This is a genomic window from Bradyrhizobium sp. WSM4874 (genome assembly GCF_055811835.1).
Map to the genome: position 1 here is coordinate 1 of NZ_JBVVPR010000055.1, position 45,987 is coordinate 45,987.

The window sequence follows — 45,987 nt, forward strand, 5'->3', positions numbered from 1 at the left end:
AAGATAGTAGTCCTGGACGGACAGCATGCCCGGATGACGATATAGGATGTCGCGAACCGAACTCGAGACGGTAAAGGTGACCTGGATGTAATCGTCAAGCGCCACCTCATTGAGGGCGTTGCAGAATTCGCATTGAAAACGTGGATGAACCTGGTCCAGCTCACGAAAAGTGCCGGCGACCTGCGGGCAATAGGCGCAGATGAGCAGCCACTGCATCTCGAATAGGCCAACCTTAGCGGCGTGCACGAACAGCTCGATTCCTTCGGCGTCACTTAGTCCGTTGGCAGTCGCATATTGGATAGGATTGACGCGAAAGAGATCATAGTCGCCGGAGGCGCGAATAAAACCTTCGAGATCCGAAAGGGTCTGCGGCGCCAAGCTCGCTATCGACCCGAGCTCTATGAGGCGCTGATTCAGGAGGCCTTCGTTGATTGGCGATGACCCTTGCATATCAGTATGATACCTCGCTCCAGGCCGGCAATACTGGATAGTCGGCCATTCGACTAGCCACCCGACAATCGACGCGGTCCCTTTGTGTCCAACTGGTTTTAGTCGAACCGAGCCGGATAAGAAAAGTCAGCTCTATTGGCCTGTATCAGTCGGCAATGCGACACTTTGATCGATAGGCAGTGTCTGATATGGTCCATCATGTCCATGAGAGCGGTGCGTTGACTCTAGAGCGGGCCGTGCGCGCTACGTTATAAAATAAGCTCCGGACTCGTGCAGACGCCCCTCCCTCCCATTTCCGTCGACGTTGATCGCCATATGACCTGGATACTTCGGAGGATCATGCGTCGATGGTCAACTAAAGCCGTTTGAACGACGCGGATGAAAAGCGCGACGCTGTTGGTCGTTGGCTTCGTGTCTGCTGGCGTTTGGTAGCAGGGCGGCGCCAAAGGTCAGACCTTAGTCGCTCCGCCGCTTCCGCTCGCTCCGCCGTCGAGCGAACGGGAGCCGGCACTCCGGCCACCCCTAAGAATGCCTGGCCGACAACGGCGGCGGCCAAGGTATCGTCGCCACCGGCGCCGGCCAAGAATCCAAGGCCTTCGGCGAAGACCAATGGCGGGCCGTCATCGCGGACCGACGCTCTCCGGCCGGCAGCGTCGGACAAGGTTTTGTCTACGCCATTGATCGGCGCGCCTGCGTCGGTCCTCAGCCTAGCCGGGGACTACGATCGCTTTAGCGTCGGCACGGTCGACGATAGTAAAACGTCAAGTTACGCGGCGCGAACCATGAAGTCCCGCGCAGCAAGACCTTCCTAGCCCAATTCGGGGGCAGACAACATCGCGGCACAGCCCTGGTTGAGCAAGTAGATGAGGCATTGAAGCGCAAGCTTACGATCTGTCGCGGCTGCAGGCAGATGGTCGGCAATGACGGCAGGCGCTGTTGACCCATGGCAAGCGATTGTTGATTCTCGCATGGGCCTATTGTCGGATAAAAACTAAGGCATGTGGAGGTCGCGGAGCAACGTAAAAGCGTGCCTCACAGGCGAGGCATTCCAAGTGCTCCGCAATTTCAACCCGCAATCCAGATAACATCTTTTTTGACCAGCAATCCGGGCATTCTCTCTGGTTCAATGCGTCAAGAGCATCTGCGTCAGTCATTTCGAGCTCGTGGAAACTGGCTGCATCAGACACCGAAAGAGCGACTGATGTGTTTCGCCATCACGATAGCAACATCCGTATAGCGGCCGTCCGACCAGAACTGATCGCAAATCAGCAAAAGGAATAGCGCATTAAGCGAAATCAGAATTCCCTTGCACATAGCGGACTTGTCCCTTGATGAGACTGCCAACCGAGCAGGTATGAACTGAGAGAAACGATATGCTTTCTAAAGACGCCGCTGCGACGATCTGCAATGGTTGCAGGCTGGCAAGAAGCCGTTACTAATCCGTTAACCGACCGATCCGACGAATCTCTGCCGAAGGTCGGCTTCTGGTCCGAAGCTGCTGATCCGGGAGGTGCGCTATTCGGGCTATCGTCTCGAACCCTGGTGCTCTCCCCTGGGCGTCAACAACTATTCATTCGTGAGTCGGCCGACCATGAACTCTGGCTGACAGCAAAGTGTGAATGTCTCAGGCGACTTGGTCAAACTCAGTTCTGAGTGCTCAAGGTGTAACAGTTACGCTCTTGAAGACGGTGCCGCCATTGTTGGAGCGGCCGCTGAAGCGGACGGTCTGCGGGCCTCGCGAGGTGGCACTGAATTTCCAGATGGCGGAGCGCGTATCGGCCTCCGTTACAGTTCCAAGTGTGAGGCTGGCCGCATTTGGAAAATCCATTGCCACCCCATCCTCGCGGGTGGTCGAGACCCCGAGCAGGCTTAGACCGCTAGACGCTGCCGCCGCCGACACCTGAACCCCATATGCCTCGTAACTCGGGTTGAAAATGGTCGTCTTGATTGTGAAGGTCGAGCCGATCGCGGGAGACGTGGTGCTCGGAGTAGCCGCCATCGAAATCGCAGGCGTTGGATCGCCGCGAATTATTTTAGCCGCGATTGCCACCGGCAAGCCAAATGAGGGAGCTCTCCAGTTGATTGCTTTGAGCCGGAGAATGCCAGGAGGCGGATTGTCGATGATGAGATATTCGACGTTGTCAATATTAGACTGCGAGGCCCAGCCACCACATTGTCCAACTGCGTCCGGCGTGCAACGGGCGCCGGGATCGGCCCACAGGTCAACATCGTATGTCACCGCCTGTGACGCTCCTGCGCTCGCTTCGGGCTCGTCCCAAGTAAGCACAGCGACGACCCGCTTGGTACCTCGAGGCACGTCGATGTCGAAGAAGCCCCAAGACTTGTCGGTGATTGTCATCCACGCCCAATGGCCGCTCCAGCCATTGGGGTCGAGGCGCGCCCAATGCGATTGATAATCGGAGACGCGTCCGAGCCCAAAATCATTGCGTCCGCCACCGGTGTTGTTCGCCGGACTGACCTCGTCCGAATGCAGCGTAGCGGAAGCCATGAGATGGGCACGCAGCAAGTGCGGTCGATCTCTGAAATCGGGATAGTGCTCCAGCAACGTCGCCGCAATGCCACTGACATGGGGCGTTGCCATGCTGCATCCGCTCTTATCCGTATAACCGTCCGTCGTTCCCGCCTGCGCGGAGGTCACGACAGCGCCCGTTGCAACAAGGTCTGGCTTCATCCGATTATCGCCGGTCGGGCCGCGGCTGCTGCTGCCAGACAGTTCGCCAACTAGGCTTGATCCCGCGTCCTGCACGTTTCCGATTGTAAGCGCATTCTTGGCCACACCGGGAGACCAGATCGATTGCGCGCCCGGGCCGTTATTGCCGGAGCACACGATGTAGGCCTGGCGGGTTTCCCAGACGCGGGCGTCGAGCTTGCGCGATTCGGAATCGGTTCCGGTCTGTCCCGATCCGCTCGCCCCGCCGCTCAGATTGATGACAGAGGGCCGTGGCGCGTCGCAGCTGGTTGCGTCCGCCATGTAGTCGATCGCGTCCCGCAGCCAAGAGTTTTGTCCGGTGTTGGTCGATTTCCAGATCTTTCCAACCCGGATGCGCTCACGCGAGCCGACCGCAGTTGCGACGCCGCGGAACCGCGCTTTCGCAGTGCCAGTTCCGGAGATGGTTGCGAGGACGTGAGTGCCGTGGCCATTCTGATCATTCCAAACGCCCGCGGCGTCGCTCGTGAAATTAATCCCGCAACCGTTCTTGTTGAGGTCTTGGTGCATGGTTGCGGCCGCACTTCCCAACATGGCGCCGGTGTCGAGTAAGCCCAATACAGTCCCCGCACCCAGGAAGCCGGACGCACGGATGTAATCGATTCCATTCGTAGCCATGCTCTGATCGTGTCCGCCCCCGCTCCGGCGCTCGATTTCGATGAACAGGATGAAATCCAAACCGGAAAGAATGCGGATCTCGTCGGGTGTTGCGAGAGCCTCATAGCTGCGCAACACCGGGTCGTAGCGACCGACCTCCGCACCCGTAGCCTGGACCCGTTCGGCGAACGAAGTTTTGGGATCAGTTTCGAACAGGCTGATAATAATTGGAAATCGAACCACCTCAGCGCCGAGACGCTCGATGGCAGATTTCAGCTCCGGCGCTAATTTTTGGTCGGGTGAGGGGTAAGCCAATGATCTAAACCCGGGCAATTTGGCAATACCCTCCAACGCCTGTGCTTGCAGGGGGACGCGGACCTTGAGTGCTGTCCCATGCAGCCCGAGCGATGCGACCCCGAACTCGCTCATCAGCATGCGCTCCGTGGCCGCGTCCGGCAGCGATTCCATCAGCAGAAAGGCATAGGTCTCAGCCCGCTCCCCTGCCGCTAAATCCGATCGTATGCGCGGGTCGACCCCGGAGGCCGGTGTCGTCGTCCCTCCCGAGAACCCAAGCTGATAGGCCTCAAATGATCGGACATCCGACGCGCCGCGCGAAGGATAATCGGCTGGAGGCTTTGGGCGATCCTTTGGCGCAGACAGCGGCCTGTTGGGCGCCTCCGTTTGGACTGTTGTCGCCTCGGCGCCTCGATGCGGAAGTGCATCGCGCGGCGGCTTGCGATCGACCGGGAGAACCAACCGATCCGCCACGTCAGACTTGGTCGGCCCGAAGCCGCGACGTTTGGTGTCATCCGCGCTCGTGGCATTAGGTAGCCCAACGCCCGCCTGGCGCAATTCGAAGTTTCTGACCCCGTCCTGGACGGCTTCGAGCGAAATGGGGTCACCCTCACGGTCCCGATTGATGCGCATAGCGCTATTCTGGCCGCTAGACGCGCCTTCCGCGGGAGCAACGTTCTGCGCAGACGCAAGCGCGACAGGCGCAGCAACCAATAAGGCCGCAACGAATGTTTTCAACCGCGCTGAACGGCAGCAATAGGCCAAACGCTTGGGTAAGAAGGTTTCGTTCATTGGCTTCCTCCAAATGAACATTCTTACAAGGCGACTTTGATCCGATTCCTGAATCGTCACAATGGCGCACAAGCCGGCAGGATCAAATTTGCTCGCGCCGACATCACGACGCGGTCGCGCTCAAGCTTTTGCGTTGAGCATCCTAGCAAATCAATAAATGAACCCTAACAGCACGACGGAAGATTATGCAGTGATTTAGTTCACAGGATTGCTAGTTCGATTCAGAACAGGCAGGCTCGTGAACCCAATCGGCCCATCGTTCCATAACCACACATCCGCGAACGGGCAGAGCGAGGCGGGGTTGCAGACGAGTGAGTGAGCCCAGGCTAGCCGTCAGCGCAAACGCCGACCTGCTTCGTCGGGTCTGGTATCTCCGCTCTGTGATCCCATAGTCGATATCGCCGCGACCCCACGACATGCGAATGGGCGCGGCCGTCGCTTCCATTTTAGTGTTATCGCTCTTAACAGACGGCAGAGCGGCTATAGTCTCCGAGCCAGCCCGCCGGCTCCTCTCGCTAGGGGGGTGTCGCATTAGGCGTCAAAACAATGAACGTTTTGCGGCCTTACTCGCAAAGTAAAACTGCGTTCCCTTGTCTTGCTTCTCGAGCGCATTCAGGAGCGCATTGCGTCGACAATGTGCGCGATCAAAATGCCGACGCTGACAACAACAAGAAGACTGAGCAACCAGGTAGTCACGTCCACCTCCAGTCTCAGAAGTGAACCTTCGCATTTCTGCACAGTCAAAGAAGCTCGCGCGGGGAACCGCGATTTCAGCAGCGGCTGAGGATTCATTGCCACACGTGCGCGGGGCGAGTTATCGTCGGAACGCAAAAAATAGGAGTGCGGCGACGAGGCCGGCCGCAAGAAGTGGAAACCAAATGTCTGGCACTTCGGAACTCCGACTCACTGCGTCGGATTAAATGCCACTTGTATTGCAATGGTCTTATTTTTCGTCCGTTCTCCACAACTCTGAAGATTTGTTGCATCTGCAGCCAGTGGCTCTGATAGGGGACGCTACGGTTGGCACCGAGACGAAAGGTTGAGCTTCCGCAAAAGGCCGTCTAGTCCCTCAGTACGATAGCTTCTTGCTTCTGCAATCTGATTTGGGCTCCCGCGCGGCGAGCGCCTGTTAGCCTGTCTTGTGTCGCTGGACGTTGGCTTGGTCGCCTTTGTTTTCAGATCGTGTGGATCGTGCCAATGGCGAGGAACGAAGTCAGCAGCCAAATGGGCGTTTGTTTCTTTTGAGGGTTGTGGCGTTGGGGCGGAATGACCGGATGATCTTCGACAGGTGCAATGTAAACGACACTTACCTTGTCGGCCTCGGTTGTCGTTTCCGGAATGCTGGTGATTGGCAGGCGATCGGCCTTGTCGCCGGCTGCGACTGGGAAAACGATCTCAGCAGGTCGCGGCGGCGGTGATTCTTTGCGGCCGCGGCAATTGCACCGAGGCCAGCCAGGCAAACTACTCCAAGCGCGACGGTCCTGATCACGTGGCACGCTCCTACGCGGGAGCCGCAAAGCGTCCTGATCAAATCAGTCCAGATTAAGGCGCCTCGATAATCTTGGTTAACGGGCGGCGGGCGGCAGGAACGGGCGTCGGACTTGATAGTAGCCGTGCTCACGGCTTCCTGCCCAGCGTGCTAGCGTCTCTGCAAATCTGCTTCCCAAACAGATTTCTGTTCAATCGGATTCCTGCCTTGAGACGACGATAACGCTAGATGACGGAGGCATAGAAATATGCCAGATGCGCGGAGGCTGAATGACGCTGAACGCGCTGACGTGAGCTCATGGCGGAAGCGATGAAGAGAACGGGCCCAGCAATTCCGGAGTTTTAGTCATCGCGGATGAATCGGGCGATCGTCACTACGTACCGCTCGCAAGAACCGAGGGAATTCAGCCGCCCGGCAGAAGTATCATGAGCAGACTAGGGCTGACCAGTTCCAGAATTAACTCGCAGCGCTGACATCAATCTTAATCTCAGGCTTTGCTTGCGGCGGCGCATTGGAGCGTTAGCTTTGCGCACCGGACATTGTCCCGTTCGGGTCCACGCAGGCGAGCCCTCGCGCCATTATACTCGGCGCGTCGGCCTCTGCGGGCCATGCGCGAGTTCATATTGAAGAGGCCATCGAAACACGAAACGCTCGATCTCGCCGAGATGCGCCGGCAGATCACGGCCTTGCGGTCCCGGCACTCGGAAAATCTACGCATCACCTATCCGTTGAATAGGCTGCTGATCAAGATTGCATATCTCAGTGAACCGGAGAACGCAGCTCACGCAGAGCAGCTGCGCGAAGCGTTTGCCAGGACGATGGCCGATATCCAGGAGCGCGTCATGAAACACGCCGGCAAGCCGCCGGGTAAGGCCTAACAGGTAGATCACATTGCACAAAGCGATCGCCGGGTTGAGGCTACCTGTAGCCGCGGAGGTAAACGCCGCCTCCGCCGCTAGGGGCTGCCGCTGTCGCAAGCGGTGGCCCCGCCCATGAGAGGCCTAGTAAGCGCGCCGCGCTACTCGGGGCAGAGAGGGCAGTCTCGGAGAAAACCGGTGGGCAAGCGCGAGCACCGCGGCTTCGTCGGTTTCGAGCGCGATCTTCTGGGCGAGCATCACGTCGCCAGCTAGCAGAGCCCGTTCGGGAACGAAACACCAGCCGATCTTAGGCTGCTTTTCTTCATCAAGCTGCAAAACATTGCTCATGGTGCCCTGATGAATTCGATATCGTCGGCCGGTGTGAGAGCCGGTGTCTTCGAAAAAACCTCGGCATCATATTGCGCACGCTGCTGTGGAGATAACCAATCGCGCAGAAGACGTTGCGCACGCGCTTCCGGGCCATTTTGCTTGATGAAGCTTTGATAGAGCGCACGCAGGGCGCGCAAACGCACACTACTGCCGATGCTACCGCGTCTAAACAAGAACATTTGTTGCGCCCGACGGGTCTAGCCGCCGACCAACCGCGGATAGAACAGCGACCTCTCCGAATGGAGATCCGACTACGACTCTCCGAGCGAGAAGGGGGTCCGTTCATGACTTAACCCGAAGAGCGCTTCAGCGGCGTGATGTCCGCTGACAAAGGTAAACCGACGCCGAGCTGCACTTGCCGCGACCGCCGCTTTTGACCCAAAGCCGGACAAGTCAACGCGGGCGCTTTTTTCGGCCAGAGCGATCTCTGATGAAGGCTTTTCGTGGCTGCGAGCCTACGGCACGTTCGTCGCCACGGTTTGCGGCTAGAAAACAAAACGCCGCTGTCGCCGCAATCGGCGACGCATCGCCGAGACACCTGTGACTTTTGAACGTTTGCCGACTTTTCGTTCCTCGGCTTGCTCAACCCGGCTGCGAAGGTTCTGAAGCTCTGTCAGCTGAGATCTTAGAAACCAAACGCGTTCGTGCAGAACCGTCATGCGGTTGTGCCCCTGACCACGCCTACTCATCAACACCCCTTATTATGACTATTTAAAAACCACTGTCGTCAGGCCGAGACATAAAATGATCCATTAAGTTCAACTAATAGTAGCTCAGGTTTGTGAAAGTGCTGTGAAATACTTCACTTTTGCGGAAAAAGACCTGTCCTTGAGCGGTTTCATTTGCTTGTAAGGTGGGCACCAACGTCGGCGGATTAACCACGCGGTCTGGTTTAATTTTAATGAGACAATAATACTGCTTGTTAGCCTGGGCCGTGCAGATCAACGTGCAGATATTGCCGTTTTCCGGGCTCGGCGGGATCGGAAAACGTAGAGGTGCAATCGCGATCGCTGCGATCGCTCGATTGGAAGTTACCTCCTCATTTGGAGAATCTCGCCATGGTCGAACGTCGGGCAATGGAGCGGATACCGATCAACCGGGCGGCGCGGCTGTCGTTTGGTGGATTGAGTGGGACCCATCCGTGCGTGGTGCGCGACATCAGCACCCTGGGAGCCTGCATCTCCACGCCGTACTACATATTCGCCAGCGAATTTGCGCTATCGTTCGACGAACATTCCGAAACCTTCACCTGCCGTGTCATGTGGAGGAAGCAGACACTTTGCGGCGTGTGCTTCGTCCTGCGCCGCAGCTCGCCGAAATTGGCGAATGATTGCAGCAACACCACAACGTGGTGCGGCTTGACTACCAATCATGTGCTGCCGCTCTGAGCTCCTTAGCTCATGTTTCGACATAATTCTCGCGTGCGCTGAGAAGCGATCGGATAGGGCGGCCGTTTTGGGTGTTGGCCAATCGGCAAAGTCGCGCCCCTCCACGAGGCCCGCTCACCGAGGCATGACGGACCAGATTTGCTCACGTTGAGTTTTTCGCATTCTGACCCATTGCGGACTCCAACGCATCGCGCTCACCCTGGAGCGAAAAATTGATCCAGATCAAAGCTGTCTGCCGCCGGACGGATGGTGTGACGCCATGATTGATAAGCCGCCGGACAAGCCAGAAAGGGCAACCCCGCGAGAGCGACGAGGCCCGGAGGGCGCATCATCGAAGATTATGCCGCAGGCCTCCGCGAATTGATTAGGAAGCTCCGCTAGAAAGGAAGGCGCTGCATCAAACGACAGTAATGTTGGCTGTTTATTCCGGCGACGCCGCACCGCAGTTCGCGGTATCGTTTCCGTTCCGTTTTTCAACAGCGGATTTGATTGCCATGCACCACATCCAGAGTACGCATATTGCCGCGATTCTCAAACTGACCGCCCAGCAGCTTGAAGCACTTCGCATCCACCCAGAGATCCAAAAGGAATATTCCGAAATCCTCGTTTTGAGAGAGAAGATAAAACTGGCGACCGATCTGAAGAAGGCTCGCCGGCAGCTCCTTACTCGGTGCCCCCGCGCGCTTGAAGGTAAATGACCATCCACGATCACGTGTCCCAAGTGCGGTCACGCTGCTGCCGAGGTCATGCCGACCGACGCTTGCCAGTTCTTCTATGACTGCAGAGGCTGTGCGAGCGCCTGAAGCCGCTCCCTGGCGACTGCTGCGTGTTCCCTTCGGCACCGATCGCTGTCCACCGGTTCAAGAGAATGGCAAGGGCTGCTGTAGCTAGCTGGCCTGAAGGGAGTGAACTTCACCCGACCTTGTGCGGTGAGGCTTGAGTTGCTCATTGGGCATTCCCGCATGTGGCCCGTGGCTGCCCTCCGCGCAGACGACTGAGGTGTCAGCTTTCGGGAGGCGAGCCGAACAGCGCATTCGGCTTGGCTTGAGGCAGCCTTTGACCCATTGCGGGCTCCAGCGCATCGAGGCGCCCTGAACGCGGGTATCGTCTTGCGTTAATCAAGGCGTCACGATCCGTTATGATGTGTAGGCAAAAACAACTGCCACGCTGCTGAAGCAATGTCGCGGAACGCAGGCAGGTCGTCGCCGAAGGGTCAATTTCTGGACGAGGATCAGGCGCTAAGAAACCACAAAAAGATCCAATGCTGGAACCTAAATTTTCCAGTGTTTCCTCCGTAAAGGGAGCAAGATATGAGACCGTCTAGGGACACCTTGGCGCAGATGTCCATCGACCAGCTTTGGGATCTCTACCGCCAGACCGAGGCCATTCTCCCAGGAAAACTTGCGGCGAAACAAAAGGCGCTAGAAGAGCGGTTGGCTAAGCTCGGCGGCGCGGTTGGGTTTCTTACGCGGCAAACTGTTCGCGCCCGACGGCGCTATCCCAAGGTCCTTCCAAAGTATCGAAACCCACTAAATGGATCGGAGACTTGGGCCGGACGCGGTAAGCAGCCTCGCTGGGTAACAAACCTATTGAAGTCTGGAAAACGGATCGATGACTTACGTATTGATCGGACCGCGACGTAGCCCGTTCAGTGCCGGCGTCTGATTTCGGCTTTTCTAACTTGCTCTCGGAGTGCTTGCAGTTCGCTCCAGGGTTTTTCGAGGTCGGGGATTGATGCGCGCTTTCGTTTCAGCCTCTCAAGCTCAGCAGCCAGGATCAATAGGTCCGGCGTAACACGCTTCTGCTTCTTTGAAGCCCGGACCTTTCGTCCCATCTGGGAACAACTCCGCACGCACTAATCGGCCTCCCCGCGCTGTAGCAAGTATTGTGCCGTGTCGGATGTATGGTGGATGAACGAGAGATCGTTCAGCTCGGCCTATGGATCACTCCCCAAGTGCAGCCGCGCAGGCCGCCTGCCATGTCGTCCGTGCTATGTTGCTTTCCGGGCATCGAACGACGGCAGGATGCTTGATAGGTCGAGATAGCGATACGGCATACTGTGCGTTACTTGTGATCCGCGAGAAAGCCAGCAACGAAGGTCCGGTTCTGGCCCTTTGCCTCGCGCTGAAAAACGCGAAGATGCTTCTATTAGGTCGCGTTCTAGGTTCGCAATTTACTGCCGTCACAGCGGATTGTTTGGTATTACTCGTTTCGATTTTTGCCGGGTTGTTTATCGGCGTATTTGGTGTCATCGCCGCGACGGACCGTCGTTGATATGATCCCGCAAAATCGCGCAGGCGAATGAAAGCTCATTAATGGGCACCATTTACGCGATGCTGGTGATCACTACGTTCGTTCTAGGGTTTGTCGCAACCGTCCTGTGGGGGCCAGATTTCGAATGGCTTGGGCGGGATGTCGAGGATGCCTACATCTTCAAGATGGTTGGCATCGGACTGGTCGTGTTCTTCTTAATCGCAATCACCTTCCACCTCATCTGAGGTCCTACAAACTGGACGGTGTTGCGCCTCAACGTCAGCTTCTGGCCGATTTCGTTGCAAAAGTCGGCTGTGAGCGATGGATGGTTCGGCGATTTCGCCTAAGGACGACCGGCTTGATGCGCCGGCCCTGACGCTCTCTACGCAACTGGAACGCTACGCAGTGCACAGAGCCCGAGCGGGTGGCGGACGAGCGCCCAGCGACGCCAGCCGCCGCAGGTTCTGGGCGATGCTGCCTTGGAAACCTCAGGAAGCAGACCTCGCGACACTCTGAGCCAATGGAGGACTCCGCACGGTTTTCCCATGCTGACCGACACGACATAGGTTCAGGCGGCTCCTCGGCTAGGCGATCAAATAGAAGGTGGTTGCCAGCGCCGCGGCGAGGACCGCTAGGACGCGAAGGCGTGTCTGAATCTCAAAAATGCGACTGGAAGATTGGCGCTACTCCCTCATACTCCGTCATTGCGAGCGCAGCGGAAGCAATCCAGTCTGCCGCCGCGCGGGGATTCTGGATTGCTTCCGCCTTCGCTAAAGCTTCGGCGGACAAGTCGCTGCGCTCGCAATGACGACGTGGAGAGAACGTGCCTCACGCTCCGCTCTCGTGCCCCGGACGCAGCGCAGCGTCCCTTCGACGGTGCGCTGCAGAGCCGGGGCCCATCTCGCCGCATTACGCCGTGTCGCCCCTGGGTCCCGGCTCTGCGCAGCAACGCTGCGCGCTGCAGCGCGTCCGGGACACGATTGGCGATGACCAGGAGTAACCGAACTCTAAGCTTTCAATATCACCGTCCCGCGGGTGCAGACATCGCGCCATTGGAATAGCGCGACCAGTCGGGCCCGGTCGGCTGCGACGGCCACAGCGCGGCGTTGGAGTCGCGCACCGACTGGGTGATGGGATGGGCTTGCGCCTTGCGGACATGACGGCGGTCGTTCGCCGCGGCGGTCTGGATGGTGGCGGCGGCAATCAGCGTCGCGCCGAGAATGATGAAAGTCCTTTGCATTGTTTCTTTCTCCCGTGACGACGCCCGGCTGTGAGATGTGTGTTTTGTGTGGTCGCCGTCGCGGCTGGACATGGCGACGCGCCCAGCCGATATCAGCGCTCGCGACATCACATTGGGGCGAGCCAGTTTTCTAGCCTCGGCTAAATATTCGGCAATCGCGCCCGTAGCCCCGATGGACTTGACCTGCGCAATCCGGTTCAATGGACCAAATCTGGTTTTCAGGCGACAATGATGTCGAAATATCTGCTGGTCCTTCTGCTGATCGCCTCGCCGGCCGTGGCGCAGGTCAAGCTGACCCCAAAAACATCGGCGGCGCATCCGGACCCCTGCGCGCCGATCGGGCGGACCGCGGACGGCAAGCTGGTCTACTCCATGAAATGCGAAAATCTGCCGGTGCCGCCTCCGCCGCCGCAGGCGGAACTGAGGGAGGCGCCGCAGCCTGCCGCCGAGCCGGAGCCGGAGACGCGGCGGAGTGGCGTTTTCGGCTGGTCCTACGACCGCAGGTAAGGGGCCGCGCCCCTTGCGCGAAGCCCGACGGAGTGCTCTTTGCCTGAAAATTCCCCGTGGGGCCACCGCCCCCGATCCAGAGAGATGAGATGACCAAACTCGTTATCCGCGCCGGCGACTTCACCTTCGATGCCCGTTTCGAGGAGCAAGCGGCGCCCAAGACTGTCGCCGCGTTCCGCAAGGCGCTGCCGTTCGAAAGCCACATCATCCACGTGCGCTGGAGCGGCGAGGGCGTGTGGATGCCGCTCGGCGACCTCGATTTCGGCGTCGGCTACGAGAACCACACCAGCTATCCCGCACCCGGCCAGATCATCCTCTATCCCGGCGGCATCAGCGAGACCGAGATCCTGATGGCCTATGGCGGCGTGCACTTCGCGAGCAAGATGGGCCAGCTCGCCGGCAACCATTTCATCACGCTGACCTCCGGCCTGGAGAATCTGGCGACGCTCGGCAAGAGCGTGCTGTGGAAGGGCGCGCTGCCGATCCGCTTCGAGGAAGTCTGAGTGACTGGTACCCGCTACCCGCGCGATCTCCGCGGCTACGGCCGCAACCCGCCGCACCCGCAATGGCCCGGCGACGCGCGGGTCGCGGTGCAGTTCGTCGTCAATTTCGAGGAGGGCAGCGAAAACAACATCCTGCATGGCGACCCTGCCTCGGAAGCGTTCCTGTCCGACGTGCTCGGCGCACAGCCTTGGCCCGGCCAGCGCCACGCCAATATCGAATCGATGTTCGAATATGGCTCGCGCGCCGGTTTCTGGCGGCTGTGGCGGATGTTCGGCGAGCGGAAGTGGCCGACCAGCGTGTTCGGTGTCGCCACAGCGCTGAAGCGCAATCCGGAAATCGTTGCCGCCATGAAGGAGGCGGGCTGGGACATCGCCAGCCACAGCCTGAAGTGGATCGAGCACAAGGACATGACCGAGGCGCAGGAGCGCGCGGAAATCGCGGAAGCGATCCGCGTCCACACCGCAGCGACCGGCTCGCGGCCGCTCGGCTGGTATACCGGACGCTCCTCGATCAACACCAACCGTCTGTTGATGGAGGAGGGCGGCTTCCTCTATCTCAGCGATTCCTATGCCGATGATCTGCCCTATTGGGTCAAGGGCGCGAGCAGCAAGCAGCTCGTCATTCCCTATACGCTCGACGCCAACGACATGCGCTTCATCAATCCGCAAGGCTTTGCCGAAGGCCAGCAGTTCTTCACCTATCTGAAGGATGCCTTCGACGTGCTCTATGCCGAAGGCGAGAACGCGCCGAAGATGATGTCGGTCGGCCTGCACTGTCGTCTCGCCGGCCGCCCCGGCCGCGCGGCGGGCCTGATCCGCTTCCTCGACTACATCGGCAAGCACGAGCGCGTTTGGGTGCCGACGCGGTTGCAGATCGCACAGCATTGGCACGACAAGCACGCGGGCCTTGCCGACGATGCATTCGAGATCGGATAGGGAAGCAATGTCACAGATCGCCTTGTCTGATCTCAATGCCGCGAGCTTCGATGATTTCGTGGCCGTACTTGAAAACGTGGTCGAGGACTCGCCTTGGATTGCCCAAGAAGCCGCGGCGCGCCGTCCGTTTGCCGGCATCAATTCACTGCTCGACGCGATCAAGGCGGCGATCGCTAGCGCTGAGCCCGAGGTGCAGCTGGCGTTGATACGCGCGCATCCCGACCTCGCGAACAAGACCCAGCGCGCAGCGGGACTCACGCCTGACTCGACTGCCGAGCAGAGCAGCGCTGGTCTAGACCGTCTGTCGGACACCGAATATGCGGCCTTCGAGCGGGCGAACAATGCGTATCGCGAAAAATTTGGTATCCCCTATATCGTCTGCGCGCGCCGGCACACCAAGGATTCCATTCTGCGTGACTTCGAGTCGCGACTGCAGAACATTGCCAAGACCGAGACACGCCGTGCGCTCGAGGAAATCTCCCGCATCGCTGCGCTGCGGCTGGACCAGCTCGTCAGTGCTGACGACAAGCTGAAAGTGCACGGCTGGCTCTCGACGCATGTGCTGGACAATCACGCCGGCAAGCCCGCGCCGGGCATTCGTGTCGAACTCGTCGAGCTCGCCAAGCTTGGCGAAAGCCGCGTGATCGCGCGCGCCGTCACCAACGCGGATGGCCGCACCGACCAGCCGCTGATCGGCGGCCGTCCGCTGCCGATCGGCCGCTACGAGCTCCGGTTTAGCGTCGCCAAATATTACGCCGAGCGCAACGTGCAGCTCACCGACCCGCCGTTCCTCGACGAGATCCCGCTGCGGTTCGCGATCAGCGAGCCGGAAAGCCATTACCACGTGCCGCTGCTCGTCACGCCCTGGAGCTATTCGACCTACCGCGGCAGTTAAACATGTTGCGCGGATGAGGCGACTGCTGCTGCATCCGCTTCCGCCGCAGCTCCTCCGCTCAACCCGTTGAAGAAAGCATTGAGCAGCACGGAGACGATCGCACACAGCAGGATGCCGGACTCCAGCAGCGGCTGGAGATCGTGCGGCAAATTCCTGAAGAAACCGGGTGCGGCGAGCGGGATCAGCCCGAAGCCGATCGAGATCGCGACGATGAAGAGATTGTAGCGATTGTTGCGGAAGTCGACTGAGGTGAGGATGCGGGCGCCTGTCGCGGCGACCATGCCGAACATCACGAGGCCGGCGCCGCCGAGCACGACCAGCGGCACGGCCTCGACCAGCGCGGCGAGCTTCGGCAACAGGCCGAGCACGAGCATGATGCCGCCGCCCGTGACCGTCACCCAGCGCGAGCGCACGCCGGTGACCGAGACGAGGCCGACATTCTGCGAGAACGACGTGTATGGGAAGGTGTTGAAGATGCCGCCGAGCAGTGTGCCGACGCCGTCGGCGCGCAGGCCTCGGCTCAGGGCTTCGCGGTCGACCGTCTTGCCGGTGATGTCGCCGAGCGCCAGGAACATGCCGAGTGATTCGATCATCACCACGACCATGACGACGCACATGGTGATAACTGGTACCAGATGGAATTGCGGCATGCCGAAGCGGAACGGGATCACGAGCGCGCCCCAGGACGCCGCAGCGACCTTGTCGAAATGCATCACGCCCAGGATGGTCGCGAGCACGGCGCCGGCGATGATGCCAAGCAGCACGGAGACGTTGGCGAGGAAGCCGGTGCCCCATTTGATCAGGCCGAGAATGAACAGCAGGACGAACAGCGAGATGCCTAACCCCTGCAACTGTCCGTAGGCCGGATTGGGAAAGCTGCCGGCGACGCCGTCGACCACCTTCGTCAGCGTCGGCAGGCCGCCGCCGGCCCAGTTGATGCCGACCCGCATCAAGGAGATTCCAATGACGAGAATGATGCTGCCGGTGACGACGGGCGGGAACAGCGGCAGCAGCCGGCTGACGAACGGCGCCGCGACAATGCCGAACAAGCCGGCCGCGATCACCGAACCGTAGATGCCGAGCAATCCGATATCCGGCGCACTTGCCATCGACAGCATCGGACCCACGGATGCGAAGGTCACGCCCATCATCACGGGCAGGCGGATGCCGACGCCAGCAAAACCGAGGCATTGCACCAGCGTCGCCAGTCCGCAGGCGAACAGGTCGGCGCTGATCAGGAAAGCGACATCCTCCGGCGGCAGCTTCAGCGCGCGCCCGATGATCAGGGGCACCGCGACCGCGCCGGCATACATCACCAGCACATGCTGCAGCCCGAGCGCGAGCAGGCGCGGGACCGGCAGGACTTCGTCGACGGGATGCACCTCGCTGATCATGATTCAATCTCCCGAAATAGGCCTATCCAAATTTGTCATGCAGCGCCGGAAACAGCCGGTCTGGCTTGAAGGGCGGCGCCGTGAAGCGGATGCCGGTGGCATCGGCAATCGCGTTGCCGAGGGCGGCGGCGACCGGATTGTACGGACTCTCGCTCATCGACTTCGCGCCCAGCGGTCCGATCGTGTCGGAGGTCTCGGCGAAGAAGACCTCGGTGCGGGGCACGTCGGCGAAAGAGGGCAGGTGGTAGTCGCGGAATTTGGGGTTGGCGACGCGGCCGTCCGCGTCGATCACCATCTCCTCGTAGAGCGCGGCACCGAGCGCCTGCGCGACACCGCCTTCGACCTGACCGCGGCACTGCATGGGATTGGCGACGACGCCGGCATCCGCCGCATGCACGCTCCTGAGAATCCGGAGCTCGCCGGTGCCCTTGTTTACGGCGACGCGAAAGCCTTGCACGTTGAAGCCGACCGAACGCGGCGTGCCGCCGGAATTGCCGGCGCCTGCGAACGGCTGTCCGCGTTCGCGCGCGAGCTTTGCCAGCTCCACAAAGGACATCCGCCGCACGCCACTGACGACGGCTTCGCCCTCGAGCGTGCAGCTGCCGACGTCGCAGAGCCATGCGCCGGCGGCGACCGCCTTCAGCTCGGTCGCGAGCCGCATGGCTGCGGCATGCGTCGCCTTGCCTGCGACGAACATCCCGGCGCTGCCATAGGCGCCGGTGTCGTGGCCGCCATGGGCGGTGTCGGACTGGCGCAGGCGGATCCGGTCGACGGTGGTCGCAAGGGTCGTCGCCGCGATCTGCCGGTGCACGGTGCTGGTGCCGTTGCCGAATTCCGCGGTGCCGACGGTGAGGTCGAAGCCGGCGTCGTCGTTGAGCGCGATCATCGCATCCGCGAGATGGCCCGCCGGGGGTACCGTGTCGATCATGGTCAGCGCGACGCCATCGCCGATCAGCCACTCCGGCGACAGGTCCGGCTGCGGACCATCAGTCTGCATCGCGCGCTCAACGAGGTCGAGGCACTGGTCGAGCCCGTAGGAGCCGTAGTGCACGTCGTGAAATTCCGACGGCGGCGGCGACAGCATGGGGTCGCCTGGCTTGACGATGTTGCGCCGGCGCACCTCGTAAGGGCTGATGCCGAGCTGCTTGGCCAGTTCGTCGATCGCGGCCTCGACCGCGATCAGTGTTTGCGGCAAGCCATACCCGCGAAACGCGCCTGCCGGCACCGTATTGGTGTAGACCGCGGTGCCGTCGACCCGCTTGTTCGGGCAATTGTAGACGCTGATGGATTCGGCCAGCGAGTGGAACATCACGGGGCCGGCGTGATTGCCGTAGGCGCCGGTGTTGGAGAGCACGTCGAGCTGAAGCGCGGTAAGCTTGCCGTCCGCGTCTGCACCGGCCTTGACGTGGACCCGCATCGGATGCCGCGTCGAGGTCGCGATGAACTGCTCCTCGCGGGTGAGCTCCAGCTTCACCGGCCGTCCGGTCTTGAGCGCGGCGAGCGCCAGAATGTCCTCGACGAACATCTCCTGCTTGCCGCCAAAGCCGCCGCCGACGCGCTCGCAGAAGACCCGGACCTTGTCCATGGGAAGCTCGAAGATATCGGACAGCGCGCGCCGGGTCAGGAACGGCACCTGGGTCGAGGTGCGGACATTCAGCACGCCGAAAGCATCGAGCCAGGCGAGGCCGCCATGGGTCTCCAAAGCGGCATGCTGCACACGATGGCTATGGAAGGTGCCCTCGAAGGTGACGGCGGATGTCGCGAGCGCAGCCGCCACGTCGCCGAATTCGCCATGCGTCTCCGCGGCGAGGTTGCGCTGGGCGTCGGCAACGCGGTTCGCGGTGGTGCGATCGGGATGAATGACGGGTGCATCCGGCGCCATCGCCTGCTCCGGATCGACCAGCGCGGGCAAAATCTCGTAGCTGACCTTCAGCCGGCGGCACCCTTCCTCGGCGGCGGCTTCGCTGTCTGCGACGACGGCGGCGACCTTCTGGCCGATGAAGCGGACGATGTCGTCGAGGACACGGGTGTCCTCGGGATCCATCCAGTCCTTCTCATGCCGCGCGGTCGACATCAGAGTGGTTGGCGCATCCTCATGCGTCAGCACGGCGTGCACGCCGGGAACGCTCAGCGCTTCCGACGTGTCGATCGCGACGATCCCCGCGTGGGCGTGCGGTGAACGGAGCAGCTTGATATGCAGCAAGCCGTCGATCTGCGTGTCGAACGTGTAGCGCGCCTTGCCGCGCACGACATCGGGGCCTGCTGGCGCCGGCAGGCTGCGGCCGAATGCGGCGCCGGCCTCGACGCTCTCCTCAATATTGGACTTGCCGAGCAACGCATCCTCGATCGAACGATACCCGGTGCAGCGGCAGATATTGCCCTTCAGCGCCACGCCGAGATCGGTGCGCTGCGCCTGGTTCAGCGAGGCGCAGGTCAGGATCATGCCGGCGGTGCAGAAGCCGCATTGAAAGCCCTGTGCATCGAGGAAAGCCTGCTGCATCGGATGCGTGCCGCCGTCTCCGCCGAGACCTTCGATCGTGGTGACGGCGCGGCCTTCGGCACGGAACGCCGGGATCAGGCAGCTATGCACCGGCTCGCCGTCCAGCAGCACGGTGCAGGCGCCGCAATCGCCGGCGTCGCAACCCTTCTTCACGCCGAAATGGCCCAGCTCGCGCAGGAATGTGCGCAGGCACTGGCCCGCGCGAGGGCTCTGCGAAAACGGCTTGCCGTTGACCTCGAAGCTCATGACGGCGGTGCTCCGAGGAGTTCGTCGCGGATCTCCTCGGCAAGCCGTAGTGTCATGTGCTTGCGCCAGAGCGGCTTGCCGTGGATGTCGGTGTGGTACAGATCGTCGGTGATCTGCTGCGCGATGGCGTCGCGAAGCGCTTTCGCGTCGGGGGCCTTGCGAAAGGACAGCCGGATCGGCCGCACCGTCGACGCGGTGACCGTGAGCGCCAGCGTGCCATCGGCATCCAGACTGCCGATCAGGAGTGCCGCCGAGCGGCCGACCGGCGCCAGCGAGATCCGGCGGAAGGCCGTACGACGCTTCAGCGCGGCGATCGGAATATCGATCTGTCGGAGCAGGTCCCCCGGCGCCAGAAGGTTGCGCTGGTTGCCGGTGACGAAGTCGACGACGGGCATCATCTGTTCGCCGCCGCCGGCCTTCCAGATGGTGCAGATGCCCTCCAGCGCAGCCGTGAGCGAGATCATCGGTCCCGCCGGCAGCGACATGCAGAGATTGCCGCCGACGGTCGCCGTCTTCCAGATCTTGAACGAAGCAAGGAAGGCGCGACAGCACTGGTTGATCAGCGGCGCCGCGAACCAGTCTGGTGGGCAGGCGAATCCATCGAGCTGCGCAACGGTGCAGGTGGCCGCGATGCTGAAATGGCTCTCGGTGACCGTCAGTGCCGGCCACTTGAGGTCGGTGAGATCGATCAGCCGAGTCAGGTGAACTTGCGGCTCCGAGAACAACCAGGTGCCGCCCGCGAGCCAAGCATCACCTGGCGTCCAAACGGGCAGCTGCGTGCGCGTTTGCGGATGGGCGACCGCTGTGATGGTATTCAAGTCCATGGCGACGCCAACGCTTCCAACGAGTGAATCGAGCCAGGAGAAAGTCTTGCAAGACGAGCGCCAAGTCGCAACAACAAGTCGCAGCAAAAGCGCAATCAGGCCCGTACCTGCCTTGCAGGCCTGTCGTCAGCGGATGTGAGGAGGAGCAGGTTCATGAACGACGCAAAGCCGATCTGGATCAGGGATCCCCTGGCTATCCTCGCCGATGGCGCCGAGCGCGGGATCGTGGTGAAAGGCGGCCAGATCATCGAGCTGGTGCCGGCCGGCGCTGCGCCCGCAACCGCTGACGTCGCGGTGTTCGATGCCGGCGACCACGTCGTGCTGCCGGGCCTCATCAACACCCACCACCATTTCTACCAGACGCTGACGCGGGCGCTGCCGGCGGCGATGGACCGCGAGCTGTTTCCCTGGCTCCAGGCGCTCTATCCGGTGTGGGCGAAGCTGACGCCAGATGCGCTCGATCTCGGTGTCACGGTGGCGATGTCCGAACTGCTGCTGTCGGGCTGCACCACCACGACGGATCATCACTACGTATTTCCGGCAGGGCTCGAAGACGCCGTCGATATCGAGGTGGCGGTGGCCAGGCGGCTCGGCGTGCGCGTGCTGCTCACGCGCGGCTCGATGAACCTGTCGCAGCGCGACGGCGGTCTGCCGCCCGATAGCGTCGTGCAGGATGAGGACACGATCCTCGCGGACAGCGCGCGTGTGGTCGCCAAGCACCACCAGCGCGGCGCGGATGCGATGGTGCAAATCGCGCTCGCACCTTGCTCGCCCTTCTCGGTGTCGACGTCCCTGATGCGCGCCACCGCCGATCTGGCCGACAAGCTCGACGTCCGCCTGCATACCCATCTCGCCGAGACCGAGGACGAGAACAGGTTCTGCCAGGAGATGTTTCGCTGCCGTCCGCTCGACTATCTCGAACAATGCGGCTGGCTCAACGCGCGGACGTGGCTCGCCCACGGCATCTTCTTCAATGCAGACGAGATGAAGCGGCTCGGAAGAGCGAAGACGACGATCAGTCATTGCGCCTGCAGCAATCAGCTCCTGGCCTCCGGCTGCTGCCCGGTCTGCGAGATGGAGGAGGCCGGTGTCGGCATCGGCATCGGCGTCGATGGCTCGGCCTCGAACGACGGATCGAACCTGATGCAGGAGGTGCGGGCCGCGTTCCTGCTGCAACGTGCACGCTACGGGGTGACGAAGGTCAGCCACAGGGATGCGCTGCGCTGGGCCACCAAGGGCTCGGCAGCCTGCGTCGGTCGGCCGGAACTCGGCGAGATCGCGGTCGGCAAGGCGGCTGATCTCGCGCTGTTCAGGCTGGACGAGCTGCGCTTCTCCGGTCACGGCGATCCCCTGGCCGCACTGGTGCTGTGCGGGGCGCATCGGGCCGACAGGGTGATGGTGGCAGGAAAATGGGCCGTAATCGACGGCGCGATCCCCGGCCTTGATGTGGCAGACCTCATCCGGCGCCACAGTTCGGCGGCGCGGGCCATGCAGGCCGGATAGTATCCACGCAAAATAAAAAGAGGGGGCGACCACAAGTGCCGGGTGCTTCTGGCCACCCCCTCCGAACCTGTTCCGGGAGGAGCAGGTGATCTAGGCAATGCAAGAAGCGTGCTACTTGCCCGGCAGCTTGTCGTCGATGCCTTTGACATAGAAATTCATGCCGAGGATCTGGCCGTCGTCGAGATTGGCGCCGCCCTTGCACTCGACAGGTTTGCCGTCCTGCCCAAGGACCGGGCACTTGAACGGATGCAGCTTGCCCGCGGTGATCGCGGCCTGGGCATCCTCGGCGATCTTCTTCACGTCGTCAGGCATGTTGGTGTAGGGCGCCATCGCGAACATGTGGCTGTCGAGGCCGCCCCAGCTGTCCTCGGATTTCCAGGTTCCATCGAGCTCGGCCTTGACGCGGGCGATGTAATAGGGACCCCAGGTGTCGAGGATCGAGGTCAGCTGGGTCTTCGGCCCGAACTTGATCATCTCGGAATCCTGGCCGAAGGCGAGCTTGCCGCGTTCGCTGGCGATCTGCATTGCCGCCGGCGAATCCGTGTGCTGCATGATGATATCGGCACCCTGGTCGATCAGCGCCTTGGCGGCGTCGGCCTCCTTGCCCGGGTCGAACCAGGTGTTGGCCCAGATGATCTTGACCTTGATGTTCGGGTTGATGGTCTGCGCGGCGAGGATCGTTGCGTTGATGCCGGAGACGACCTCGGGAATCGGGAACGAGCCGATATAGCCGAGCACGCCCGACTTCGACATCTTGGCCGCGATCAGGCCCTGGATGTAGCGGCCCTGGTACCATTTGGCCGAATAGGTCGACATGTTCGGGTTGCGCTTGTATCCGGTCGCGTGCTCGAAATGCACGTTCGGATATTTCTTCGCGACCTTCAGCGTCGGATCCATGTATCCGAACGAGGTGGTGAAGATCAGCTTGTTGCCGGCGCGGACGAGCTGCTCGATGGAGCGCTCGGCGTCCGGGCCTTCAGGCACGTTTTCGAGAAAGGTGGTCTCGATCTTGTCGCCGAGTTCCTTCACCAGGGCCTGTCGTGCCTGCTCATGCTGATAGGTCCAGCCGAGGTCGCCGACCGGGCCGAGGTAGATAAAACCGACTTTCAGCTTGTCGGCGGCGGAGGCTGCACTGACGCTCCCGGCAAGCAAGAGCCCGGCAGCCAGCGCAAGAAGTGATTTCCTCATCATCAATCTCCAAACATCAGGGGAAAGCCACGATCCGCAACGTGTGCGCCCCATCGCACACGGCGCGGAAATGAAACGTTAGCGGTCAGGCACGAACACGGTGCCGAGCGCAGCCGGTGCGGTCGATCCGCCCGTGCGCGCACGGGAGAGCAGGACCAGAACGATGACGGTCGCAAGGTAAGGCAGCGCCGACATCAACTGCGAGGGAATGCCGACGCCCCAGCCCTGCGCGTGCAGCTGCAGGATCGTCACCGCGCCGAACAGGTAGGCGCCGACCACGAGGCGGCCTGGCCGCCAGGACGAGAACACCACCAGCGCCAGTGCGATCCAGCCGCGACCCGCGGTCATGCCCGGAATGAAGAAGGGCGTATAGGCGAGCGGCAGATAAGCGCCGGCAAGCCCGGCGCAGGCGCCGCCGAACATCACGGCGATGGTTCGGATCCGCAGTACGGGGTAGCCGAGTGCATGCGCAGAAACGTGGTTGTCGCCGCAGGCGCGCAGGATCAATCCTGGCCGTGTGCGGTACAGGAACCACCAGACGCCGACGACCAGCGCCAGCGAGAAATAGACGAAGGCGTCCTCGCCGAACAGCACGCGACCGATAAGCGGAATATCCGTGAGACCGGGAATGTTGAGATGCATCGCCGGCGTGATGCGCTCGCCGACGAAACCGGCGCCGATCAGGCCCGAGAGTCCGACGCCCAGGATGGTCAGCGCCAGCCCTGTCGCAACCTGGTTGACCGCAAGCCCGAGCGCCATCAACGCGAAGACCAAAGACATCAACGTGCCGGCGACGATGCCGAACAGTGCGCCGATGAAGATCGAGCCGGTCAGCCACGCACCTGCAAAGCCAGACGCGGCGCCGATGATCATCATGCCCTCGACGCCGAGATTGAGCACGCCGGAGCGCTCGGTTACGAGCTCGCCGGTCGCCGCAATCAGGAGCGGCGTCGAGGCGGCGAGCACTGCGAGAATGATCGCTTCAATGAGTTCCACGAGCCACCTGTCGGTTCGGGAAGACCAGCTTGAAGCGATAGAGAATGAGGGAATCGCAGGCGAGCACGTAGAACAGCAGGATGCCTTGAAATACCTTGGTGACGTCCAACGGAATCTTCATCGCGATCTGCGCCTGCTCGCCGCCGATAAAGGTCAACGCGAGAAAAAGGCCTGCAATTAATATCCCAAGGGGGTTCAACCGGCCGAGAAAGGCGACGATGATCGCCGTAAAACCGTAACCCGGCGAGATGCCGGGCTGGAGATGCCCGACCGGACCCGCAACCTCGATGATGCCGGCGAGGCCCGCCAGCGCGCCCGAGACGGCGAAGGTCAGGATGATCAACTGGTTGGAATTGAAGCCGCCGAACCGCGCGGCGCGGGGCGCCGCACCGACCACGCGAATCTCGAATCCCTTGATGGTGCGCCCGAGCAGGATCGCCACCGCGGCGACGACGAGAAGGGCGATGATGGAGCCGAGATGCAGCCGGCCGCCTTCGATCAGCAGCGGCACCGTTGCCACCGGATCGAACTCGGCCGTGGTCGGGAAGTTGAAGCCGTGCGGATCGCGCCAGGGGCCGCGCACGAGATAGTCGAGGAAGAGATCGGCGACATAGACCAGCATCAGGCTGGTCAGGATCTCGCTGGCGCCGAACTTCACCTTGCAGATTGCCGGGATCAGCGCGTAGAGCGCGCCTGCGGCGGCGGCGAGCACCAGCATGACCGGCAGCACCCATGCGCCGGCGTCGGTGCCCTGCGTCTTCACCGCAATCCAGCTTCCGGCGACTGCACCGATCAGGAACTGCCCTTCGGCGCCGATGTTCCAGGCATTGGCGAGATAGCAGAGCGACAGCCCGATCGCGATCATCACCAGCGGTGTCGCCTTCACCGCGATTTCCTGGAGCGAATAGCTGTCGGTCAAAGGCGCGATGAAATACGCGTGCAGGGCGAGCAGCGGATTCTTGCCGAGGATCGCGAACAGGATGACCATGGTCACGATCGTGAGGCCGATCGCGATCAGCGGAGAGATCAGTGCGATCGTGTTGGAGCGCTCGGCGCGCTTCTCAAGCACCAACTGCATGCGCGGCCTCCTTCGGTTCCAGCGTGCTGCCGCCCATCAACAAGCCGAGTCTTTCGCGCGTCGCCTCGCTGGTGGCGAGCGGCGCAGATAGATGGCCATGGAACATCACGGCGATACGGTCGGCGATTTCCGCGAGCTCGTCGAGGTCCTGGCTGGTCACGAGCACGGCGGCGCCTGCGGTCGCGAGATCAAGCAGCGCCTGGCGGATGACGGCGGCCGCGCCGGCGTCGACGCCCCAAGTCGGCTGGCTCACCACCAGCACTGCGGGATTGCGCAGGATCTCGCGTCCCACGATGAATTTTTGCAAATTGCCGCCGGAGAGGGATGCTGCTTCCGGATCGCGCTTGGCCTTGCGGACGTCGAACGTCTTGGTTGCGCGGTCGACAGTCTTCAGAGTGGCCGCAGTATCGATGAAGCCGTGATGAACCATGCCGCTGGCGGCGTGGCCGGTGAGCAGCGCGTTCTCCGAAAGCTTCATGCGCGGCGCCGTGCCGTGGCCGAGCCGCTCCTCCGGAACGAAGGCCGCGCCGAGTTTGCGGCGCTGCGTGATCGAGAGATGGCCGGCAGCAAGGCCTTCGATCACGATCGTGCCGGGATCCTTCGAGAGGCGTTCGCCGGACAGCGCGGCGAACAGTTCGTCCTGGCCGTTGCCGGCGACCCCGGCGATGCCGAGGATCTCGCCGCCTTTCAGCTCGAACGAGATGTGCTCGAGCCGCACGCCATGCGCCTCGCCGGGGGCGAGCGAGAGGTCGTTGACGACGAGGCGCGGCACGGTGGTCTGCCGGCCGGCGGCCGCCTTCACCTCCTTGATCTCGCCGCCGACCATCATGCGCGCGAGCGAAGCGGCGGTCTCAAGCCTGGGATTGCAGGTCTCCACCTTCTTGCCGCCGCGCAGGATCGTTGCCGTGTCGCACAGGCGCTTCACCTCTTCGAGCTTGTGGCTGATGTAGAGGATGGCGCGACCTTCGACCTTGAGCCGCTCCAGCACGACGAAGAGCTGGTCGGCTTCCTGTGGCGTCAGCACTGCGGTGGGCTCGTCAAGGATCAGGAATTGCGGATCCTGCATCAGCGCGCGAACGATTTCGATGCGCTGGCGCTCGCCGACCGACAATTGCCAGACCTCGCGTTTGGGATCGAGCGGCAATCCATAAGTCTTCGACACCTGCTCAAGCCGCGCCGACATGTCCTTGAAGGATTCTTTCCCGTCGAGGCCGAGTGCGACGTTCTCGGCGACGGTGAGATTGTCGAACAGGGAGAAATGCTGGAACACCATGCCGATGCCGCGGCTGCGCGCTTCCGAGGGACCGGACTGCACGATCGGCTGGCCCTGCCAGCAAATCTGGCCGGCGCTGGGCTGGATCAACCCGTAGATCGCCTTGACCAGCGTCGACTTGCCGGCACCGTTCTCGCCGAGCAGCGCGTGGATTTCCGTTGGCCAGATGTCGATGTCGATGGAATCGTTGGCGAGGAAATCGCCATAGCGCTTGGTGAGCCCGATCGTCCTGAGGAGCGGGGACTCGCCGGAATGCAGGCTGTTAGCCGTGGGATCCAACATTCGCTTATGCGCTTGCATGGGATGAAGTGCCTCAATACTGAGCTAGTTTGAACCGTCGCGTAAGGTGTGAAAAAGCGTCATCCCTTGCTCAACGCTTCGGCAGCCAGGTGGTGTCGGCGAGTCGCGGCTCTCCCAGGCGGCGATCGTCCTCAAAGGCCCCCCGAACAGCCTTTGCAGTGCCGGCTTGCGCGTGACGCCTGTTGCAAATTTGTGACGGATCAAACCAAATCGGAACCCGCTATGCAGGCTTGATGTGAAGTTGAGCAGAGACGCGCCATCACGCGTATGCATTTGCGAACACCGCGACAGTCGCTTCCGCCCATTCTGTCTGCCTTGCCCGATCGACATGAAAAGCCGAGCGAAATCAAATGGGATTATCCGGCAATGGCCGCTCTCGCCTGACCGCGTGGCGGTGAGGTTGGCCTTCCAAATCCGCCGGTGAAGCGCAGTGCTCTGTGCAAACAAGCGGCATGCCTTGAAACAAGTTGAGGCTTCTCACTCCTGGAGATCGGCGCAAGTGTCGCACCCAAGGGACGTTCATTTTTACGTGTCCAAACTTGGGGGTATTCGGATGTCGTTTCGTATGAAGGCAATTGCGGCGGCGGCGCTGTCACTTGCTACGCTCGCTACCGGTGGCCTGGCTCAGGCAGCCGACTTGCCGGTCAAGGCTGCCAAGAAGGCGGCGGATCTTCCGTTCTTCCTGGTGATCGACGACCGCGTCACCTTCTCCTATATCTTCAATGCGTCGCAGCCCGGTGCGTTCACCAACACCAACGGCGTGATCAACGCCAAGACGACGAAGCAGGTCTACTCCTTCACCCACTTCGATGCCTGGACTTACGGCACCAACTTCTTCACCATTTCGATGTTCAAGTCGGACCACAACGATCCGGCAGGCCCGTGTACTGCCACAGGCGTGGTCGTGTCGCCGGCTGCAGGCTTCGCAGCGACGCCCACGAGCTGTGCCGGCGCCACAGAAATTTATGGCCTGTTCCGCTCGACCTTCGGCTGGAACGAGATCTTCAACACCAAGGCCTTCACCCAGGGCCCGCTGCATAACATCTCGTTCGAGGTTGGCATGGATGCCAACACTGAGAACCGGTATTTCGGCGCCGCCAAGCGCGACGTTGTCGCCGGTCTGCAGTTCGCCTTCGACCTTCCCTACAAGGGCTACTTCAACGTAGCGCCGCTGGTGTACTGGGAGTTCGCCAACCACAACTCCTTCTCGCAGTGCGGCGCCGGTTGGTCCGCTCCGTGTATTGCCGACGGCAACACGTCGTTCAAGCCGACCTGGGCTATCGAAACCAACTACTATATGGACCTCGGCTTCCTGCCGCAGAACATGCAGTATTTCTCGATCAGCGGCCGCGCGGCGTGGTACGGCAAGAAGGGCACCGACACCGAGCCGCTTCCCGCCAGCGTTGCCAACAACGTCTATCCGACCAAGGTCGAGTTCAATTCCGAGCCGATCCGCCTGACCCTCGATGCCTCGAAGGCGATTTGGGGTGAAAAGTACTCGCACTTCGTCGACGTCTGGGTCGCCTATCGCTACTGGCAGAACAAGTTCGGCCTCGATCACAACAATGCCTTTGCGTGCACCACTTTCGTCGGTGGTACGAAGGTGAGCACCGGATCCTGCACCGAATCCTCGCTCTACTCGGGTATCACTGTGAAGTTCTAACCACCTGACATTCTTCAGGTGAATGACGATGACGCCGCGTTAAACCTCCGCGGCGTTATCTTCGTTTGTGGGATGGGCTGGGTACCTTCAGGCGGCCCTTCGGTGAGCGGCGCAAGGCCCGCTCGGCGGCCGCCTACTTCGTCCACACGCCGTCGTGCAGCGCTTCGGCCTCGTCTTCGAGCAGCGGCCCCGTAACATCTGTCGGCCTCTGGCCACTGATAAAGACCTCGCGACAGGGCAGGTCGAGCGTCGGGTTCTCCGGATGATCGCCGGTGATGCCGCGCAGGCGGTGCTCGCTGAGGCCATAGACGACACGGCCGATGCCGGCCCAGTAGATCGCGCCCGCGCACATCGCACAGGGCTCGGCGGAGGAATAGAGCGTGGCCTTCGCCAGCACCTCGCCGCCGAGCGTGCGGCAGGCCTGCGTGGCGGCGAGGCGCTCCGCATGCGCGGTGCCGTCGTGATCCGGCATGTAGCCGTTCTCGGCTTCGATCAGGACCTTGCCTTCGGCATCGACGACGATGCAACCGAAGGGATGGTTGCCGTGGGTGAGGGAACGGCGGGCGACCGCAAAGGAAAGGCGGAGGAAGTGCTCGTCCCGCTCGGACCCGCCGCTCATCGATCTTCCCTGGTCAATACCCCGCCATATGCCGGCCGACCACGGTGAGATCGGCTTCGCTGGTCCGTGCTTCATACACGAATTCGCCGTGGAACATCACCACCAGCCGATCGGAGAGTTCAAGGAGTTCGTCGAGGTCCTCGCTGACCAGCAGCACCGCGGCGCCGCGGTTGCGTGCGGCCATGATCTCGGCATGGATTTGCGCCACCGCTGCGAAATCGAGCCCGAAACAGGGATTGGCCGCGATTAGCACCTCGACGTCGCCGCCGAGCTCGCGGGCCAGCACGGCGCGCTGCACGTTGCCGCCCGACAACGCCGAGATCGGCGTGTCGGGCGTGCGGGTCTTGATCTTGTACTGGGCGATCTTCTTCCTGGCGTCGACGCGGAAGGCGCCGCGGTTGAGCCACCAGCCGAGGCTTGCAAAGGGCGCGCGGTCGAACTCGCGGAAGGCGATGTTGTCGGCGACGCTCATGCCGCCGACACAAGCGTTCTTCAGCGGCTCCTCGGGCAGGAGTGACATATTGTGCCGCCGCATCTCCTCGCGGCTGGCGTGATAGGGATCGCCGGCGACGCGGATCTCGCCACTCTCGGCTGCGCGCTGCCCGGCCAGCACCTCGACGAGCTGGCGCTGGCCGTTGCCGGAAACGCCGGCGATACCGACGATCTCGCCGGCACGGACCCTGAGGGAGACGTCGTGCACGGCGATGGCGCCGGCGTCGTCGAGCGCGCGCATCTTCGCCAGCTCCAGCCTCGCCTTGCCGGCTTCACCGGTGCGCGGCGGCTGTACCGTCAGCTCCTCCGCGCCGATCATGGTGCGCGCCATCGCGTCCGGCGTCAGTTCGGAAACCTTGCCGGCGCCGGCGAGCTTGCCGCGGCGCAGGATCGTGACGTCGTCGGCGAAGGCCATGACCTCACGGAACTTGTGCGTGATCATCAGGATGGTCAGCTCGCCCTTGACGACCATGTCACGGAGCATGCCGAGCACCTCGTCGGCTTCCGCCGGCGTCAGCACTGATGTCGGTTCGTCCAGGATCAGGAAGCGGCGCTTCAGGTAGAGTTGCTTGAGGATTTCGCACTTCTGGCGCTCGCCTGCGGAGATGTCGGAGACCTTTGCGCTGAGCGGCACCTTGAATGGCATCCGCGCGAGAAAGGCCTCGAGGTCCTTCAGCTCGCGGGACCAATTCACCACGGCCGGCACGTCATCGCGGGCCAGCACCAGATTCTCGGCGACTGTCATCGCCGGCACTAGCGTAAAGTGCTGGTAGACCATGCCGAGGCCGAGCGCGTGGGCGTCCTTCGGATTGCCGATCGCCTGCTCGCGCCCGCCGACCAGAATGTCGCCTTCGGTGGCGTGATAGTAGCCCATGATGCATTTGACGAGGGTCGACTTGCCGGCGCCGTTCTCGCCCAGCAGCGCATGGAACGAACCCGGCCGCACTTTCAGCGCGACATTGTCCAGCGCCAGGAAATCACCGAAGCGCATGGTCATGGCAATGGCATCGACGCCGAAGGCGCCCGATGGCGGCGGCGTTTCGCCGACAATCACGAAATCGCTCCGATGAAAGCGTCGGACGTCGAGACCGCGCCGAACACGCCGCCCTGCATCTTGATCATCTTCAGCGCGTGCTCGTGGTTGCTCTTGTCGGTCGCACCGCAGCAATCGTGCAGCAGTACGCATTCGAAGCCGCGGTCGTTGGCCTCCCGCATGGTGGTGTGAACGCAGACGTCGGTGGTGATCCCCGTGAGCACGATGTTCTCGATGCCGCGGACGCGCAGGATCAGCTCTAGATCGGTGGCGCAGAACGAGCCCTTGCCGGGCTTGTCGATGATGGGTTCGCCGGGCAGCGGCGCCAGTTCCGGAATGATGTCCCACCCGGGCTCGCCGCGCACCAGGATGCGGCCGCACGGGCCGGGATCGCCGATGCCGGCGCCGATCTGCCGCGAACGCCAGCGCTTGTTGGCGGGCAAATCCGAGAGATCGGGACGGTGGCCCTCGCGGGTGTGGATGATGTGAAAGCCTTGGCTCCGCATCGCCGTCAGCAGTTTCTTGATCGGCTCGATCGGCGCCCGCGTTAGGGACAGGTCATAGCCCATCTTGTCGACATAGCCTCCGACGCCGCAGAAATCGGTCTGCATGTCGATGATGATGAGCGCGGTATTCTCGGGACGGAGATCGCCGTTGTAGGGCCAGGCATAGGGCTCGGACTTGATGGTGCGCTCGGGCATGATTCGCTTCCTAGCGGGTGATCGACAATTCGGCCGGGGCTCCGGTCAGCGTGCGCTTCGGCGAGCAGGTGATGATCATGATCGCCAGGGTCAGGATGTAGGGTGCGGCGTTGAAGAGGTGGTAGCCGGAGGTGACGCCGACCGATTGCAGCGCCGGGCCCAGCGCCGCGGCGCCGCCGAAGGCGAGCGAGGCCCACAGACACAGCAAGGGGTCCCAGCGCGCGAAGATCACGAGCGCCACGGCCGTGATGCCCTGGCCCGAGGACAGGCCCTCGTTCCAGCTTCCGGGATAGAACAGCGACAGGAACGAACCGCCGATGCCGGCGAGGAAGCCGCCCACCATGGTCGCGCGCAGGCGGATCAGCAGCACCGAGTGGCCCATCGCACGCGCGGAGTCCGAACTCTCGCCGGCGGTGCGGATCAGAGGCCCCAGCGCGTGGTCCGGAAGGCCCAGTAGAGAATTGGCGCGAGTGCGACGCCGATCAGGAAGAGCACGTTGACCCGTAGTGCCGCGCGCACCTGCGGAATGTCGCTCCACCAGCCGAAATCGATCGCGGGCAGCCGCGGTGCTGTCGGCTCGATCAGCGGCTTGCCGAGATAGAACGCAAGCCCGGTGCCGAACAGCATCAAGGCGATGCCGACCGCAATGTCGTTGACGCGCGGCAATGAGCAGATGCCGGCATGCAGCGCGCCCAGAAGCGCGCCGGTGATGCCAGCGGCGAGCACGCCCAGCCACGGCGATCCCGTGAGGTAGGAAATGCCGTAGGCGCTCATCGCGCCCATCACCAGCGTGCCTTCGAGGCCGAGATTGATGCGGCCGGAGCGCTCGGTGATGCATTCCCCCAGGCTCACGAACAGGAACGGCGTCGAGACGCGAATGGCGCCGCCGAGCACGGCGAGCGGGACGGTCCAGAGTCCGATCGAGCCGTCTGCCATTTCAGGACTTTCCCTTCAGAAACCCGATGCGGCCGTAGAGCGCATCGCTGGCCAGCACGAAGACGAAGATGATGCCTTGCAGTACCAGCACGGATGCATCCGGCAATCCGAGGCGGCGCTGCAACAGCCCGCCGCTGGCGCTGATGCCACCGAGCAGGATCGCGACGGGGATAATGGCGAGCGGATTGTGCCGCGCCAGGAAGGCGACAAGAATCCCTGTGAAGCCGTAGCCTGCGGCGAGGTTGGCGTTGGTGCGCCCCTGCACGGCGGCGACCTCGACCATGCCGGCAAGGCCCGCGGCGCCGCCTGCGAGGAAGCAGACGGTCAGGATCAGCTTGCTGACATTGAGGCCGACGATCTTCGCAGCGCGGATGTTGCCGCCCGCAACGCGCGCGGCGAAGCCAAACACGGTATGATAGATCAGGATATAGGCGGCGATCGCGGCGATCAGGCCGAACACCAGACCCCAGTGCACGTCGGTGCCGGGAATCGATCCGATCATGTTGGCGGCGCCGATCTCGCGGGTCGACGGCTTGTTGAGGCTGGCGGGGTCGCGCATTACGCCTTCGACGAGATGGTTGAGGACCGCGAGCGCGATGTAGACGAGCAGCAGGCTCGAGATCGTCTCGTTGACGCCGCGATATTGCCGCAGCGCGCCCGAAAGCATGACCCACAGGCCGCCGCCGATCACGCCGGCGATGATCATGGCGATCTGCACGATGAGCGGCGGCATGCCCTGAAGCACCAGTGCCGCGCTGGTTGCCGACAGCGCGCCGATCAGGAGAGCGCCTTCGCCGCCGATGATGACCATGCCGAGCTGCGCGGGCAGCGCCGTGCAGAGTGCGGTGAGGATCAGCGGCGCCGCGCGCGTCAGCGTGTTCTGCCACGAGAACCAGGTGCCGAACGCGCCGTAGTACATGTAGAAATAAAGGTCGAGCGGGCTCTTGCCGAACATTGCGACGAAGATGCCGAAAATCCCGAGCGCGCCGACCAGCGCTGCGCCCGGGATCAGGACATATTCGATCGCTCCGCCGTGACGTTGCAGGAATCCCGCGTCGGCGGCCGGGGCAACCGTCCCGACCGCTTCAACGGGATCCGCAGCTTCCGTCGTCACGAAGTCGCCCCGACCACGCCCTCCACAAGATAGTCCATCTTCTCGAGCTCGGGATCCTTCTGGCCGCGATCGGTGCCGGCCGCGATCACCGTCTTGCCCTTGTTGTCGACCAGCCCTCCCTTGAAGATGGCGTAGCCGTCACCGGACAAGAACTTGGCTTTGACGTCGTCGGCGTGCTTGCGCGCCTCGGCGGAGACTGCTTCGCCATAGGGCGAGGTCTTGACGATCTCTTCCTTGAGGCCGCCGCGATAGAAGTTCGGAATGCTCTCGCCGGCGGCGATCATCTTGACGAACTTGGGGTACAGCGCTTCCCAGTTCCACTCGGCTCCCGTGAGATACGCCTTCGGCGCGAGCGGCGACTGGTTGACGTGATAGCCGCACACCATGGCGCCCCGACGCGCGGCGTTCTCGACCATGGTCTTCGGGCCGTCGACGTGACAGGTGAGGACGTCGACGCCCTGGTCGATCAGGCTGTTGGTGGCCTCGGCTTCCTTGACCGGCATCGACCAGTCGCCGGTGAAGATGACCTGCGTGGTGGCCTTGGGATTGGCAAGCCTCGCACCGAGCGCGAATGCGTTGATGTTGCGCAGCACCTGCGGGATGGGTTTTGCGGCGACGAAGCCGAGTTTGCCGCTCTTGGAGCTATAGCCGGCGACGATGCCCGAGATGTACTGGGCTTCATCGATATAGCCGAAATAGCTGCCGGCGTTCTTCGGGTCCTTGTCGCTCCACAGGCCGCCGCAGTGCTCGAAGTGCAGCTTCGGGAATTTCTTGGCCATCTTGACCATGTGCGGATTGTAGTAACCGAACGAGGTCGGGAAGAGCAGGGTGGCGCCGTCGAGATTGATCATGGACTCGATCGTCTTCTCGACCGCGTCGGTCTCCGGCACCTTCTCTTCTTCCACGACCTTGAGGCCGGGAATCTTCTTCAGCGCCGCGGCGCCCTGCGCATGCGCCTGGTTGTAGCCATAGTCGTCGCGCGAGCCGACATAGATGAAGCCAATGGTCGTCTCGGCCGCGAAGGACGGGCGGGCGCCGGTCGCCGCGCCGAGGGTGAGGGCCGCACCACCCTGCAACAAATGACGTCGTGAGATCCTGCCAAATTCCATTGCTTGCTCCCCTTGGCGGATGACCGCCTCATCTCGCGCTGCGCCGGTCTGGCGGAGCCCGGGATGGATTGTCGCAAGCTTCGTGCCAGAGGTTGCGGCGGGAGAGCTCCAAGTTAACACATTGAAAATAATAATATATTTTGTAGATTCTGATCCTGACCAGGAAATCAGCAGATTAAATTGTAGGCAGTATTTTGTAATTGTATGCAATGGAGTTAAGCAGTCTTAACCAGCGCGGACGTGTGCATGACGAGAGCGGGTGGTCTGCCGGCGACCCGCATTCATGCTAACCACGCGCTGATTGGAACGATGTCTTCAGCGTGTTTCGCTGGCACCGAACTTGAATCGATTATCGCCCGGATTGCCGTCCCTGCGGTCCCAAGAGATGGAAAGCTCGCCGAGATGGCTGCTGGTAACGCCGTTCAGAATGGACCGCTCGGCGAAGAGATCGTGCGAGGGATCAATGAGCTCGCGGCGATCTCGGAAGAAGGCGACAAGCTCACCCGCATCTTTCTGACCCGCGAGCTGCGCAAGGCTGCGGACCTCATCCTGAGCTGGATGCGCGGCGCCGGCATGAGTGCGCGTCTCGACGCGATCGGCAATGTCTGCGGGCGTTACGAAGGCGAGCGGCCGGGCGCGCCTTGCCTGATGCTTGGCTCGCACTACGACACCGTCCGCGATGCGGGCAAATGGGACGGGCCGTTGGGTGTGATCACGGCGATCGCTTGCGTCGCCGATCTCAACCGCCGCGGCAAGCGCCTGCCGTTCGCGATCGAAATCGTCGGTTTTGCCGATGAGGAAGGGGTGCGCTTTGCCTCGACTCTGCTCGGAAGCCGCGCGGTGGCCGGAACCTTTGACGAAAGCGTCCTCAACACACGCGACCGCGATGGCGTGTCCATGCGCGATGCGCTGGTGCAGTTCGGGCTCGACCCCCATCATATCGGCGCGGCCGCGCGAGCCCGGCGCGAGCTGCTTGCCTATCTCGAGCTGCACATCGAGCAAGGTCCTGTGCTGGAAGCGCAAAACCTGCCCGTCGGCGTGGTCACCGCGATCGCGGGCGCGACACGGCTTGCCGCGCGGCTGACCGGCATGGCGGGGCACGCGGGCACGGTGCCGATGGCGCTCCGGCGCGATGCGTTGGCGGGCGCGGCCGAATGCATCGGCGCGATCGAGCAGTTTTGCCGCACCGACGAGGATGGGCTGGTCGGCACCGTCGGCTACATCCAGGCGAGGCCCGGCGCGACCAATGTCATCCCGGGCGAGGTGTCGTTCACCATCGATATGCGGGCACCGACGGACATGCACCGCAAGCGCGCGGTTGCCGATGTCGTCAGGCAGATCGAAGCCATCGCAAAGCGTCGTCAATTGACGCTCCAGCTCGACGTCACCCACGAGAACCGCACCGCGCCTTGCGCGCCCTGGCTGAAGGACCAGATCGCGCAGGCAATTCAAGCGGAAGATTTCCCCGTGTTCGAGCTGCCGAGCGGGGCCGGGCATGACGGCATGGCCATGATCGACATTGCCGATGTTGGCATGATCTTCGTCCGCTGCCGCGGCGGCATCAGCCATCATCCGGACGAGCATGTCGAACTCGCCGATGCCGACGCCGGCGCGCGGGTGTTGCTGCGGCTGATCGAGAATTTTCGGCCGCAGGAAGGCTAAACTGACCCGCAAGTCACGGGATAGAGACACGAATCAGACAGGTCTAGAGCCGCGACGGCCTCCCGCCGAACCACGAGACACCATTCGACGGCGCCTATGAACAGCGGCATCTCTTTTCCATCCCATCGCGAAAACCGGTTTTACCAGGGTGTGGCGGCGACCTTCGTCGCCAACGCGATTCAGGCTGTGAATTTTCTCGGTGATCGACTCATGAGGCAGTCACATCATCCGCTCACGGCCATGGAGGACCTCTACCGGCACTCGATGGACAGCGCCTTTTCGGTAACCGAGTCCTTCCTCGTCACCGGCGCGCCGCACGCCTCTGCGTACTATCCGCGCGACTTCGCCTGGTTCTATCCCGACGTCCTCGACCCCGACACCATCATGGATTCGCAGGATGCGGTGCGGCGGGCTCGTCTGCTCGAAAAGAGCGTCCGCCTGCTGCTGGAAGCGGTTCGCGCCAATGTCGTCACGACGACCATCGTCCCGGCGGGGCGCTTTCGGTATCTCGGCGTGAACTATTTCTCGCGCCCCTCGGATACGCTGCTCGGCATTCTGGCCGGCCTGCAGCAGATGATCTCTGCCGAGGAGAGAGCGTCATCCTTCCTGGCGATGTCGCAATGCGCGCATGCCGGTCGCCTGCTGCTGGCCGAATATGGCGGTGATCTGAAGCGCGCGCTCCTCCAGCTCGCAAGCGAGCTAGAGCCGTTCAATGAGGGCGACACGAGGTGTTTGCTGTGCGATGCCAGTGCTCCGCGCTCCGCGGCAACCGACACGCGCGCCGAGCGCAGGCGTTTCGTCACCAATGCCTGCGTCTACACGACGTTCGTGTGGGGCGTGCAGCTCGGAATCGTCGACGAGAACGAGCTGAAGCGGCTGCTCGGACGCGACCTGGCGCAGTACAAGAGGGACCTGCTCGGCCTGTTCGGCAAGGGTGGCTATATCAGGCATTCCCTGGACGGCCCCACGGGCTCGCCGGTGTTCTCGGTCGCGCTGGATTTCGTCAGCGTGCATCTGGGCTTCTGGGATATGAGCGAGCCGGCCGAGCGCGCGCTGTTCGCGGCCACGGCGGATCTGATCATTGGGGAGCCACGCTTTCGCATCCCCGGCACATTCCACTTCCTGGTGTCCGCGGATAATCCGCGGAACAAGATGATCCACAAGATCGCGGCTCCCGCCTACCAGGGGCGTTCTTCCTGGCCGACGTTCAACGTCGAGTTCGCGGATCGCATGCTGGACTATGACGAATTCTCGGGGAGCGATACCTACCGCGCCTGCGCGCAAGGAATATTGAAGGACATTCGCACCGCGACCGAAGTCCACGGCGGCTATCAGGAACTGATCTCGGAACAGGGCCTGAAATATCGCACCTGGGCCTACAAGGGCGCCGTGGCCCACTCCTGGTTTCCGCGTTTCCTCTCCGTCTGGAGGAGGTCGCACGGAACGCCGCTCCTCCAGTGGAATGACTGAGCGGAGGGGTTATCCCGCCGTCACGTCCACAAGCTCGCCGCCGTCGAGGACCTTGGCCGCCTTGGCGCGGTCGAGGTCGCCTTCCCAGGCGGCGACCACCACGGTCGCAACGCAATTGCCGGTGAGGTTGCCGACCGCACGAGCCATGCCGATGAACCAGTCGACCGACAAAACCAGCACGAGGCCGATCGCCGGGATGCTCGGCACCGCGTTCAGCGTCGCCGCCAGAATCACGATCGCAGAGCCCGGCACGCCATGCGCGCCCTTCGAGGTGATCAGGGAGACGCCGAGCACCAGCAGGAGGTCGCCGAAGGACAGCGGCGTGTTGGTCGCCTGCGCGATGAAGACGACTGCGAGCGTGAGGTAGATCGAGAAGGCGTCGAGGTTGAAGGAATACCCGGTCGGGATCACGAGGCCGACCACGGAATCCTTCACGCCCATCCGCTCGAGCTTCTTCATGATCTGCGGCAGCACGGCGTCGGACGAGGCGGTCGCGAGCACGATGGTCAACTCCTCGCGGAGGTAGGCGAGGAATTTGAGGATGTTGATGCCGGCGAGCGCCATGACGCCGCCGAGCACGCCCAGCACGAAGATGCCGACCGAGACGTAGAACAGCGCCACCAGTGAGACCAGCTGCTTGAGCGAGCCGACGCCGTATTTGCCGACGGTGTAGGCAACTGCGCCGAGCACGCCAAGTGGAGCAACGCGGACGATAAGCCCCATGACGCGGAAAAGCACGGTCGAGGCGGCATCGATCATCGACGTCACGAGCTTGCCTTTCTCGCCGCCGACCAGCGCGAGACCCACGCCGAACAGCACAGCGAAAAACAGCACCTGGAGCACGTCGTTGCGCGACAAGGCGTCGAACGAGGTGCTCGGGATCACGTTGAGGAGGAAGGAGCCGATGCCGCCGCCCTGAAGCTTGTGGGCGTTGTCGGCATAGGTGTTGAGCGCCTTGGCGTCCAGCGTCGAGGGGTCGATGTTCATGCCGTGGCCGGGGCCGAAAGTGTAGGCCAGGACGAGACCTACCACGAGCGCGACTGTGGTCATCACCTCGAAATAAATCAACGCTTTGACACCGACCCGTCCGACCTTCTTGAGGTCGCCCGCGCCGGCAATGCCGTGCACTACGACGCAGAACACGATCGGCGCCACGATCATCGAAATCAGCTTCAGGAAGGCGTCGCTGAGAATCTTGAGGGAAATGGCAAAATCTGGGACGGCCACGCCGAGGATGATGCCGAGGATCAACGCGGCGAGGACCTGGACGAACAGCGATGTGTAGAGCGGTTTTCGCTCGGCGGCCGGGGCCGCGGCAATGGTCGACATGGTGACTCCCCCGTTTTGACGACGTCTCGATCGTCGAAAGGAGCAACTAGCGTGCCAGATTGTCGCGGTTTCGCTGAGGCGGAGGTCTATTTGGTCGCTTTTGCGGTGCGACCGGACACCCGCACCGGCCCCTGGGGCCGTTCGAGGTGCCGTCGGTCACGTGGACGGGCGATTTTGCGGTCGTTCCGCACGCGGGTGGCGCGTCACGCCGCGAGATCCAGCAGCCGACACGATCCGCGTACCAGCACCTTGCGTCCATTCGGCGTCATGACCGGCACGCCGTCGCTGACGACGACAAGACCAAGCTTGACGAGGCTCTCGATGAGATAGGCCTTCGTAACACGACCGTTCGACACCGGGTTGCGAAGCGCCTTCAGAACCTCCCATTGGTCCGGCGTAAGATCGAAGTCGATGTCGTTGCTCATGTTGCCTCAAGCCGTGATGCCATTCGTGCGCCTCTATTAGAGGCGCTGCATGAAGACCGTGCGACGACAATGAGTCGGGAATTCGGTGAGGCGTTTAGAACTTCTCTTCACAAATTGCTGCACGCCATTGCGCCACAAGAGTTAAGATCGCCCGATCATGATCGTCCAGGGCCTCAATCACGTATTGATGATGTGAGTTTGATGCTGGTCCGCGAACTACCGCGCTGCACGGGCAGCGCTGCTGTCTCATTCCGCGTCGCAATATGCACAGAAATCATGGGACGAAGGGTTCGAGATTCTGTTACGCTGATCGCGCGGAATGGCTTCACACGCCAGGAGTGGAGTGCATGAACAGGCTGGTCGAAATTCGCAGTCAAGAATCCCTGTGCCGGGAGCGCGCCGCGCTTGATTTCCAGCGCCGGGTTTTCTGGCTTGCGCAAGCTCAAGAATGGGAGCAGCGCGCGCTTGACGAGATCGCCTATCATTTCCGGGAGTGCAATGTGGCTCACACGGAGCTGGCGCGAAACTGACGCCGGCTGTGGGTAGGGCCTACTGATAAGTCGCCACGATATCGGACACCGCGCGCTCAAGCTGCTGCGCGGTGGCGCACTGACGCACCACGCTGCAGAAGGTCGCATAGCGCGGCATCTCGGAATCGCCAAAACCCCAGGCGAGACGTCCTTCGGGATTGAGCCAGACCAGCCGCTTCGAACGCTCGGAGATGCGGCGCAGGATGTCGGCGCGCGGATCGAGATTGTTGCTGCGGGCATCGCCCAGCACGATCACCGTGGTCTGCGGCGTCAGCGCGCTCATGTACTCCTTCTCGAAATCGGCCAGCGACGAGCCGTAGTCGGAGGAGCCGAAGCCGACCTTGGACATGATCTCGGCCATCGCCTCTTCTGGCGATTTCGTTTCGAGGATGTCGCTGACTTCGATCAGATGCGAGGAGAAGGCGAAGGAATGGACGTCGTCGACCACCTCGTGCAGCGAGTGGATCAGGAGCAGGAAGAAATCCGAGACCTGCGCGACCGAGCCGGAGACGTCGCAGAGCGCCACGATCTTCGGCCGGTCGCGATGCTTGCGCTTCCACGCCGTGAGAAAGGGGATGCCGCCCCAAGCCGCGTTGCGGCGCAGCGTGCGGCGGACGTCGAGATGACCGCGGCGTTGGCGCTTGCGTGGTTTCGAATAGCGCTCGCGCAGGCGTTGCGCGATCTGGCGGATGAGGGCGCGCATTTCCGCGACATGGCGCCGCTCGATGCGGGCAAGCGGCGCGTTGCGCAGAATCTCATTGCGGAGGTTTTCGGCCTCCTCGCGGGCATAGAGCGCAAGCCCCTGCGCGACGGTGTCGCGAACGGCTTCGCGCAAGGCATCGAGCGCGGCGCGAAGCCGCTCGGCCAGTGCCGGATTGGTCGCGGTCAGCTCGTCGAGATCGTCGCGTAGCCGCTGGAGCCCCATGGCGTCGAGGATGCGGCTGGAGAATATGCCGCGCTGGGTGGAGTAGCGGATGTCGGACAGGGAGGCCGCACCTGAGGCGCTGGCGATCGCGGCGCTGATCGCGTTGCGATCCTGCGACAGCAGCATTTGCGCGAGGGGCCCCAATTCTGCGGGAAGCGAACCGCCGCTCGCATCGCTGGCCTCGGCGGACGACGGAGATTGATCCGCGTCCTCCGAAACATCGTTGCTGTTGGCTCCAGATTGTTCCTGCCGCGGCTCCGGCTGACTGAAGAACAGATCGAAACAGTCACCGAGCGCGAGCTTTTCGTCCTGCGACTTGGCGAGCGTCAGAAGGAGCGCATCGCGCAGGATGGTTCGGTCGGAAACGCCGACCTGCGCGACCGCGCGCATCGCGTCGATGCTTTCGGCAGGCGAGACATGGACGCCGGCGCCCCGTGCCGCACGGAAGAAACGATGAATATTTTCGCGCATCGGCGTCAACCGAAGACGTTGGATCGTGCTGCCTTGGCAATGAAGGTCGTGATCTGAGGCTGAGCCGCCTCGATGTCGGCCTCGTATTTCAGGAGCACGTTGAGCGTGTCCTTGACGATCTCGGTGTCGAGCTCCGAGGCCTGCAAGAGCACCAGCACGCGCGCCCAGTCGATGGTCTCACTGACCGAAGGCAGCTTCTTCAGGTCGAGCGAGCGGATTTCGTGGATGAAGCCGACCATCTGCCGCCGCAGCGTCTGCGAAATGTTGGGGACGCGGCTCTCGACGATGCGCTCCTCGAGCCGCTGCTCGGGGAAGCCGATGTGCAGATGCAGGCAGCGCCGCTTCAGGGCGTCGCCGAGATCGCGCTCGCTGTTGGAGGTGAGGATCACCGTTGGCGGCGTGATCGCGGAGACGGTGCCGAGTTCTGGGATCGTGACTTGGAAGTCGGAGAGAATCTCCAGCAGCAGCGATTCGAATTCCGCGTCCGACTTGTCGATCTCGTCGATCAGGAGCACGCAGCCGCCCGGCTGCTCCAGCGCTTGCAGCAGCGGCCGCGGCTCGACGAACTCCTTGGAGAAGAACACGTCACCGAAATCGTGGAGTTGATTAAGTGCAGCGTGCAAGGTCTGCGCGCCGCCAAGGACTTCGCCGAGTTTGTCCTTGAGGATCTGCGTGTAGAGAAGCTGCTTGGCGTATTTCCATTCATAGAGCGCCTTGGCCTCGTCGAGGCCTTCGTAGCACTGCAGGCGGATCATCTTCAGGCCACGCCAGGCCGCGATCGCCTTGGCAAGCTCGGTCTTGCCGACGCCCGCGGGGCCTTCGACCAGGATCGGCTTCTCGATCTGCTGCGACAAATAGACGGCGGTCGCGATCTGCCGGCTCGCGATGTAGCCTTGCGCGGCGAGGCCGCTCTCCACTGCCTCGATCGCTGTCGAAGGCTTCTGTTCAGCCACGAAAAGGCGCTCCCAAAGGTCTTGTTTGAGGCTTGTTCTGCCTGCGTTCACGGCAAAGAACAAGCCTCGTTTGGGAGAGGCCAGACCCGCGCGAGTGGGCGGTTTTTCCGCTCAGCGCAAATAGTCGGGTGGCCACCGGCCGCGCGACCAGTGCCGCAGCAACTCCGGCTTGCGGATCGTCTGTCTGACCTCGGCGCCGCAATCGGCGCATTCATAGACGAAGTCGATCTTGGCAAGACTCCAATGCGGTTCGACCTCGCGCACATACATTGGAAGGAACCCCATGCATGCAGGGCAAATCACAGGCGCGATTTCGATATCCTGATGATGCTGTACATAAGCTGGCATCTCGGCTCTCCTTCGCAGACGACTTCCAAACCCGCGCCAAGGCTACTGCCGGCAGGCGCAAGGCCGACATCAACTCTTTCGAACAGAGGCGGAACGGCTGAGGTTTGTCGTTCGCTGTGACATTCTTGTTACGTCTCTGTACTGTGACGGGCGGACCAAATACCTATCTGGAAAGCCCGATCCGGTATTCGGATTTTGACCTCAACGATAAGGGAGCAACGCCCATGACGCATGCCATTCGCTTTCACAAGACTGGTGGTCCGGAAGTGCTGGTCTGGGAGGAGGTCAGTGTCGGCAAGCCCGGACCGGGCGAGGCACGAATCCGCCATACCGCCGTCGGTCTCAACTTCGTCGACATCTACAACCGTTCGGGCCTTTACCCGGCACAACTGCCGAGCGGGCTCGGTAGCGAGGCTGCTGGTGTCGTCGAGGAGGTCGGGCCCGGTGTCACCGATCTGAAGCCAGGCGATCGCGTCGCCTACGGCGCCTCGCCGCTCGGCGCCTATTCCGAGGCGCGGCTGATCCCGGCCGACCGACTGCTGAAGCTGCCGGATGGTGTTGACGACAAGACCGCGGCGGCGATGATGCTGAAGGGGCTCACCACGCAATATCTGATCCGGCAGACCTATCGCGTGAAGGCCGGCGACACCATCCTGCTCCATGCGGCCGCCGGTGGCGTCGGCCTGATTCTCTCCCAGTGGGCCAAGCATCTCGGCGCGACCGTGATCGGCACCGTCAGCAACGACGAGAAGGCCAAGCTCGCCAAGGCGCACGGCTGCGACCATGTCATCATCTACAGCCGCGAGGATTTCGTGAAGCGGGTGGACGAGATCACTGGCGGCAAGAAGGTGCCGGTGGTTTATGACTCCGTCGGCAAGGACACGTTTCTGAAGTCGCTCGACTGTCTCGCGCCGCTCGGCGTCGCCGCGCTGTTCGGTGCGTCCTCCGGCGCCGTCGAGCCGCTCAATCTCGGTTTGCTCGCGCAGAAGGGCTCGCTTTACGTCACCCGGCCGACGCTGTTCACCTACGCCGCGAAGCGTGAGAGCCTGGTCGCGATGGCAGGCGAGCTGTTCGACGTCGTCAAGTCCGGCGCGGTCAAGATCGAGGTGCACCAGACCTATCCGCTGAAGGACGCGGCCAAGGCGCATGCCGATCTCGCTGGGCGCAAGACCACGGGATCGACCGTTCTCACGGTGTGAACTCCGGACGGGGGCGTGGTGCGGGTCGCTTGGGCCTGCGTCACGTCCGCTCGTGCTTGCGCAGATCGCGGGCGTGATCGAGGCGCAGGGCCTGGACGTCGACTTCTTCGGGCGGGATCCGGGGCAGGGCAGCCTCAGCGAGGATCGTCTCGGTCACGTCTTCGACCGAGTTCTCCACGATCTCCTGGATGAACGAGATGTTCCGATATTCACCTGAGGCGACGCGGGAAATGACCTCGCGCCTGGTGATTTCAGGGTCGACGACCGCCTCGCGGCCGCGGCGCCCATAGTCGATCATCACGACGAAATACTGCATGAAAGAATCCTGCCGTGCCCCATGGTCGGGCACGGCGGAGTATTTCCGAAAAACGGAATCAAGTCAAGGTCAATTTCGAAAAAACGGAAATTGCTGCCTACTTGCTCCTCTTGCGAGGGCGCGCCGACTTGGCGCGCAGCCGCTCCAGCTGGCCCTTGGGCATGGACAGGCAGATCTCGCCGACCCACTCCAGTTTCACGCCGACGATCTGCTTGGCATTGAAGCTGGTGAGATTGACGACGGAGGGGGATTTGCCCCGCTCGATGGTCTTCAGATAGCGCTCGCCGGTCTTGAGCCGGACCACGGCCTCCTCGCCGTAGAAGCTCGACAGCGGATGGCGCTGGTCCTTGTAGACCACGATTACGTCGCCGCTCTCGTATTTGGGCAGCATCGAATCGCCCACGATCTCGAATGCGATGGTCTCCTCCATGATCGGAAAGGGCAACGCGATGTCGCCAAGGCCTTCGGGGGGAACCTGCTCATAATCCGGCTCGATCACGGCACCGGCCCCGACGCGGCCCATGATCGGCGCGAGATTGAGCTCGAGATATTCCATGATCGGAATGATTTCTGAAGCCTTCACCAGGCGTTCGCCGCCCAGGATCTCCGAGACAGCGCCGGGGCGAACGCCCATGGCAGCCGCCAGACCGCCCTTGCTCTTGCCCGTCTTTTCCAAGCCCCGTTCGATCATTGCCGCGTCCAACATGTGATTCCCTCGATTGTCCGTCGCTCCGCCTCTTGTAATCCGAAATTCGGAATTGATGCAATTATGAATATCAGAATTATCGCTTGACTTGGGCTTCGGAATACCGGAATGTTAGCTCCGCCTCGCGATCGTGCGATCGGAGGAGGCGCATCACAGGACAGCAGCATGGAACCGGGCCATTGGCCGTCGGAGCACTCCGACGCGCTTCGCGACTATTTTCTCAAGGGAATGTCTTATGCGGAGATCGGAAGACAGATTAACGCAAGGTTTGGAACGGCTTACACGCGCAACGCGGTGGTCGGTCGCGCCAAGCGGCTCGGGCTGATCGCGCCGGTGCGGACGACGAGCCCGTCGATCGTGCCGGTGCTACCGTCTGGAGCCTGTTTCCTCCCGCACCGTCCCGCGTTACTGAATCTGCCGCCGAAATCCGCGATGAAGCCTGCCGCGCCGGTCAAATTGCGCTGCGTCGGCGTCCAGCCGCGCCTGGTCCCGTTGGTCGAACTCGCCAGCGAGGACTGTCGCTATCCCTATGGCGGCGACAAGGACGGGGAGGAGATTACCTTCTGCGGCCATCCGCGTGAGCCGGGCTCGAGCTATTGCACGCCGCATGCGCGCCTGACGCGTCGCGCCGGAGCTGGCTCCGCGCGCGTCGCCGGCCCCGTCGTGCTGAGGCTGGTCTCCGCCGCCTGATCCCACGACCGCCCGTTCAATCGTCAATTTCGCAAGGAGTATCCGAGTGGCACGTGTCCGACGCAACAGATCCTACAAATTGGCGAGTGTCTACGACCGACGCTCACGCGAGATACCGTTCAATGCCGAGGTGGCGGAAGTCGAGGTGGACAATCCGCTGGCGCTCGACCCCGGCGAAAAGATCATGGCCGTGCGGTCGATCCGCAGCGATCCGCTCGGCCGGCTGCACGCGCACCGTCAGATCGACGAGGCGCAATATCGCGGCGGGCGCGCCTTCCAGAACGATTGGGAGAGGGCCGAGCGAGGCCTTCAGGCAATCGACGCAACCCGCGAATATGTTGATGGCGCGCGCACGCGCGAGCCGGTCACCGAGAGCCAGCGCCAGGCGGTGCTGCGGCTGAACCGGGTCGAGCGCGAACTCGGCACCGACGGCGCCGCGCTAGTGCACGACGTGTTGGTGCTGGGCCTGACCATGGACGAGATCGGCCAGCGTCGCGCCGTCCGTACGCAGCGCTGGACCGACTATTTTGCCCGACGTTTTCGTGAATGCCTGGATCGGCTGGCGCTGATCTATGGCTTTGCGACGGAAACGGGGACACGGCGCGCAGGCCGGCTCAGGACAGGGGGTGTTCGGGAAGGGTTTCTTCGGTGGCTAGGTCTTCGACGAGCTTGATG

40 protein-coding genes and 3 pseudogenes are annotated in these 45,987 nt (G+C 62.4%); 19 read left to right on the forward strand and 24 right to left on the reverse strand.

All coding sequences use genetic code 11. The features are described 5' to 3' along the window. Positions 1-378 (reverse strand): DUF5939 domain-containing protein (locus AC0L3P_RS34650; protein WP_473308722.1); only part of this gene is annotated, 378 nt, incomplete at its 3' end. Between the two features lie 1,729 nt (positions 379-2,107). Then, positions 2,108-4,861: a S8 family serine peptidase gene (locus AC0L3P_RS34655; RefSeq protein WP_473308723.1), complete on the reverse strand. Its 2,754-nt coding sequence runs from the start codon at positions 4,859-4,861 to the stop codon at positions 2,108-2,110. 2,112 nt (positions 4,862-6,973) lie between these two features. Here AC0L3P_RS34655 and AC0L3P_RS34660 point away from each other — a divergent pair. Continuing rightward, the gene (locus tag AC0L3P_RS34660; protein WP_473308724.1) at positions 6,974-7,228 is read left to right on the forward strand and encodes a hypothetical protein; all 255 of its coding nucleotides are present in this window, start codon (positions 6,974-6,976) and stop codon (positions 7,226-7,228) included. A 123-nt stretch (positions 7,229-7,351) separates the two neighbouring features. On the opposite strand, the pseudogene AC0L3P_RS34665 reads toward AC0L3P_RS34660, so the two are convergent. Beyond that, a pseudogene (locus AC0L3P_RS34665) lies at positions 7,352-7,776 on the reverse strand (hypothetical protein). An 879-nt stretch (positions 7,777-8,655) separates the two neighbouring features. On the opposite strand from AC0L3P_RS34665, the gene AC0L3P_RS34670 reads away from it, so the two are divergent. The 6 genes and pseudogenes from AC0L3P_RS34670 to AC0L3P_RS34695 all read left to right on the forward strand — a co-directional run bounded on the left by AC0L3P_RS34670 (position 8,656) and on the right by AC0L3P_RS34695 (position 11,483). Next, positions 8,656-8,985 (forward strand): PilZ domain-containing protein, encoded by a 330-nt coding sequence (locus AC0L3P_RS34670; protein WP_473308725.1) that lies wholly within the window; start codon positions 8,656-8,658, stop codon positions 8,983-8,985. Positions 8,986-9,395: 410 nt separating this feature from the next. Continuing rightward, the gene (locus AC0L3P_RS34675; RefSeq protein ID WP_473308726.1) at positions 9,396-9,683 is read left to right on the forward strand and encodes a hypothetical protein; all 288 of its coding nucleotides are present in this window, start codon (positions 9,396-9,398) and stop codon (positions 9,681-9,683) included. Between the two features lie 48 nt (positions 9,684-9,731). After that, positions 9,732-9,876 (forward strand): annotated as a pseudogene (locus tag AC0L3P_RS34680) (GDCCVxC domain-containing (seleno)protein). A 449-nt stretch (positions 9,877-10,325) separates the two neighbouring features. Next, positions 10,326-10,628 carry an H-NS histone family protein gene (locus AC0L3P_RS34685; RefSeq protein ID WP_473308727.1) on the forward strand — a complete coding sequence of 101 codons (303 nt, stop codon included), beginning with the start codon at positions 10,326-10,328 and terminating at the stop codon, positions 10,626-10,628. 427 nt (positions 10,629-11,055) lie between these two features. Next, positions 11,056-11,259 (forward strand): hypothetical protein, encoded by a 204-nt coding sequence (locus AC0L3P_RS34690; protein WP_473308728.1) that lies wholly within the window; start codon positions 11,056-11,058, stop codon positions 11,257-11,259. A gap of 41 nt (positions 11,260-11,300) precedes the next feature. Beyond that, positions 11,301-11,483, forward strand: coding sequence for a hypothetical protein (locus AC0L3P_RS34695; RefSeq protein WP_247503627.1), 183 nt, complete (start codon positions 11,301-11,303; stop codon positions 11,481-11,483). 776 nt (positions 11,484-12,259) lie between these two features. Here AC0L3P_RS34695 and AC0L3P_RS34700 read toward each other — a convergent pair. Continuing rightward, positions 12,260-12,478 (reverse strand): hypothetical protein, encoded by a 219-nt coding sequence (locus AC0L3P_RS34700; RefSeq protein WP_473308729.1) that lies wholly within the window; start codon positions 12,476-12,478, stop codon positions 12,260-12,262. A gap of 228 nt (positions 12,479-12,706) precedes the next feature. Between AC0L3P_RS34700 and AC0L3P_RS34705 the strand changes: the two genes are divergently transcribed. The 4 genes from AC0L3P_RS34705 (at position 12,707) to uraD (ending at position 15,319) form a co-directional block, all read left to right on the forward strand. Beyond that, entirely contained in the window at positions 12,707-12,985 is a 279-nt protein-coding gene (locus AC0L3P_RS34705) for a hypothetical protein (RefSeq protein WP_007601447.1), read from the forward strand. 89 nt (positions 12,986-13,074) lie between these two features. Next, positions 13,075-13,488: a DUF3830 family protein gene (locus tag AC0L3P_RS34710; protein WP_007601448.1), complete on the forward strand. Its 414-nt coding sequence runs from the start codon at positions 13,075-13,077 to the stop codon at positions 13,486-13,488. Then, the gene (gene puuE, locus AC0L3P_RS34715) at positions 13,489-14,424 is read left to right on the forward strand and encodes an allantoinase PuuE (protein ID WP_275169732.1); all 936 of its coding nucleotides are present in this window, start codon (positions 13,489-13,491) and stop codon (positions 14,422-14,424) included. A gap of 7 nt (positions 14,425-14,431) precedes the next feature. Beyond that, on the forward strand, positions 14,432-15,319 hold the full coding sequence (uraD, locus tag AC0L3P_RS34720) for a 2-oxo-4-hydroxy-4-carboxy-5-ureidoimidazoline decarboxylase (protein ID WP_473308730.1): 888 nt from the start codon (positions 14,432-14,434) through the stop codon (positions 15,317-15,319). On the opposite strand, the gene AC0L3P_RS34725 is transcribed toward uraD, so the two are convergent. From AC0L3P_RS34725 to AC0L3P_RS34735, 3 genes are read right to left on the reverse strand one after another with little or no spacing between them, the layout of a single operon-like run. Then, complete coding sequence (locus AC0L3P_RS34725; protein ID WP_473308731.1) at positions 15,316-16,713, reverse strand: nucleobase:cation symporter-2 family protein; 1,398 nt, start codon at positions 16,711-16,713, stop codon at positions 15,316-15,318. The genes uraD and AC0L3P_RS34725 overlap by 4 nt on opposite strands. Before the next feature lie 22 nt (positions 16,714-16,735). Then, a complete protein-coding gene (locus AC0L3P_RS34730) occupies positions 16,736-19,459 on the reverse strand; it encodes a molybdopterin-dependent oxidoreductase (protein WP_473308732.1) in 2,724 nt (907 codons plus the stop codon). Further along, positions 19,456-20,283 (reverse strand): FAD binding domain-containing protein, encoded by an 828-nt coding sequence (locus AC0L3P_RS34735; protein WP_473308733.1) that lies wholly within the window; start codon positions 20,281-20,283, stop codon positions 19,456-19,458. Before AC0L3P_RS34735 ends, AC0L3P_RS34730 begins: the two co-directional genes overlap by 4 nt. A 153-nt stretch (positions 20,284-20,436) precedes the next feature. Between AC0L3P_RS34735 and AC0L3P_RS34740 the strand changes: the two genes are divergently transcribed. Beyond that, positions 20,437-21,786 carry an 8-oxoguanine deaminase gene (locus AC0L3P_RS34740; RefSeq protein WP_473308734.1) on the forward strand — a complete coding sequence of 450 codons (1,350 nt, stop codon included), beginning with the start codon at positions 20,437-20,439 and terminating at the stop codon, positions 21,784-21,786. A 111-nt stretch (positions 21,787-21,897) separates the two neighbouring features. Here the strand turns inward: AC0L3P_RS34740 and AC0L3P_RS34745 are convergent, their stop codons facing one another. The 4 genes from AC0L3P_RS34745 to AC0L3P_RS34760 form a co-directional block, all read right to left on the reverse strand. Further along, positions 21,898-22,974 carry a BMP family ABC transporter substrate-binding protein gene (locus AC0L3P_RS34745; protein ID WP_473308735.1) on the reverse strand — a complete coding sequence of 359 codons (1,077 nt, stop codon included), beginning with the start codon at positions 22,972-22,974 and terminating at the stop codon, positions 21,898-21,900. A 78-nt stretch (positions 22,975-23,052) separates the two neighbouring features. Next, positions 23,053-23,970, reverse strand: a complete 918-nt coding sequence (locus AC0L3P_RS34750) for an ABC transporter permease (RefSeq protein WP_275169741.1) — start codon at positions 23,968-23,970, stop codon at positions 23,053-23,055. Further along, positions 23,957-25,048, reverse strand: a complete 1,092-nt coding sequence (locus AC0L3P_RS34755) for an ABC transporter permease (protein ID WP_354057646.1) — start codon at positions 25,046-25,048, stop codon at positions 23,957-23,959. The genes AC0L3P_RS34750 and AC0L3P_RS34755 overlap by 14 nt, the downstream gene beginning before the upstream one ends. Then, entirely contained in the window at positions 25,032-26,603 is a 1,572-nt protein-coding gene (locus tag AC0L3P_RS34760) for an ABC transporter ATP-binding protein (protein ID WP_473308736.1), read from the reverse strand. Before AC0L3P_RS34760 ends, AC0L3P_RS34755 begins: the two co-directional genes overlap by 17 nt. Before the next feature lie 571 nt (positions 26,604-27,174). Here AC0L3P_RS34760 and AC0L3P_RS34765 point away from each other — a divergent pair. Then, the gene (locus AC0L3P_RS34765) at positions 27,175-28,284 is read left to right on the forward strand and encodes a hypothetical protein (protein WP_275169747.1); all 1,110 of its coding nucleotides are present in this window, start codon (positions 27,175-27,177) and stop codon (positions 28,282-28,284) included. A 133-nt stretch (positions 28,285-28,417) separates the two neighbouring features. Here the strand turns inward: AC0L3P_RS34765 and AC0L3P_RS34770 are convergent, their stop codons facing one another. The 6 genes and pseudogenes from AC0L3P_RS34770 to AC0L3P_RS34795 all read right to left on the reverse strand — a co-directional run bounded on the left by AC0L3P_RS34770 (position 28,418) and on the right by AC0L3P_RS34795 (position 34,288). Then, positions 28,418-28,903 carry a nucleoside deaminase gene (locus tag AC0L3P_RS34770; RefSeq protein ID WP_354057650.1) on the reverse strand — a complete coding sequence of 162 codons (486 nt, stop codon included), beginning with the start codon at positions 28,901-28,903 and terminating at the stop codon, positions 28,418-28,420. A 13-nt stretch (positions 28,904-28,916) separates the two neighbouring features. Further along, positions 28,917-30,449, reverse strand: a complete 1,533-nt coding sequence (locus AC0L3P_RS34775) for an ABC transporter ATP-binding protein (RefSeq protein WP_473308737.1) — start codon at positions 30,447-30,449, stop codon at positions 28,917-28,919. Beyond that, positions 30,446-31,129, reverse strand: a complete 684-nt coding sequence (gene biuH, locus AC0L3P_RS34780) for a biuret amidohydrolase (protein WP_354057654.1) — start codon at positions 31,127-31,129, stop codon at positions 30,446-30,448. Before biuH ends, AC0L3P_RS34775 begins: the two co-directional genes overlap by 4 nt. A 10-nt stretch (positions 31,130-31,139) precedes the next feature. Next, positions 31,140-32,065 (reverse strand): annotated as a pseudogene (locus AC0L3P_RS34785) (ABC transporter permease). Between the two features lies 1 nt (position 32,066). Continuing rightward, on the reverse strand, positions 32,067-33,179 hold the full coding sequence (locus AC0L3P_RS34790; RefSeq protein ID WP_473308738.1) for an ABC transporter permease: 1,113 nt from the start codon (positions 33,177-33,179) through the stop codon (positions 32,067-32,069). Continuing rightward, the gene (locus tag AC0L3P_RS34795; RefSeq protein WP_275169753.1) at positions 33,176-34,288 is read right to left on the reverse strand and encodes a BMP family ABC transporter substrate-binding protein; all 1,113 of its coding nucleotides are present in this window, start codon (positions 34,286-34,288) and stop codon (positions 33,176-33,178) included. Before AC0L3P_RS34795 ends, AC0L3P_RS34790 begins: the two co-directional genes overlap by 4 nt. A gap of 402 nt (positions 34,289-34,690) precedes the next feature. Here AC0L3P_RS34795 and AC0L3P_RS34800 point away from each other — a divergent pair, with 402 nt between their 5' ends. Then, positions 34,691-35,950, forward strand: coding sequence for an allantoate amidohydrolase (locus tag AC0L3P_RS34800; RefSeq protein ID WP_473308739.1), 1,260 nt, complete (start codon positions 34,691-34,693; stop codon positions 35,948-35,950). Positions 35,951-36,046: 96 nt separating this feature from the next. Then, entirely contained in the window at positions 36,047-37,420 is a 1,374-nt protein-coding gene (locus AC0L3P_RS34805; protein ID WP_473308740.1) for a hypothetical protein, read from the forward strand. Positions 37,421-37,429: 9 nt separating this feature from the next. On the opposite strand, the gene AC0L3P_RS34810 is transcribed toward AC0L3P_RS34805, so the two are convergent. Together AC0L3P_RS34810 and AC0L3P_RS34815 are read right to left on the reverse strand one after the other, a co-directional pair. Continuing rightward, positions 37,430-38,749: a dicarboxylate/amino acid:cation symporter gene (locus tag AC0L3P_RS34810; protein ID WP_473308741.1), complete on the reverse strand. Its 1,320-nt coding sequence runs from the start codon at positions 38,747-38,749 to the stop codon at positions 37,430-37,432. 203 nt (positions 38,750-38,952) lie between these two features. Continuing rightward, the gene (locus AC0L3P_RS34815; RefSeq protein WP_473308742.1) at positions 38,953-39,174 is read right to left on the reverse strand and encodes a hypothetical protein; all 222 of its coding nucleotides are present in this window, start codon (positions 39,172-39,174) and stop codon (positions 38,953-38,955) included. Positions 39,175-39,521: 347 nt separating this feature from the next. On the opposite strand from AC0L3P_RS34815, the gene AC0L3P_RS34820 reads away from it, so the two are divergent. Continuing rightward, entirely contained in the window at positions 39,522-39,704 is a 183-nt protein-coding gene (locus AC0L3P_RS34820; RefSeq protein WP_354210254.1) for a hypothetical protein, read from the forward strand. A 19-nt stretch (positions 39,705-39,723) separates the two neighbouring features. Here the strand turns inward: AC0L3P_RS34820 and AC0L3P_RS34825 are convergent, their stop codons facing one another. The 3 genes from AC0L3P_RS34825 to AC0L3P_RS34835 form a co-directional block, all read right to left on the reverse strand. Continuing rightward, positions 39,724-41,100 (reverse strand): vWA domain-containing protein, encoded by a 1,377-nt coding sequence (locus tag AC0L3P_RS34825; RefSeq protein WP_473308743.1) that lies wholly within the window; start codon positions 41,098-41,100, stop codon positions 39,724-39,726. Between the two features lie 5 nt (positions 41,101-41,105). Further along, complete coding sequence (locus AC0L3P_RS34830; RefSeq protein ID WP_007601482.1) at positions 41,106-42,053, reverse strand: AAA family ATPase; 948 nt, start codon at positions 42,051-42,053, stop codon at positions 41,106-41,108. Positions 42,054-42,164: 111 nt separating this feature from the next. Continuing rightward, positions 42,165-42,401, reverse strand: coding sequence for a hypothetical protein (locus tag AC0L3P_RS34835; RefSeq protein WP_473308744.1), 237 nt, complete (start codon positions 42,399-42,401; stop codon positions 42,165-42,167). Between the two features lie 224 nt (positions 42,402-42,625). Here AC0L3P_RS34835 and AC0L3P_RS34840 point away from each other — a divergent pair, with 224 nt between their 5' ends. After that, positions 42,626-43,600 carry a quinone oxidoreductase family protein gene (locus AC0L3P_RS34840; RefSeq protein ID WP_473308745.1) on the forward strand — a complete coding sequence of 325 codons (975 nt, stop codon included), beginning with the start codon at positions 42,626-42,628 and terminating at the stop codon, positions 43,598-43,600. A gap of 40 nt (positions 43,601-43,640) precedes the next feature. On the opposite strand, the gene AC0L3P_RS34845 is transcribed toward AC0L3P_RS34840, so the two are convergent. Both AC0L3P_RS34845 and AC0L3P_RS34850 read right to left on the reverse strand, forming a co-directional pair. Next, the gene (locus tag AC0L3P_RS34845; protein WP_473308746.1) at positions 43,641-43,916 is read right to left on the reverse strand and encodes a hypothetical protein; all 276 of its coding nucleotides are present in this window, start codon (positions 43,914-43,916) and stop codon (positions 43,641-43,643) included. Between the two features lie 97 nt (positions 43,917-44,013). Continuing rightward, positions 44,014-44,622, reverse strand: a complete 609-nt coding sequence (locus AC0L3P_RS34850; protein WP_007601486.1) for a S24 family peptidase — start codon at positions 44,620-44,622, stop codon at positions 44,014-44,016. Positions 44,623-44,787: 165 nt separating this feature from the next. On the opposite strand from AC0L3P_RS34850, the gene AC0L3P_RS34855 reads away from it, so the two are divergent. Next, positions 44,788-45,312 carry a GcrA family cell cycle regulator gene (locus AC0L3P_RS34855; RefSeq protein WP_473308747.1) on the forward strand — a complete coding sequence of 175 codons (525 nt, stop codon included), beginning with the start codon at positions 44,788-44,790 and terminating at the stop codon, positions 45,310-45,312. A 46-nt stretch (positions 45,313-45,358) separates the two neighbouring features. Continuing rightward, positions 45,359-45,985: a hypothetical protein gene (locus AC0L3P_RS34860; protein WP_473308748.1), complete on the forward strand. Its 627-nt coding sequence runs from the start codon at positions 45,359-45,361 to the stop codon at positions 45,983-45,985. Positions 45,986-45,987: the final 2 nt, after the last annotated feature.

What these genes read in the sequence shown, in the direction of transcription:
- AC0L3P_RS34655 (WP_473308723.1), bottom strand. Translation starts at nt 4,861, where the DNA reads ATGAACGAAACCTTCTTACCCAAGCGTTTGGCCTATTGCTGCCGTTCA.
- AC0L3P_RS34670 (WP_473308725.1), top strand. Translation starts at nt 8,656, where the DNA reads ATGGTCGAACGTCGGGCAATGGAGCGGATACCGATCAACCGGGCGGCG.
- AC0L3P_RS34675 (WP_473308726.1), top strand. Translation starts at nt 9,396, where the DNA reads ATGTTGGCTGTTTATTCCGGCGACGCCGCACCGCAGTTCGCGGTATCG.
- AC0L3P_RS34685 (WP_473308727.1), top strand. Translation starts at nt 10,326, where the DNA reads ATGTCCATCGACCAGCTTTGGGATCTCTACCGCCAGACCGAGGCCATT.
- AC0L3P_RS34695 (WP_247503627.1), top strand. Translation starts at nt 11,301, where the DNA reads ATGGGCACCATTTACGCGATGCTGGTGATCACTACGTTCGTTCTAGGG.
- AC0L3P_RS34700 (WP_473308729.1), bottom strand. Translation starts at nt 12,478, where the DNA reads ATGCAAAGGACTTTCATCATTCTCGGCGCGACGCTGATTGCCGCCGCC.
- AC0L3P_RS34705 (WP_007601447.1), top strand. Translation starts at nt 12,707, where the DNA reads ATGATGTCGAAATATCTGCTGGTCCTTCTGCTGATCGCCTCGCCGGCC.
- AC0L3P_RS34710 (WP_007601448.1), top strand. Translation starts at nt 13,075, where the DNA reads ATGACCAAACTCGTTATCCGCGCCGGCGACTTCACCTTCGATGCCCGT.
- uraD (WP_473308730.1), top strand. Translation starts at nt 14,432, where the DNA reads ATGTCACAGATCGCCTTGTCTGATCTCAATGCCGCGAGCTTCGATGAT.
- AC0L3P_RS34725 (WP_473308731.1), bottom strand. Translation starts at nt 16,713, where the DNA reads ATGATCAGCGAGGTGCATCCCGTCGACGAAGTCCTGCCGGTCCCGCGC.
- AC0L3P_RS34730 (WP_473308732.1), bottom strand. Translation starts at nt 19,459, where the DNA reads ATGAGCTTCGAGGTCAACGGCAAGCCGTTTTCGCAGAGCCCTCGCGCG.
- AC0L3P_RS34735 (WP_473308733.1), bottom strand. Translation starts at nt 20,283, where the DNA reads ATGGACTTGAATACCATCACAGCGGTCGCCCATCCGCAAACGCGCACG.
- AC0L3P_RS34740 (WP_473308734.1), top strand. Translation starts at nt 20,437, where the DNA reads ATGAACGACGCAAAGCCGATCTGGATCAGGGATCCCCTGGCTATCCTC.
- AC0L3P_RS34745 (WP_473308735.1), bottom strand. Translation starts at nt 22,974, where the DNA reads ATGAGGAAATCACTTCTTGCGCTGGCTGCCGGGCTCTTGCTTGCCGGG.
- AC0L3P_RS34755 (WP_354057646.1), bottom strand. Translation starts at nt 25,048, where the DNA reads ATGCAGTTGGTGCTTGAGAAGCGCGCCGAGCGCTCCAACACGATCGCA.
- AC0L3P_RS34760 (WP_473308736.1), bottom strand. Translation starts at nt 26,603, where the DNA reads ATGTTGGATCCCACGGCTAACAGCCTGCATTCCGGCGAGTCCCCGCTC.
- AC0L3P_RS34765 (WP_275169747.1), top strand. Translation starts at nt 27,175, where the DNA reads ATGTCGTTTCGTATGAAGGCAATTGCGGCGGCGGCGCTGTCACTTGCT.
- AC0L3P_RS34770 (WP_354057650.1), bottom strand. Translation starts at nt 28,903, where the DNA reads ATGAGCGGCGGGTCCGAGCGGGACGAGCACTTCCTCCGCCTTTCCTTT.
- biuH (WP_354057654.1), bottom strand. Translation starts at nt 31,129, where the DNA reads ATGCCCGAGCGCACCATCAAGTCCGAGCCCTATGCCTGGCCCTACAAC.
- AC0L3P_RS34795 (WP_275169753.1), bottom strand. Translation starts at nt 34,288, where the DNA reads ATGGAATTTGGCAGGATCTCACGACGTCATTTGTTGCAGGGTGGTGCG.
- AC0L3P_RS34800 (WP_473308739.1), top strand. Translation starts at nt 34,691, where the DNA reads ATGGCTGCTGGTAACGCCGTTCAGAATGGACCGCTCGGCGAAGAGATC.
- AC0L3P_RS34805 (WP_473308740.1), top strand. Translation starts at nt 36,047, where the DNA reads ATGAACAGCGGCATCTCTTTTCCATCCCATCGCGAAAACCGGTTTTAC.
- AC0L3P_RS34810 (WP_473308741.1), bottom strand. Translation starts at nt 38,749, where the DNA reads ATGTCGACCATTGCCGCGGCCCCGGCCGCCGAGCGAAAACCGCTCTAC.
- AC0L3P_RS34815 (WP_473308742.1), bottom strand. Translation starts at nt 39,174, where the DNA reads ATGAGCAACGACATCGACTTCGATCTTACGCCGGACCAATGGGAGGTT.
- AC0L3P_RS34820 (WP_354210254.1), top strand. Translation starts at nt 39,522, where the DNA reads ATGAACAGGCTGGTCGAAATTCGCAGTCAAGAATCCCTGTGCCGGGAG.
- AC0L3P_RS34825 (WP_473308743.1), bottom strand. Translation starts at nt 41,100, where the DNA reads ATGCGCGAAAATATTCATCGTTTCTTCCGTGCGGCACGGGGCGCCGGC.
- AC0L3P_RS34835 (WP_473308744.1), bottom strand. Translation starts at nt 42,401, where the DNA reads ATGCCAGCTTATGTACAGCATCATCAGGATATCGAAATCGCGCCTGTG.
- AC0L3P_RS34840 (WP_473308745.1), top strand. Translation starts at nt 42,626, where the DNA reads ATGACGCATGCCATTCGCTTTCACAAGACTGGTGGTCCGGAAGTGCTG.
- AC0L3P_RS34845 (WP_473308746.1), bottom strand. Translation starts at nt 43,916, where the DNA reads ATGCAGTATTTCGTCGTGATGATCGACTATGGGCGCCGCGGCCGCGAG.
- AC0L3P_RS34850 (WP_007601486.1), bottom strand. Translation starts at nt 44,622, where the DNA reads ATGTTGGACGCGGCAATGATCGAACGGGGCTTGGAAAAGACGGGCAAG.
- AC0L3P_RS34855 (WP_473308747.1), top strand. Translation starts at nt 44,788, where the DNA reads ATGGAACCGGGCCATTGGCCGTCGGAGCACTCCGACGCGCTTCGCGAC.